Source organism: Amycolatopsis oliviviridis (genome assembly GCF_014654365.1).
Taxonomy (GTDB): Bacteria; Actinomycetota; Actinomycetes; order Mycobacteriales; family Pseudonocardiaceae; genus Amycolatopsis; species Amycolatopsis oliviviridis.
The window spans coordinates 1-54,604 of the sequence record NZ_BNAY01000005.1; the positions used below are offsets into that span (position 1 = coordinate 1).

Sequence of the window (54,604 nt, forward strand, 5' to 3'; positions counted from 1 at the left end):
GCAAAACACTCGACTGGGACACCCCAGCCGAGCGCCTCACTACACTCCTCACCCAAACCAAGTGATCACCCGTGTTGCAACCACCCCTGGAATCCGCCCCCTCGACTGAGCCGAGGGAAGGGGGCCTTCACGCGCGAAACGTCAGTAAGTGATCGCGACCGCGGGGTCGGCCAGCAAGGCGCCGACGTCGGCCAGGAACTCCGAACCCTGCTGCCCGTCGACCACGCGGTGGTCGAAGCTCAGCGAAAGCTGGAGCACCTTGCGCACCTTGATCTCGCCGTCGACCACCCACGGGGTGTCCTTGATCGCGCCGAGGCACAGGATCGCGGACTCGCCGGGGTTGATGATCGGCGTACCGGTGTCGACGCCGAAGACGCCGACGTTGGTGATGGTGATCGTGCCGCCGAGCATGGCCGCCGGGGTGGTCTTGCCCTCGCGGGCGACGTCGGTCAGCTCGGTGAGCGCGATCGCGAGTTCCTTGAGGGACATCGCGTCCGCGTCACGGACCTTGGGCACGACGAGCCCGCGCGGGGTGGCCGCGGCGATCCCGAGGTGCACGTAGTCCTTGTAGACGATCTCCTGCGCCGCCTCGTCCCACACCGCGTTGACGTCCGGAGTGCGCTTGGCCGCCAGGCAGACGGCCTTCGCCGCGAAGGTCAGCGGGGTGACCTTGACCCCGGCGAACTCACGCGACTTCTTCAGCTTCTCCCGGAATTCCATCATCGGCGTGACGTCGATGGTGAGGAACTCCGTGACGTGCGGGGCGGTGTACGCGCTTTGCACCATCGCGGCCGCGGTGGCCTTGCGGACACCCTTGATCGGCACGCGGCGTTCCCGCGTCGCGGGGTCGTAGCCACTGTCCACAACAGACTGAACGGCGGCCGGGGCGGCGGAACCGTTGGCGGCGGCCTGAACGTCGTCACGGGTGATGACGCCGCCGTCGGCGGTGCCGGTGAGCGCGTGCAGATCGACGCCGAGGTCTTTGGCGAGCTTCCGCACCGGCGGCTTCGCCAGCGGGACGTACCCGCCCTTCGGCTTGGCAGCCGCGACAGGCGCGACAGGCGCGGGTGCCACAGCCACCGGAGCGGGAGCAGCAGCCACCGGAGCAGGAGCGGAAGCGCCCTTGCGTGCCCGCCGCTGCGTGACGACGGCCTTGGAGCCGTAGCCGACCAGCGGCTTCATCTCCTCTTCCGCCGGCTCTTCCGCCGCGGGGGCGGCGGCCGGTGCCGGGGCGGCCTTGCCGCCCGGGTCGACGTCGATGGTGAGGATCGGCGCGCCGACCTCCACCGTCTGACCCGGTTCGACGAGCAGTTCGGTGACGACGCCCGCCCACGGGATGGGCAGTTCGACGGCGGCCTTCGCGGTCTCGACCTCGACGACGATCTGGTTCACCGTCACGGTGTCACCCGGCTTGACCTGCCAGGCGATGATGTCGGCCTCGGTCAGCCCCTCCGCCGTGTCGGCGAGGGGGAAGTGTTTGTACTCGGGCATTTCAGGAACTTCCCCCTTACCAGGCGAGCGAACGGTCGACGGTGTGCAGTACCCGGTCCAGGTCGGGGAGGTAGTGCTCCTCGAGCTTGGCGGGCGGGTACGGCGTGTCGAATCCGGTCACCCGCAGCACGGGGGCTTCCAGCGAGTAGAAGCATTCCTGCTGCACGCGCGCGGCGATCTCCGAGGTCAGCGAAGACTCCGACGGCGCCTCGCTCAGCGCGATGAGCCGTCCGGTCTTGCGCACCGACTCGAACACCGGCTCCAGGTCGAGCGGGGACAGCGTCCGCAGGTCGATGACCTCCAGGGACTTGCCCTCGTCCTCGGCGGCTGTCGCCGCGTCGAGCGCGACCTTCACCGAAGGGCCGTACGCGACGACGGTGGCCGTCGTGCCTTCGCGGACGACGCGGGACTTGAACAGCTCGTCCGGCGTGGTGTCGGTGTCGACCTCGGACTTCATCGCGCCCGAGTGGTACAGCTTCTTCGGCTCGAAGAACAGGATCGGGTCGTCGGACTTGATCGCCTGCTGGATGCCCCAGTAGGCGTCGACGGCGTTCGAAACCGACACGACCTTGAGGCCGGGGATGTGCGCGAACAGCGATTCCGGCGACTCCGAGTGGTGCTCGACCGCGCCGATGCCGCCGCCGAACGGCACCCGGATCACGATGGGCATCTTGATCTTGCCCTGCGTCCGGTAGTGCAGCTTCGCGACCTGGCTGGAGATCTGGTCGAAGCCCGGGAAGATGAAGCCCTCGAACTGGATCTCGCACACCGGGCGGAAACCGCGGACGGCGAGGCCGACCGCGGTGCCGATAATGCCCGATTCCGCGAGCGGCGTGTCCAGGACGCGCTGCTCCCCGAAGTCCTTCTGCAGGCCGTCGGTGATACGGAAGACGCCGCCGAGCTTGCCGACGTCTTCACCCATGATCAGGACCTTCGGGTCCTCTTCCATGGCGCGCCGGAGGCCGAGGTTGAGTGCCTTGCCGATGGTGAGTTTCTGGAGGTCGGCCATTTCAGTGCTCACCCGCCCCGACGAAACCGTCCATGTAGGACAGGAACTCTTCGCGCTGCGCGTCCAGCAGCGGCGTGGACTCCGCGTAGACGTTGGAGAAGATCCGGTCCGGCGGCGGTTCGGGCATGTTGAAGCAGTACTCGCGCAGCTCGGCCGCGAAGGCGTCCGAATCGGCCTGCACCTGGTCGAAGAACGCCTGGTCGGCGCCGCCACCGCGGGCGAGGTACGCCCGGACGCGCTCGATCGGGTCCTTCAGCTTCCACTCCTCCAGCTCGTCGGAGAGCCGGTAGCGGGTGGGGTCGTCGGTGGTGGTGTGCGCGTCCATCCGGTAGGTGAACGCCTCGATCAGCACCGGGCCGTTGCCGTGACGGCACTCCTCCAGCGCCCAGCGGGAGACCGCGAGGCAGGCGAGGACGTCGTTGCCGTCGACGCGGATGCCGGGGAAGCCGTAGCCGCGGGCGCGCTGGTACAGCGGCAGACGCGACTGGCGTTCGGTGGGCTCCGAGATCGCCCACTGGTTGTTCTGGCAGAAGAACACGAGCGGCGCGTCGTAGACGGCGGCCCAGACGAAGCCTTCGTGCACGTCGCCCTGCGAAGTCGCTCCGTCACCGAAGTAACAGATGGTCGCTTCGCTGTCGTCGTCGCCGACCTTGCCTTCGAACTTCTGGCCCATCGCGTAACCGGCGGCGTTGAGCACCTGGTTGCCGATCACGATGGTGTACGGGTGGAAGCCGTGGGCCTTGTAGTCCCAGCCACTGTGGTCGGTGCAGCGGAAGATGCCGAGCACCTCTTTGAGGTCGACGCCGCGGGTGTAGGCGACACCGTGCTCGCGGTAGCTGGGGAACGCCATGTCCCCCTTCCGCAGCGCGCGGCCGGAACCGATCTGCGCGGCCTCCTGCCCGAGCAGCGGCACCCAGATGCCGAGCTGGCCCTGGCGCTGCATCGCGTTGGCCTCGCGGTCCGCGCGGCGGACCAGGACCATGTCGCGGTACAGGCCTTTGAGGGCTTCGGCGTCGATGTCGTCGACGTACCGGTCGAATCGCGGCGAGGAGACCCGTTCGCCTTCGGGGGTGAGCAGCTGAGTCAGCTCAGCGCCACCTTCGCTCGTTGCTCGCAAACCGGCGATCACCTGTTCGGGGGAAGGTTGCGCCGCTACGGCGGCGGGACCGTCTCCAGGTTCCGGGTGCGTCCAGTGTTCGGACGGCATGCGCTGCTCTCCTTGATGTCGGCGCCTCTGGCGGCCACTTGTGGCGGCCACAGTGACTGCGCCGGCGGGGACCAGCGCGTCGGATCTGAAGCGCTGGGTCACCATCGGCGTTGACGGTTCGTGCGCACATCCTGGCATGCCGGACGCCGGTTTGGTCAGGGCAGGATGCTGATTTGTTGCTGAGAAACGGTGTCTGATCAGGGAAAATGCTAGGAAGCCCGAGTGTGGGGCCGCCGAAAGTAGGGGATTCACTCGCGGGCCGACCAGCGGACGGCGAACCCGGACGGGTGCCCTGCCCGGCTTGATCGATGACGATCCGTGCCCGCCGTTGTGATCCATCACACGCCCGTTCGGGCGTGGCAGGATGGCGGACGTGGAGCAGAAATCCGTACGCGAATCCGTGGTTTCGAACTGGACCGACGAAGTCCTTCCGAGCCTGTCCGGCCTGGTGGCGATCCCCGCCTTGTCGCCGGCGTTCGACGCCGAGTGGGCGAAGACCGGCCATCTGGCCGCCGCCGTCGAGCACGTCCGCTCCTGGATCGCCGCCCGGGAGATCCCCGGCGCGACGCTCGAGGTCGTGGAACTCGAAGGCCGCAGCCCGCTGCTGGTCGTCGACATCCCGGCGACGTCCGAAGCGGCCGAAAAGGGCACCGTGCTGATGTACGGGCACCTCGACAAGCAGCCCCCGGTCGGTGGCTGGTCCGAGGGGCTCGACCCGTGGACGCCGGTGATCCGCGACGGCAGGCTGTACGGCCGCGGCGCCGTCGACGACGGTTACTCGGGCTACGCGGCGACGACGGCGATCGAGGCCGTGCGCGCCGCCGGTGGCGAGCACTCCCGCGCGGTCGTGCTGCTGGAGACCGGTGAGGAGTCCGGCAGCCCGGACCTGCCCGCGTACGTCGAGCACCTGAAGGAGAAGCTCGGCGAGGTCACGCTGGTCGTCTGCCTCGACGCCGGCGGCACCGACTACAAGCGCCTGTGGCTGACCACCAGCCTCCGCGGCATGCTGCACGTCAACGTCACCGTGAAGGTGCTCGAATCCGCGCAGCACTCCGGTATGGCCAGCGGCATCGTGGCGAGCTCGTTCCGCGTCCTGCGCGCGCTGATCGACCGGATCGAGAACGCCGAGACCGGCGAGATCAAGCTCGCCGAACTGAGCGTCGACATCCCGGAGAACCGTGTCGACGAGGCCCGCGGTGTCGTCGAGATCGCGCCCGGCGCGGCGAAGACACTGTTCCCGGTGGTCGGCCGGACGGTCTCCGACGACGACCTCGAACTCCTGCTCAACAACTCGTGGCGGCCGACGCTGTCGGTGATCGGCGCGGAGGGCTTCCCGCTCCCGGCCGAGGCGGGCAACGTGCTGCGCGACAGCACCACGCTCACCCTGAGCTTCCGTCTCCCGCCGACCGCGAACGCGAAGACCGCGATGGAGGCCGTCCGTCGCGTGCTCACCACCGACGTGCCTTACGACGCTTCGGTCGAGCTGGGCGACTTCCAGGCCGAGAACGGCTGGAACGCGCCGGACACCGCGCCGTGGCTCGACAAGGCCCTGCACCACGTGAGCGGCGAGGTCTTCGGTGAGCCGCACAAGAGCTTCGGCATGGGCGGGTCGATCCCGTTCATGGGGCTGCTCGGCGAGAAGTACCCGGACGCGCAGTTCCTGGTCACCGGCGCCTGCGGGCCGGACTCGAACATCCACGTGCCGGACGAGTGGCTGAACATCGACTTCGCGCAGCGGGTCACCGAGGCGGTCGCGCACATCCTGGACGCGCACGCCAAGAGCTGACGACCGGATCGACCGCGTTTCGTCCTCTGAATGCGGTACTTGCGTGTGCAAGGACCGCATTCAGAGGACGAATTGCGGCGGAGGGACGAGAGCGGCACTTACCGCTCAAGCGAACTTGTTCAGTGCCGCGGTGAGTTCCGTCAGCTGCGGCGTGAACCGCTGGTACGAGAACGGCGTCTCGTTGTTCCACGGGATCAGCTTCCCGGCCTTCACCGCCGGCAGCTGGGCCCAGGTCGGCACGCCGCCGAGCCCGTCCGGGCCGAGCGAGAGCGAACCGCCCCGGTTGTCGTACATGATCACGTCGGCGGGGTACTTGCCGATGTTCTCCCAGCTGATCTGCTGGTAGTAGCCGCCCTGGCTCTCGTCCGGTGCCTCCGGCGTGACGAAGTCCAGGCCCTTGCTCTGATAGTGCTTCGAGGTCGCGAACTTCGGCGCGTTCGAGACGTAGACGGCGTCCTTCTGCGCGGACACCAGCAGGATCTTCAGCCCGGCCGCCTTCTTGGCCGCTTCGCCGAACGCGGCGTCAGCCTTCTCGTACTCTTCCTTCGCGGCCTTGATCGCCGGAGTCTCGGTGTCGGCGCCGAGCGCCTTCGCGAGCGCGATGAACTTCGCGATCCCCTCGGGCATCGAGATGTCCTGCAGCCGGATCCCGACGCTCGGCGCGGCCTTGTCGATCTTCTCCGTCTGCGTGTCCGGGACGTACCACATCTGTTCCTTGAGGTACATCACGCTGATCAGCAGCTGCGGGTTCAGCGAGACGAACTTGTCGAAGTTGAACTCGTTCCACACGTTCCCGAGCGAGGTCACCGTGTTCAGGTCGACGCCGCCCGCCTGCGGGTCCGGCTTGCCGTCGGCGAACTTCGACGGGCCGAAGATCCCGACCGACTTCACGCCGAGGTCCCACAGCGCCGCCGCGGCGGTCACCTGCGCGACGATCCGCGTCGGCCGCTCGCCTTCGAGTTCGCGGCCGCGGTCGTCGGTGAAGGACCAGGTCGCGCCCGCTCCCTGCGTGGGTGCTTCGTCCTGGTAGCCGCAGGCGGTCAGGAGGCCGGTGGCGCCGAGCGCCGCGGTGCCGGCGAGGAAGCCGCGTCGGGAGAGGTGCATTCGAGATCTTCTTTCGCCATACGACCGGGTTTCGTCGTTAGGCTAGCCTTCGCTTACTGTGAGGGCCATGGTCCAGGTCACGGAGCGCGTCAGATCACCCCGGACCAGCGTCTCCGTGAGAACGCTGGTCCTGGTGGGGTCGCTCATCGCGCTCGTCGCGGTCATCCTGCTTTCAATCGGCTTCGGGGCGAACAAGCTCTCCCTCGGCGAAGTCCTCCATGCTCTCTTCGCTTACGACGGCAGCTACAACGATGTCGTCGTCCGTGACGATCGCCTGCCCCGGACGGTGCTCGGCCTGTTCGTCGGGATGGCGCTCGGCCTCGCGGGCTCGCTGATGCAAGCGATCACCCGCAACCCGGTCGCGGAACCCGGGCTGCTCGGCATCAACCACGGTGCCGCCGTCGCGATCGTGCTCGGCTCCACGGTGTTCTCGGTGACTTCGCCCGGCCAGTACATCTGGTTCGCCTTCGCCGGGGCGCTGGTGGGAACCGCGCTGGTCTCGGTGATCGGCGGGACACGCGGCGCGACGAGCCCGCTGCGGCTGGTACTGGCCGGGGTCGCGATCCAGGCGGTGTTCATCGGGATCAACCAGGCCATGCAGATGATCAACACGCACAACCTCCAGGCCATGCGGTTCTGGCTGGTCGGCTCGCTGGTCAACCGGAACCTCGATCAGCTTTCCGTGCTGCTGCCGTTCTTCGTCGCGGGCGTGGTGATCGCGATCGTGCTGGCGCGTGCGCTGAACGCCTTGGCACTCGGGGAAGACACCGCGCGCGGGCTCGGTGCGAATCCGGCGCTGGTCCGCGCCGCCGGGATGGTGGCCGTCGGGCTGCTGTCGGCAGCGGCGACCGCGGCCTGCGGCCCGATCGCCTTCGTCGGCCTGATGATCCCGCACGTCGTCCGGTCGCTGATCGGCCAGGACGAACGCTGGGTGATGCTGCTGTCGGCGCTGCTCGGACCGGTCTTGCTGCTCGGCTGCGACGTCCTCGGCCGCCTGCTCGGCTCGCCGGGGGAGATCCAAGTCGGCGTGATGACCGAGGTCGTCGGCGGGATCGCGTTCGTGATCGTCGCCCGCCGGTTGAAGGCGGTGCGCCGATGACCGCGCTCGTCCGCCGAGAGTCCGGTTTGGACAGACGATCCACGATCGTCGTCGCCGCGCTGGCCCTGGTGACGCTGGCTCTCGTCGTGCTTTCGGTCGGCACGGGCGACTACGAGATGAGCCCCGGCGAGGTGCTCGCGACACTGGCGGGCCAAGGCACGAAGGCGCAGTACCTGGTCGTCATGGGACGGCTGCCGCGGGTGCTGGTCGCGATCCTCGTCGGCGCCGCGCTGGCACTGGCGGGGGCGATCTTCCAGACGATCACCCGAAACCCGCTCGGCAGCCCGGACGTCATCGGATTCACCACCGGCTCGGCGACCGGCGGCATCGTGACGCTGCTGTTCTTCGGCTCCGGCCCCGGCGTCGTCTCACTCGGCGCGCTGGCGGGCGGCCTGCTGACGGCGCTCGTCGTCATGGCGTTGTGCGCGCCGCACGGTCTGCTGAGTTCGCGGCTGGTGCTGCTCGGGATCGCGGTCAGCGCGGTGCTGGGCGGCGTGAACGCGTACCTGCTGGTCAAGGCGAACCTCGAAGCCGCCGCGCAGGCGGTCGGCTGGCTGGTCGGTGACCTCTCCGGCCGCGACTGGACCTACTTCGTGCCGCTGGCGATCGCGATGGCGGTCTTCGCGCCGATCGTGTTCGCGAACGGCCGCGCGCTGCGCATGCTGGAGATGGGCGACGACACCGCGACCGGCATCGGCGTCGACGTGCCTCGCGTGCGGCTGACCCTGGTGCTGGTCGCCGTCGGACTGGTCGCTGCCGCCACCGCGACGACGGGGCCGCTCCAGTTCATCGCCCTCGCCGCGCCGCAGCTGGCCCGCCGGATGACGCGCCTGCCGGGGCCGAACCTGGTGGCGTCGGCCTTCGTCGGGGCGACCCTGGTCGTCGCGGCGGACTACGTCGGCCAACGCCTGCTGGCGTCTTCGCTGCTCCCGGCGGGCGTCGTCGCGGCGGCCCTCGGTGGCGTGTACCTGCTCTGGCTGCTGCTCCGACGACGGGCCTAGGCCGTGTCCTGTAAGTCGTGTTCGCGGTCTTCGCGCCCAGGCGGTCCCTGACGGCGCGGGCGGATGCGCCCGAGTACGACCCGGTACGAGGGCGATCCGCCCGCACCGTCAGGAACCGCCTGGATCACGAAGCCCATCGAACAGGCTTACAGGACACGGCCTAGGTCAACCTGGTCAGCTGCACCGAGACGTCCAAAGTGGACTGACCGCCGCCGGTGAAGATCCCCTTGAGCGGCGGTACGTCGGCGTAGTCGCGGCCGTAGGCGACCCAGACGTGCCGAGGTCCGACCGGGATCGCGTTCGTCGGGTCGTAGGCCCACCAGCCGCCGGTCCAGACGTCGACCCAGGCGTGGCTCTCGCCCTCGACCGTCTCGCCGAGCTTCGCCTCCGGTTTGGTGTGCAGGTACCCGGAGACGTACCGCGCCGGGACGCCGATCGCGCGCAGCATCACCAGCGTCACGTGCGCGAAGTCCTGGCAAACCCCTTCGCGCGCACGCCAGGCGTCGGTCGCCGTACTGTGCACGCCGGTGGTCCCCGGCTGGTACTTGAGCTGCTGGTTGACCCATTCGCAGACGGCGAGCACGGCTTCCGCCGGGTCGAGCCCCTTCCGCAGTTCACGCGCGACCTTGGTCAGCTCGGGATCGCGCGGCGTGTACGCCGTCGGCGTCAGGTACTCGGTGCGGTGGTCGACCACGGTGTCGCTCCGCAGGTCCTTCCACGTCGCCGAACGGATCGGCTCGCCCTCGTCGGCGGTCTCGACCACCGACGTCGCGAGCACGGTGAACTCGGTGTGCGGCGCGTGAAGGTCGAACGAGGTCACGATGGTGCCCCAGTAATCCGTGTAGCGATAAGCACGGGTCGCCGGCGTCGTCTCGACGCGGTTCACGACCGTGGTCTGCCGCCGATCGGACCGCGGGGTCAGCCGCGCCTCGTTGTACGACTGCGTGGCCGGCGTCGCGTACCGGTATCCGGTCCGGTGGGCCACCCGAAGCTGCCAGGTCACAGCGAAACCTCCGCACCGCTCCAGGCCACCCACGGCGACGAATGGAAGTACTGCACCGAAACCGCGTCGCCGATGTCCTTGATCGACGTCTGCAGGGTGACGAGCCGTTTCGGCAGGTCCTCCAGCAGATCCGACGGCCGCAGGAACTCCAGCTCACTGCGGGCGCGGCCGAGCTGCCGCAGCGCCTCGGACTTCTCGTTGGCGCGCGAGTTGACGCCGGGATCCAGCCGCTCCAGGCATTCCTCGGCCTGTCGCAGCGCGTGGAACACCGACCGCGGGAAGAGCGTGTCTCGCAACAGGAACTGCACGACGCGGGCGGCGTCGAGCGCGCCGCGATAGGTCCGCAGGTAGGTGTCCTGCGCGCCCGCCGAACGGAGCACGGTGATCCAGCCGGGTGAGGACGCGCTGTCCTGGACCCGCGAGAGCAGCAGGCGCACCACCATGTCCGCGCGTTCGATCGAACGGCCGAGCACCATGAACAGCCAGCCGTCGTCGCGGCTCATCGTCGAATCGGCGAGCCCGGCGAACATCGCCGCGCGCTCCTCGACGAAGGAAAGGAAGGCGTGCGGTCCGGCGCGGCGCGCGTACCGCTGCCTGTCCGGCACCGCGTTCCACGTCGCGTTCAGGCATTCCCACAGCTCGGTCGAGACGACCTCGCGGGCGCCGCGCGTGTTCTCGCGGGCGGAGTTGATCGAACCGACGATCGACGCCGGGTTGTCCTTGGCGTAGGCGACCAGTTCGGTCAGCTTCCACACGTCGAGGGAATCCATACCCTCCGGCGTGATGCCGAGGACGGCGAGCAGCTGGCGGCTCGCGTGGTCCGGGTCGACACTCGCGTCTTCGAGCAGCTGGTGCACGGAGACGTTGAGGATCCGGGAGGTGTCGTCGGCACGTTCGACGTACCGGCCGATCCAGTACAGCGATTCCGCGTTACGGGCGAGCACATCGACCTCCCTTAGGCCTGTTGCTGCTGTTGTTGCTGGGTCGTGGTGAGTTCAGGGCCCTGTTCGGCGATCAGGCCGTCCACTTGGGACAGTGCGCCGAGCGCGGGCCGTTCCAGCTCCCGTTCCGCCGTCGAGGATCGTGGCGCCAGCACCCACGTGTCCTTCGAGCCGCCGCCCTGCGACGAGTTGACCACCAGACTGCCCTCCGGGAGCGCGACCCTGGTCAGCCCGCCCGGCAGGACGAAGATCTCCTTGCCGTCGTTGACCGCGAACGGCCGGAGGTCGACGTGCCGCGGTGCCAGTTGTTCGTCCACTTTGGACGGAACGGTGGACAGCTGGACGACGGGCTGGGCGATCCAGCCGCGTTTGTTGGCACGGACCTTCCGCCTCAACGCGGTCAGCTCGGCCTGCGTCGCGTCGGGCCCGAACACGATGCCGTAGCCGCCGGAGCCCTCGACCGGTTTGATCACCAGCTCGTCCATGTGTTGCATGACGTGGTCGAACTCGTCCGGCAGCCAGCACCGGAAGGTGTCCACGTTGGGCAGCAGCGGCTTCTCGTTGAGGTAGTACTTCACCATCTCGGGCACGTAGGTGTAGACGAGCTTGTCGTCGCCGACCCCGTTGCCGACGGCGTTCGCGACCACCACGTTGCCCGCGCGGGCCGCGTTGAGGATCCCGGCGACGCCGAGCACCGAATCCGGCCGGTAGTGGACCGGATCGAGGAACTCGTCGTCGATCCGCCGGTAGATGACGTCGACCTGCCGTTCGCCCTCGGTGGTGCGCAGGTAGACGACGTTGTCCCGGCAGAACATGTCGCGGCCTTCGACCAGCTCGACCCCCATCAGCCTGGCCAGCAGCGAATGCTCGAAGTACGCGGAGTTGTGCACGCCGGGCGTGAGCACGACGACCATCGGGTCGGCGACGTTCGCCGCGGCCGCCGCCCGCAGCGCGCGCAGCAGATGCGAGGCGTAATCGCCGACCGGGCGCACCCGGTGCTGGGCGAACAGGTCCGGGAACACGCGCGCCATCGTGCGGCGGTTCTCCATCACGTACGAGACACCCGAGGGGTTGCGGAGGTTGTCCTCCAGCACCCGGAACGTTCCCTCCTCGTCGCGCACCAGGTCCACACCGGACACGTGGATGCGGACGCCGTTGGGCGGGTTGATCCCGAACGCCTCGCGCTGGAAATGCTCGCACGAGGTGATCAGCCGTCGCGGGAGAACGCCTTCACGCAGGATCTGCCGGTCGCCGTAAACGTCGGCAAGGAAGGCTTCGAGCGCGCGGACCCGTTGCGCCACACCGCGTTCGAGTTTGCTCCATTCGGAGGAAGTGATCACCCTCGGTACGAGGTCGAGCGGGAAGGGTCGTTCCTGGCCGGACAGCGAGAAGGTGATGCCCTGGTCCACCATCGCCCGGTCGATCGCCGCTGAGCGGGACGTGAGGTCCGTCGAGGTCAGCGCGGAAATCGATTCGTAAAGTGCCCGGTACGGCTGGCGGACCGTGCCGTCCGAGGTGAACATCTCGTCGTACGCGCCCGAGTGCGGCCTGGACGGCGAGAGATAGCCGTCGAACTGCGCTCCAGGCTTCGCCGCGCGCCGTGCCGACGTCGTCGTCCGCGGGCGGCGGCCCGCAGGTGGGAGCCGCGGCGCCGAGTTGTTGTTCATGGAGGTCATCGTGACCCATGGACCCCGTCCAGCGCGAGATGCCGGGGTTGGTTTGTCCGAATGATCAGCCTGATGCTAGCCTCCCCGGGCGTATTCGAACCTGACTGGGGAAGGTTGGATTCTGTCTGGCGTTTCGCCATGTGCTAATTCGCGCGTTATCTGCTCGATAAGCAGATCCTGAATTTTTCATGCACTTTTCAAGGGGAATTGTGAAGAATCTTGTGAAGGCGTTCATCGTGGCCGGTGCCGCGGTGGCGGCGTTGGCTGTTCCGGGTGTCGCGATGGCTGCTCAGGACGGTGCCGCGGCGCCGTCGACCAGTGTCGGCGTAGCGGATGTCAAGAGTCGTTGGTGCGGACACAACTACGATAGCTGTGTCCGCGAGCGGAGCAACTTCGCCCGATATTACAAGGTTGGGCCGCTCCAGTACTTTCCTGTCGATCCCAGTTGTGCGGGTATCTGCTACAACGGCTACAAGTTCGATTATTGGAACAAGTAATTAAGGCGACGGTGGGGCGCTTCGGCGCCCCACCGTGTTTCCCGTGCCGGGCCGGTTGAGCCCCTGTCGTGACCCATCGGGACCGAGGTCGGCTCGATCCCGTCGTCGGGACGATCGTCGGTGGAAACAGCGCTGTAACGTCTCGGTGCTGTGCTTGCCGCCGGATGAGTGGCAATATGCGTGCTCTCGACACATGGGAACTACAAGGAGTGACGACGTGGCCCGATTCAAAGCGCTCGCCCTGATCCCGGCGCTCGCCCTAACCGCGGGTGCGTTGTCCGCGTGCGGCGAGGAAGGCGGAACCGCGGCCGGCGGCGTCCAGCTCGTCGCCTCCGGCAAGGTCACCACCTGCACGCACCTGCCCTACCAGCCGTTCCAGGTCAAGCAGGGGGACAAGATCGTCGGCTTCGACGTCGACCTGGTCGACCTGGTCGGCAAGAAGCTGGGTGTCGAGCAGAGCATCGTCGACATCGCCTTCGAGAACATCGAGTCCGGTGAATCGATGAACAGCGGACAGTGCGATCTCGCCGCCGCCGGGATGACGATCACCGACAAGCGCAAGGAGAAGTTCGACTTCTCCGACCCGTACTTCGAGGCGACCCAGGCGCTGCTGGTCAAGACCGGCTCGCCGATCAAGGATCTGTCGAACGTCGCCGGCAAGAAGATCGGTGTCCAGTCGGCCACCACCGGCGCCGACTACGCCAAGGAGAAGGCCGCCGGCGCGGAGATCGTCACCTTCGACGACCTCGCGCTGCTGGAGCAGGCCGTCAAGAACGGCACGATCGACGCGGGCGTCAACGACAACGGCGTGCTCTACGACTTCGCGAAGACGAACCCGGACACGACGGTCGTCACCGAGTTCAAGACGAACGAGTTCTACGGCATCGGCGTGAAGAAGGGCAACAGCGCCCTGCTCGGCCAGATCAACGAGGTGCTCAAGGCGTCCGCGGCGGACGGCTCCTACGCGCAGATCTACCAGAAGTGGTTCGGCAAGGCGCCGACCTGGCAGCCGGGCAGCCCGACCGCCGGTTGATAATCCGTCTCCTGTGGCCGGTGCCCAGCGCACCGGCCACAGGTTTGTCGCCACCTGTTTGAGGAGAGAAATGGCTCTGAGCCGCCGCCAGCGACGTTCGGCCTTCCGGACCGGGCAATACGTCCTGCTGCTGGTGATCGTCATCGTGCTCGCACTGCTGGCCGACTGGGGCAAGATCGGCAAGGCGTTCTTCGATCTCGAAGTCGCCGCCAACCAGTTCCCCGAAGTCATCACCGTCGCACTGAAGAACACCATCGTCTTCACCGCACTGGGCTTCGCGCTCGGTCTCGGACTGGGCCTCCTGCTCGCCCTCATGAGACTTTCCTCGGTCGCCCCGTACCGCTGGGTGGCGCGCGGGTACATCGAGTTCTTCCGCGGCCTGCCCGCGCTGCTGATCTTCATCGCCGTCGGCATCGGCGTGCCGACGGCCTTCAACACGAACCTGCCGCGCAACATCGCGATCATGCTGGCGCTGGGTATCGTGTCGTCCGCGTACATGGCGGAGACCATTCGCGCGGGTATCCAGGCGGTGCCGCGCGGACAGGTCGAAGCCGCGCGTTCGCTCGGCATGTCACCCGCGCGCACGATGATCACCGTCGTGATCCCGCAGGCGTTCCGGATCATCCTGCCGCCGCTGGCCAACGAGCTGATCATGCTGACGAAGGACTCTTCGCTGGCGTTCCTGCTCGGCACCACGCCGTTGCAGCAGGAGCTGGCGCAGTTCAGCCGTCAGGCGCTGATCCAGGCCAGGGGGCTGACGCCGGTCGTCGTCGCCGGGCTGTGTTATCTGGTCATCACGATCCCGCTGTCGATCCTGCAGCAGCGGCTCGAAAAGAAATACGGGGCCGGAGTGCCCGGCGGAGGAACGGTATGAGCACCCAGACGATCGTCGAGGTTTCGGGACTGCACAAGGCGTTCGGCGAACTCGAGGTACTCAAGGGCATCGACCTGCAGGTCGCCCGCGGTCAGGTCGTCTGCATCATCGGCCCGTCCGGTTCGGGCAAGTCGACGCTGTTGCGCTGCGTCAACCTCCTCGAGGAACCGCAGCAGGGCAAGATCGTGGTCAACGGCAGCGAGATCACCGACCCGGACGTCGACATCGACGGCGCACGCACGAAGATCGGCATGGTCTTCCAGTCGTTCAACCTCTTCTCACACCTGAGCGTGCTCGACAACCTGACTGTCGCACAGCGCAAGGTTTTGAAGCGCGGCAAGGAAGAGGCGGAGCGCGTCGCGCGGGACAACCTCGCGAAGGTCGGCCTGGCGGAGAAGGAGAAGTCGCTGCCGACGCAGCTGTCCGGTGGACAGCAGCAGCGGGTCGCGATCGCCAGGGCGCTGTCGATGAACCCGGACGTCATGCTGTTCGACGAACCGACGTCGGCGCTCGACCCCGAACTCGTCGGTGACGTCCTCGCGGTCATGCGGCAGCTCGCGCATGAGGGCATGACGATGCTCGTCGTCACGCACGAGATGCAGTTCGCCCGCGAGGTGGCCGACATCGTGCTGTTCATGGACGGCGGCGTCGTCGTGGAGCAGGGCGCGCCGGATCAGGTCATCGGCGACCCGCAAGAGGAACGCACGAAGACGTTCCTCTCACGGGTGCTCAACCCCAACCACCAGGGCTAACGGCCCCGGAGCTGCGACTCCAGCTGGACCACCTTCGAAGCGATTTCGTGCGGCCCGGCGCCCATGAGGCTCACCCAGCCCTTGGCGTCCGGGCCGAACACGACGCGGCCCTGCTCGGTGTCCATCCAGCCCGGTGGCCGCTCGACGCGTTTCCGGTTGCCGCCACCGTCACGGATGGCGACGTACAGCCTCCCGAAGAAGGTGTACGGGGACCGGATCCACTGGAGAACCTTCTTGGCGTCGCGGATGCTGGGGCTGGCGCCCGTCAGCATCTCGCCCTTCATGAGGACCTGCAGGTCGGCTTCCGAGCAGTTCAGCGACGGCGTGCGCGCGCCGGGTGCCTCGGGAAGCAGGCCGGTGAAATCCTGCGGGAGCGTGTCTGGCCGGGTCGGTGTCAGGTAGACGACCTTGTCGACCAGGACGACAGTGAGCGCTTCGCGGCCACTGCCCGCGGCGCGAACGGTCCGTTCGCGCCCGTCCGACTTCACCCACGAGTAGTACTCGACCGCCGGCCGCTGCAGGAAACGCAGTGTGTCGAGGAATTCGTCGTCGATCCGGCCGCGCCGGAGCAGTCCTTGTCTGTCCAATTCGGACTGCGCGGTGGCGGCCAGCTCACGGCGTTCCTCGGGCAGGTACCACTGCGCACCGCGGACGAGCGTCGGGTGGATGTCGCCGAGATTGTGTTGGTCCAGCAGGGTTTCGTACGTCTGGAGCGTCAGTTCGACGGGTTTCTGGAGCACGCTACGCCCCGATCACCGGTGGAACCGGCTTGTCACCGTCGTAGCCGCCGAACAGGGAGTCGCCGTCCTCTTCCTGCAGCGTGATCTTGCGCTGGTGCTCCTCGTCCTCGCCACCTTTGCCGCCCTTGCCGGCGCCCATGCCGCCGCCACCCATGCCCGGCGAGCCGGGACGGCCCGCCGCCGCACCGCCCGCCGGTGTCCCGCCCGGTCCGCGCATCGCGCCCTCGCCGGGCATACCGGTGCCGACGCCGCGACCGGGCCCCATGCTGCCCGGACCGCCCGTCGAGCCACCCGGCCCGAAGCCGCCTCCGGGCCCGAATCCGCCGCTGAACCCACCCGTGCCCGGGCCGAATCCACCGCCGCCGCCACCACCGGGACCACCGCCCGGTCCGCCGTTTCCGGGCCCGAAGGGTGGCCGGAACTCACCCGGCCGCATCCCGGGCGGGGTCTTCACCGAGGAGAGATCGGTCCCGTCGTTCGGCCGCCGGACCGGTTGCTGCGGGGGCTGCGGCATCCTCGGCGGCTGCGGGATCTGCGGCGGCCGCGGCGCCTGGTACCCCTCGGCTCCCGGTGGCGCGGAGTACGAACTCGGGCCGCCGGTGTACCCACCGGGAGGCCCACTGTGCCGCCCGCCGGAGTCGCCGTGCCCGCCGGTGAACCCGCTGACCTTCGTCCCGGGATCGATCGGATCCGCCGTGATCGGCCCCGCCGAGACGTTCGGATCGTGCGCGGCCGGGTAAACCGGCGCGAGCGACTGCTGCCGCGGCTGGGTGCTCTGGTAGTACGGCTCGTAGATCTCGACGTTGTGCTTGGTGTCCGAGTCGAACTTCGCGGCGGCGATCTCGTCGTCACTCGCCCCGATGGACAGGATGTCCCCGGGCCCGTTGTCCCCGGCGCGCTCCTTCTCCACCGGGCGGACATTGCCGCGCGTGTAATGGAAAGAGGCGTTCTGGTCGTACATCGACTGGCGGGCGCGGTCCATGTTCTCGCCCGCGACCTTGGAAGTCGCGATGAGCGGTGCGAGGCCCGCTGCTCCGCTGTCGGCCGCTTTGCCCTTCCAGAACGAACTCAACGCCGTCTGGCTGTTGGTCATCGCCTTGGTGATGTCCTCGTGGATCACGAGGAGCTTGTGAGACGAGACCTGTGCCCTGTCGAGGGTTTCCGTCGTCGCGGGGTTGGCGTTGAGCTTGGTGAAGATCTCCCAACCGCTGTAGGTCATCGCCTATGCCCCCTTGAGGTTCTTGATAGCCGCGGCTGCGACCTTCGTCGCCATCCCACACGGATCGGAGAACGAAGGGTGGTCGCTGCCTAGTCGCGGAATGACCGTGTAGACGAGGTCGTTCCGAACGCCGACGGCGAGTGTGCAGGTCCCTGGTCCTTCTCCGCCGTTCGCATAGACAACGGCCGGGTAACCAGAAACTTGTTCGACTGGCTTGAAGGTGGTCAACCCGCCGGTCGCGTTTTGAGCGTAGAGAGAACTAAGGCCTTCTTTGTTGCCGGCAACAAGCCCTGCGCTGACAGTGTTCGCTCCTTTTGCGAAGATCCATGCGCAAGCTTTGCCGGCAGTCATCACTTCTTGTTCGGAGTGCTCGACCTTGCCTCCGACGGACTCGACCTCGGCAGTAGGGATGGCTGCGCACGGGTCGGACTCGAACTGTGCGGTGTTAGTGATCGGGCTCGCTACAGCGGGCGCTCCGTTCGTGGGAAGCCCCGATGAAGGGGGCACGCTCGTCGGAGTAGGAGTGACGGCCTTCTGGTCACTGCAGCCACCGAGAAGCGCCATCGAGCTCAGTGCCGCGATGGTAAGGAACGTGGCCTTGGATCGCATCAGTCGATCTTTCCAATCTGACGTAGCGCGTCGATCGCAGCTTGGTCCTGCTCTTGGTAGGCAGTCCGGATTTGGATCAAAGTGTCGACATAGGAACGGGTGTACTGCTCGGAACCTTTGAGAAAGTTCTTGTATTCGGCGCCGGACTTGTTCGCTGCCGCTACGTAGCCCTGACTGCCGACCTCATCGCCTGGCGGTTTTATCTGATCCAGCCACACGGCTTCGTTCTGAGCACGTCGAAAGTCGTTCTTGATGCAGTCCTCGAGAGACTTGATTACGGCGTCCATGGCGGCAGGATCGAACTCCCAGCCACCGTTCGCCGACGCGGCCGCGAAGTCGGCCTTTGCCTGGCCGCTGCCCAGCTCGCCGTAGTTCGGCGGCGGGCCCGGCGGTGGCGGCGCTGCGGCGGCGCCCGGAATCATCCCTGAGCCGGGCGGCGGTGCCTGCGGCCCCGGCCCGTTGATCTGGTCGTAGACCCCCTGGGGGCCGCTTCCCGGTCGTGTCATGTCGTGCCTCCCCGCACGGGCCGCGATGGGGCGCGGCCTACCCGTAGTTCACCACTGACTCCAACCGGTGACGATAGCAGCAGGTAGGTCGCTGATCAGCTTCTTCGTGAAAGATCACCATCGAAAGATGGGACGATCAACGTGTCTGGTCTGAAAGAGGGCATTTGTCCGGTCAGGGCAGCTGCTCTCGGCCCTGCTACCAGCGGAAGAAGGCGCTCTGGTCGAACATGGATTGGCTGGCGCGGTCCGTGTTCTCGCCCGTGATGAGCGGTCATTGCGCCGCCTTGAGCTGCTGAATGGCGAGCATGCCGAGCTTGGTGGCCATTCCGCACGGGTCGGATCGGTTCGGGTCGCCGGTCCCAGGAGTCGCGACGATCATGTACATGAGGTCGTTGCGGACTCCGACAGCGAGGTTGCAGACGTAGCTGCGTTCGCCGCCGTTCGCGAAGACCACCGAGGGATAGCCGTCGATCGCCTCCGACGGTTTGAACGTCGTGAGGCCGCTGCCCTGCGCGTTCAACGCGTACATGATGACTCAGACCATCACGCTCACCGGTGTTCATTCCCGCGCTGATCGTGCCCAGCCCGTCGGCGAACACCCATGTGCAGGCCTTGCCGGAGGACAGGTCATCCACCCGGGATCGGTCCACCGTGCCGCCACCGAAGGATTGGACCTGATCGCTTTTCACAACACCGCAGGGATCTGTTTCGGCAGCAGCGGTGTCCAGGGGCTTGTCGATGTTCGGCGCACCGGCCCGCGGCAACGAAGTCGACTGCTCGACGGGTGACGAAGGGGCAGGTGTCGTCGGGTTGCCTTTGCCGGGGTCGCTGCACGCGCTGACAAGCAACGCTGCCGTCGCCAAAACGAAAAGAGCCGAACGTGATCCCATTCAAACTGCCCTTCCAACGTTGTGAATGGCGTCCAGGACGGCATGGCCCTGTCACTGGTACGCGAGGTGAGCGGGGCGCGGCCTTCTGCTCCGGCGTCGGCGGCCCTGGTTTCCGCCGGTCAGCTTGGCGAGGATCTACCAACCACTGCCGGTCCTCGCCTAAGCGTCTTTGAGCTTCTTGATCGCCGCGGAAGCGACCTTGGTGGCCAAGCCGCAGGGATCCGACAACATGGGATTGCCAGTGGTCAGGAGTGGCGTGACCGTGTAGGTGAGATCGTCGCGAACGCCCACGGCGAGCACGCATCGTCCCTTTCCTTCTCCGCCGTTGTCATAGACGACGCCCGGGTATCCTTCGATCGAGTCGATCGGCTTGAAAGTGGACAGCCCACCCTGCGCGTGTTTTGCGTAGAGGCTGCTCAGCCCGTCCTTGTTGCCAGGTAGAAGGCCCGCGGTCACGCTGCTCGGGCCCGCTTCGAAGATCCAACCGCAGCTTTTACCAAAGGTCCCGTCGTCGACCTCCGTTTTTTCGACCTTTCCACCGATTTCCTCGATCTGCGTGGTGGCCACCGTGCTACAGGGATCTGATTCGGCCTGGGCGGTATTCAGAATCGGGTTCGTCACGGCAGGGGCGCCGTTGGCCGGGAGCCGGACAGAGGTAGGTGCTGTCGGAGCGGCTGAGGTCGCATTGCCCGTCTTCGGATCGCTGCATGCGCTGAGAAGCAGCAGGGTTCCCACCGCGGTCACGGACACGAGCTTCCTAGCGTGGTGCATCAGTCGGCCTTCCCGATCCGGCGGAGCGCCGATGGAGTTTCTGCTTGGGTCATGGGACCGCCTTCAAGCGTTGGATCGCCAACTCGGCGAGTTTCACGCTGGTACCGCAGGGGTCGTTGTAGGCAGGGCTGTCGTCGAACAAGGCGGTGACCACCGTGTACATCATGTCGTCACGAATTCCGACAGCCAGGTTGCAATTGCCCGCGCCTTCACCGCCGTTCGCGAAGACGACGGCCGGATAACCGGCGATGTCGGGCAAGGGCTTGAACGTCGTGACACCGCTGCCCTGTTGCTTGAGAGAGTAGAGATGGCTCAAGCCTTCAGGCTGACTGACGTTCAGGCCGCCGTTGATCGAGCCCGCGAGATCGGCGAGGATCCACGAGCAGGTCGGGCCGCCCGCGATCTGTTCCACTTTGGAGCTTTTCACCTTCCCCGCGAGGCCTTCGATCTCCGTGTCGGTCGCGGCGCTACAGGGTTCGTTTGCGAGCATTTCCGACTTCAAAGGGGATTTCACTTTGGGTGCTCCCGAGCGGGGGAGGGCAGTGGTGTCGGAATTGGGTATCGAAGGCTCGGTCTTACCGCCGGTTTCCCCGGTGCAGCCGGCAGTGAGCACACAGGCCGCAGCCAGAATGGAGACGAGTCGAAAGCGCATTCGGATAGCCTTCCCAAGAAAACTGAGAGCGTCGTAGGTCATTGGACCGCCTTCAAATGCTGGATTGCGAACTCGGCGATCTTCACGCTCAAGCCGCACGGGTCGTCCAGGTAGGGGTTGCCGCCCCGCAGTTGTGTGACCAGGACGTATGTCATGTCGTCACGGAGGCCCACCGCGAGCTGGCAAGCGCCTTGGCCTTCGCCGCCGTTCGCGTACTCGACTGCCGAGTGTCCGGCGATATCCTGCAGGGGTTTGAACGTCGTGACGCCGCTACCTTGCGCTTTGAGGGCATACAGGTGACTTAGGCCGTCGGGCTGACTGACGTTCAGCGCACCACTCACGTCGCCGGCGAACCCCGCGAAGATCCAGGCGCAACCGCGTCCTCCTGCGATGTCCTCGGCCTCGGCACTTTGGAGCGCACCCCCGACGCTTTCGACCTCGGTCTTGGAGGCGGCACCGCAAGGATCCGTGGCCAGCAAGTCGGTCTTCAGCGGGCTTTGCACCGCCGGGGCACCTGCTCGCGGTAGGCCCGCGGACGAGGTCGGTGCAGGAGCGGGATTCCCCGAGGTCTTGTCACCGTTGCAAGCCGTCGCGAACAGTAAAGTCGTGCAGGTGATCGTCGCGGCGATGATGAGCCGTCGCATTCTGAGGGCCTTTCCTGTTTTCACTTGTCGGGTATCGACCCGTTTCGCCTGATCAGGACTTCTTGAGGTGCTTGATCGCCGCTGCCGCGACCTTTGTCGCCATCCCGCAAGGGTCTGCGAAGGAAGGGTGGTAATCGCTCAGGCGCGGGATAACGGTGTAGACGAGGTCGTCTCGAACACCGACGGCGAGAGTGCAGGTTCCTCTGCCTTCGCCGCCGTTGGCGAAGATGACCGCTGGGTATCCGGCGACCGGATCGACCGGTTTGAAGGTGGTGAGGCCACCAGTCGCACTCTGCGCGTACAGGGCGCTTAGGCCGTCCTTGTTTCCGGTGACGAGTCCAGCACTGACGGTGTTCGGCGAATTTTGAAAGACCCAGGAGCAGGCGTTCCCCATGGTCAAGTCCTCGAGACGGGAATTCTTGATCTTGCCGCCGATCGCCTCGATCTCGGCCGTGGGGACAGCGCTGCACGGGTCCGCCTCGAACGCCGCGGTGGCGGTGATCGGCTCAGTCACCGCAGGCGCCCCATCGGACGGAAGCCGCGCCGAGGGCGGTGCGCTCGTCGTCGCGGTGCCGGCCACCTGCGTGGCGCAACCACCGGCCAAGAGCGATACCGCAGCCGCCAAGAGCATGAAACGCTTCATGTCGTGCCTCCCCGCACGGGTCGCGAAGGGCGCGACCTACCCGTAGTTCCCCTATGACTCCGGTAAGTGACCGTAGCAGCGGACGGTCGCGCGGGCGGCAAGTCGGGTCAAGATCACCGATACGGCCTGGTACGGAACCCGCGGTGGCCGTTCTGCCGTCGCGGTGTGGTGGCAGGTTCAGGTCTGATGCCCTGGCCCACTTGCGAATCCCCGGTGTGATCGGCTTCGCTGGTGACCGGGGAACGACGGGGAGGGAAGCGAGACGATGCCGGGCTTTCGGCGCAACAACGGGCCGCGCGATCCGGGGGAAGGCGAAACGAACGGTGACGCGACGCTGCCGCCGCTCGACCCGTTCGACCCGAATCCTGACAAGCGCTACGAGGTCCCGGCGTCCGAGTTGATGAAGCCGGGGACGACCGGCCTGCTGCGGTGGCGCCGCCAGGCGACCAACGCGCCGATCGTGCAGGTCGAGGACGCCTACATCACCGGGACGCTCGATCTGCGCGCGGCCGACATCAAGTATCTGTTCCGGTTCGAGCGGTGCCGGTTCGAGCATCCGCCGGACGTCCGCGAGGCGCATCTGCTCGGGCTCGTGTTCCGCAAGTGCTGGCTGCCCGGGCTCAAGGCGCGCAATCTCCGTACCCGCAACGACGTCCGCCTCATCCGCAGTGTCGTGCACGTCGACGGCGAGCACGAGATCGAGGAGACCACGGTCCAGCGTGGCGACGATCGCGAGCGCGGGATGCCGAACGCGGCGGTCAACCTCACCGACGCGGTCATCGAGGGCTCGGTCGTGCTGACCCGCACGGTGATCACTCATCCGCGCGGCAAGGCGATCCAGGCCGACCGGGTCAACATCGTCGGCGCGTTGCTGGCGTATCGGTTGGTGGCCAACGGAGAAGTCCGCATCCCGGGTATGCGGGCAGGCGGTAACGTCAACTTCTCCGGTGCGACGCTGAACAACCGGGACGGCTTCGCGCTCAACGGGAACGGGATCCACATCGGCGGCAGCCTGCTGTGCGAAGTGGACAACTACGGGCCCGCCGCGCAGCGGAAACGCTTCTCCGCCAGTGGGATCATGTTCCTGCCGAGCGCCACTGTGGACAGTGACATCATTTTGCGTGAGGCCAAGCTCTCGGTGAACCAGGCCGGGCCGATCGTCGTCGACGCGTGGAAGTCGAACGACCCGTACCTCGACCCGCGGCCGGCGCTGGTCGCGGATCGCTCGACGATCAAGGGGAACATCGAGCTGAGCGACGGTATGCAGGCGACCGGGACGCTGCGGATGGTCAACGCCCGGATCGGCGGTTCGCTGCGCCTGGCAGGCGCCGAGGTCCAGGTCGTCCGAGGGCAGACCATTCCCTACTACGATCGCGCGATCCACCTCGACGGCACGACGATCGGCGGCGACCTCGAGGCGACGAGCCTGCGCGTGCCGTCCGGGCAGTTGCGCATGGCCGACATCACCGTCGGCGGCAACGTGCTGGCGTGGAACTCGATGTTCCTGCACCCGCGCCGCGACGTCTTTTCCGCGCGGCGCGCGAAGATCGCGGGCAACTTCCAGCTCACCGACGCGACCGTCCAGGGCACCTTGCGACTGCAAGGCGCCGAGATCGGCGGCAGCGTGAACCTCTTCGGTACGAGTTTGACCGAGCCCGGTGCCCGCACCCGCACCAGCTACTCACTCGACGTCCGCACCGCGCGGATCGGCCGGGACCTGATCCTCACCGAGAACAAGGAACGCCCGTTCGTCGCGCAGGGCGGGGTCAACCTCGATGGCGCGCAGGTCGCGCGGCGCGTCGACTTCCGCGGCGCGCGGCTCGGTTCCTTGCCGCAGCACGGGATCGCGCTCGACGGCAGCGATGTCTCGGCCGACGAATTCCTGCTCACGCCCGGTGTCCCGCCGGACGGCCGGATCGTCCTGCGGCGCGCGCATTGCGGGACGCTGGGCGACAACGAGGCGTTCTGGGCGTCGACGGCGGGGATCGAGCTGGAGGATTTCCGGTACGACGCGCTGCAGGAGGACATCGCGCTCGACGACGACCGGGCGATCGACCATCGGATCGTGTTGCTGCGCAAGGCGATGGACGGGTATCGCCCGGGACCGTACGACCAGCTGGCGGCGACGCTGCGCGAGTCCGGAAATGAAGAGCACGCGTCCACGGTGCTGCTGAAGAAGCAGCAGTTCCGGTACGTGGCGCTCGCGAAGGGCTTCAAATTCTTCGGGCCTGGCGTGCACGTGTGGAGCTGGTTGCAGCGGTCGATGGTCGGTTACGGCTTCCGCCCGGTGCGCGCGCTCGGCTGGCTGCTGACGCTGCTCGTGCTCGGCAGCCTGTGGTTCGGGCTCGGTACCGACGACTGCGTCACCAATCCCAATCTCACGGTGAGCGGGCCGCGGTGCCTGGTCAACCAGGACGACACCGGCCTGCAGTGGAACCCGGTGCTGTACACGATCGACCTCCTGGTCCCGATCGTCGACTTCGGCAACAAGTCGCGCTGGTACATGCACGGCATGGACAACTGGGTCGCGGCCGGGTTCACCGCGTCGGGCTGGGTGCTGGCGACGACGGTCGCGGCCGGGATAAGCCGCATGCTCCGGAGGGACAACTGAGGGTATTTCACATACCCTCAGTACGGAGGTATGTCATGACTGAACCCAGCGCCACCGGCAAGATCACGATCGCCGCCCCGCCCGCGAAGGTGTACGCCCTGGTCAGTGACCCGGGCGTGCTCGCGGGCATGGCCGAGGAGTACGAGGGGCACCGCTGGGTCGGTGCCGCGAAGGGGGCCGCGGTCGGCGCCAAGTTCCGCGGCCGCAACCGCAACGGGATCCGTCGCTGGAGCACCTTGTCGACGATCACCGACGCCGACGAGGGCAGGCGGTTCGCGTTCGAGGTGACCACGGTCGCCGGGCTTCCGGTCGCGCGCTGGCAGTACGACATCGAGGCGTCGGACGACGGGTGCGTGGCCGTGGAGAGCACGTGGGACCGGCGGCCGGGCTGGCTGCGCGGGCCGACGTCGCTGTTCACCGGGATCTGGAAGCGGGACGACGCCAACCGGGCGAACATCGCCGCGACGCTGGCCCGGCTGAAGGCCGCCGCCGAATCCTGACCCCTACCACCACTTTCCCGAATCGCGAAAATAGCGAGGGACCTTTGCTATCGCCGGGGGCACATTTGGTGACGCCCGACGCGGCGAATGACCACATGTAGTGGCGCAGAACCGCGAACTCAAGGCATGAACGGTCCGTTCATTCCACGAACCGCGACCAGAACTCGACGGGCCGCGGCCCGCCCGCCGGAGGTGGGCCCAGCGGCTCGTCGCCGAAGTCGTGCCGCAGGTACCCCCGCAGGTCGTAGCCGTAATAGACGATGTCGGTCTGGTACACCGAAAACACCGGATATCCCGTGCTCCCGGCGATCCCGGGCAGATACCGATGCCCGCAGACGGGCACGAGCTGCGGCACTCGCGCGAGGTGCGAGCGGGCTCGCGAAAGCGCGTCGGCCAGGTCGATCGGGCGCATGCCCCAGTCCGGCAGCCAGAAGTTGTTGTGTTCGACGTCGTACAGCACCCCGTCGACCGGCCAGTCCAGCCGTTTCCGCAGCTGGTCGGGGTTGCCGCAGCGCCAGTCCGGCCAGCGGTCGCCGATCGGCACCCCGGCGGACAGGAAGGTCCGGTGGTCGGCGGCGAACCGGAAGCCGAAACGTGCTTCGACGTCGTCGAGCTCGGCCTCGCTCAACCCGGGACGCACGGGTTCGGCCAAGCTCGCCTGGAGGTCGTGTGCCTCCTCGATGGTGAAGGCGTGCTCAACAGTGGACATGTGTTCGAGCGTAAATTGCGCACCGCGCAAGCGCCTTCTCTTTTAACGCCGGCCGAGCGCGGCGGCGAAAACGGGATGAAGAGCGCACCGTCCCGGCGGTAGCGTCCGGGATCGTGAGCTTCGAAGACGACCCGGCCGACGGCTGGTTCCCCGAGAGCGTCGCCACGGCCTACGACGACCCAGGCGGCGACGCGGTCGAGGTCACGATCGGCGACATGACGACCACGCGGGTGGCGGGCGAGTTTCGCTGGTCTTCCTGGTGTTCAACACGATCGGCAACGTGACCACCCAGGACGGCCAGGTCGACGTCTTCCGCAACGCGGCGGCGCATCTGCGGCCCGGCGGCCTGTTCGTCGTCGACGTGGGCCTGCCGGACCTGCGCCGCATGCCGCCCGGGCAGGACGTCGTCCCCTTCGCGATGGACCACGACGCCGGCTACGTCGGGTTCGACCAGTACGACGTGGTCACGCAGCGGTTCACCTCGAACCACGTGACCGTGTCACCGGACGGGACGGGGCGGTTCCGCCGCATCCCCTTCCGCTTCGTCTGGCCCGCCGAGCTGGACCTCATGGCCCGGATCGCCGGAATGCGCCCGAAGCACCGCTGGGCGGATTGGGCCCGTTCGGACTTCACCGCCGAGAGCACGGGGCACGTATCGGTCTGGGAGAAGGTCTCTCATCACCCACATGAGGCTCCTCCTCTGGGGTGAGCTCGCCCTCTCAACGCCTGGACGACGGAACAGAGCGGCGACCCGTGTAGTTCACTCATGGCGTGACTTCTCCACGAACGCAGTCCCGCGTGCGGGCGCCCGAGCTCGCCGGTGACGGGTGGCTCAACACCGGCGGCGAACGGCTCACGCTGGCCGGGCTGCGCGGCCGCGTCGTCCTGCTGGACTTCTGGACCAGCGGCTGCGTCAACTGCCTGCACGTGCTGGACGAACTGCGCCCGCTGGAGGCCGAGTTCGCCGACGTCCTGGTGACCATCGGCGTGCATTCGCCCAAGTTCCTGCACGAGGGCGAGGCGGCCGCGATCGAGGCCGCCGTGCGCCGCTACGAGGTGCACCACCCGGTCCTCAACGACCCCAAGATGGCCACCTGGTCGCAGTACGCGGTCAAGGCGTGGCCGACGCTGGTCGTCGTCGACCCCGAGGGGTACGTCGTCCACGTCGCCGCCGGTGAGGGGCACGCCGAGGCGCTGCGCCGGGTGATCGCCGACCTCGTCGCGACCCACGAGGCCAAGGGCACGCTCCGCCGCGGCGGCAGCCCGTACGTCCCGGCCGAGGAGCAGCGCGCCGAACTGCGTTTCCCGAGCAAGGCCGTCACCACCGCCGAGGGCCGGATCCTGGTCGCCGACACCGGCAACCACTCCATCGTCGAGTTCGCGTCCGACGGCGAGACGATCATCCGCCGCTTCGGCAGCGGCGCCCGCGGCGCGCAGGACGGACCGTTCGACCTGGCGAGTTTCACCGAGCCGTCCGGGATCACCCTGCTGCCGTACGAGGTCGCGGAGCGAGCGGGCTACCACGCCGTCGTCGCCGACACCGCCGGTCACCGGCTGCGCGGCATCGACCTGATCACCGGCGAGGTCTCCACGGTCGCCGGCACCGGCCGCCAGTGGCGCGACGGTGTCGACACCGGCAAGGCGCTCGACATCGACCTCACGAGCCCCTGGGACGTCGCCTGGTGGGGGCCCGCGGGCGGGGTCGTGGTCGCCATGGCCGGCAACCACACGTTGAGCGTGTTCGAGCCGGTCTCGGGCACCATCCGCCGCTTCGCCGGTACGACGGTCGAAGGCCTGCGAGACGGCGACGTCCACGAAGCGTTCTTCGCGCAGACGTCCGGCCTCGCGCCCGACAGGCAGAAGCTGTGGCTCGCGGACGCGGAGACGTCGGCGCTGCGCTGGATCGAGCCCGAGGGCGAGACGTTCACCGTGCACACGGCGGTCGGCGTCGACCTGTTCTCGTTCGGCCACGTCGACGGACCGGCCGATCAGGCGCTCCTGCAGCATCCGCTCGGCCTCGCCGTGCTGCCCGGCGACACCATCGCGATCGCCGACACCTACAACGGCGCGGTCCGCCGCTACGACCCGTTCACCCGCCGGGTGACCACGCTGGCGACAGGGCTCGCGGAGCCGTCCGGCCTGCTGGTGCACGACGGAGAACTGCTGGTCGTCGAGTCGGCGGGCAGCCGGATCGGGCCGGTGCCGCTCGGCGAGCAGGCCGTGGCCGGGGACGCGCACGCGGTCCGCCGCCCGCCGACCGTGCTCGCGCCGGGTGAGCTGGAGTTCTCCGTCGTCTTCACCCCGCCGCCCGGCGAGAAGCTCGATGACCGTTTCGGCCCGTCGACGCGGCTGGAGATCAGTGCTTCCCCGCCGGAACTGCTCGCCGAAGGCGCGGGGGTCGGCACGGACCTGTTCCGCAAGCTCCGCTTCGCCGAGGGAGCCACCGGAGGTGTCCTGCAGGTCGTCGCGCAGGCCGCGAGCTGTGACGACGGGGGCGAGCATCCCGCCTGCCGCATCACCCGGCAGGACTGGGGTGTGCCGGTGCGGTTCGAAAACGGTGGAGAAAGCGCGCTGAGCCTGGTCATGGCGGGGGACCCGGGAAAGTAGAGTCTCACCTGTGTCAGACGGGCCGAAACTCGAAATTCAGATGCTGCAGGACAGGGTGCTCGTGAAGCTGTCCCCCGAGGACGGGGAGCGCCGGAGCTCCGGCGGCATCGTCATCCCCGCCACCGCGCAAGTGGCGCGACGGCTGGCGTGGGGTGATGTACTGGGCGTGGGCAACAGTGTGCGGAACGTCAAGACCGGCGACCGCGTGCTGTTCAACCCGGAGGACCAGCACGAGGTCGAGATCCAGGGCGAGGGACACCTGGTGATGAGGGAGCGGGACATCCACGCCGTGGCGACCGAGCGGACCGAACACGGCACGGGGTTGTACCTGTAGCTCCAGCCCGTGGGAGGGGTGGTGAGAGTTGGTACGCGATGACCACGAAGAGCCGGGCACCGACCTGTTCACCGACGAACTCCTCCCGGACCCGGACGAAGCTCCGGAAAACGACGAAGGCCTGGTAGACGAGCTCTTCCAAGGCGACAGGGTGGTGCATCCGCCATCCACGCCCGCGTCGAGGTTCCGCAAGGGGCTCGGCAAGGCCCTCATGGCCGCCGGGGTGCTCATGGGCCTGTTCGTGCTCGCGTACGCGGCCGATCTGATCGTCAGCGCCGGGGACGTCCCGCGTGGCGTCACCGTCGCGGGGATCGACGTCGGCGGCCTCACGCACAAGGCGGCCGAGTCGAAGCTTCGCCGTGAGCTGGAGCCGAGGCTGATCGAGCCGGTGCGGGTGCGGGCGGGTGACGTCCACACGGTCCTGTACCCGACGTCGTCCGGTCTCGGCCTGGACTGGCCGCAGACGCTGGGCCGCGCCGGTCACCAGCCGCTGAGCCCGTACACGCGGCTGATGTCGTTCTTCACCAGCCGCGAGGTCGGCGTCGTCACCTGGACGGACGCGCCGAAGCTCGAAAAGACCGTCTCCGACCTCGCCGCGGCGCAGCTGAACCGTCCGCCGATCGAAGGTGACATCACCTTCCGGCCCATCGCGGGCACCGACGGCGGAATCGCCGCGGCCGCGGTCGAACCGCGGGCGGGCCAGACACTCGCCGACCTGAAGGCCGCGGTCACCGCGGTCACCGACGGCTGGCTGAGCGACGGCGGTGTCGAGCTGAAGGTGAACGTCGCGCCGGTGAAGGCGAACTCGCCGGGCGTGCACGCGGCGCTCGACAAGATCGTCACCCCGGCGGTCGCGAAGCCGCTCCTGATCCGCGGCGAAGGCAAGGACGCGACGCTGAAACCGGACGCGATCGCGGGGTCCTTCCAGTTCGCCGCGCGCGACGACGGCAACCTCGAAGTCCGCATCGACCAGGGAAAACTCCGGGCCGCGGCGCAGCCGCAGCTCAAGGACACCGAGACCGACGGCGCGGACGCGCAGATCGTCTTCGTCGGTGACAGGCCCGCGGTGCAGCCGTCGAAGGACGCGAGGAAGGTCAACTGGGACCTCACGTTCTCCACGCTGACCACGACGCTCGCCAAGAGCGAGGACCGTGAGCTGAAAGCGGTCTACGACGCCAGCAGCCCGGTCGTCAGCACCGACGCGGCGAACGTCCTCGGCATCAACGAGGTCATCGGCGAGTTCACCACGTCCGGCCTGAGCGGGCCGGCGATGACGAACGTGCAGGCGCTGGCCGGCCGTGTCTCCGGTGCCATCGTGAAACCGAACGAGACGTTCAGCCTCGGCGCGCGGTCCGGGGCGAGGACGGCCGACGCGGGTTACGTCCCAGCACCGGCGAACGAGGACGGCACCGGACCGGTCGTGGTCGGCGGCGGCGTCTCGCAGCTCGCGACGACGCTCTACAACGCCGCGTACCTGGCCGGGCTGGCCGACGGCGGGCATCTGGAGCACGACCACTACCTGGACCGCTATCCGGGCGCGCGCGACGTGAAGGCGATCAACGACGACGGTTCGCCCGTCGAGATGCAGATCGTCAACGACGCCCCGACCGGCATCGCGATCCAGGTGATCCCCGCGAACGGCTCGGTGACCGTGCGGATCTGGGGCACGAAACGCTTTTCGGTCCAGAGCGTCGGCGGCGAGCGGCATTCCTACGTTCCCCAGCCGGTGCGGGTCGGATCGGGTCCCGGCTGCGTGCCGGATCCCGGTGCCGCCGGGTTCGGCACCTCGGACACCCGCGTCCTCGTCGACGTCGTCACCGGCACGGAGGTCCGCCGGGAGACGCGGAACGCGACCTACTCGCCGCGTGCCGCGGTCATCTGCGGCTGAGCCTCACCGCAGCACCATGCAGCCGCGGGCCTCGAAGTCCGCGAGCCATGGCGGCTCCCGGAGGTCCTTGTTCCACCGCAGATCCAGTTTGTCCAATTTGGACAGCCGAGTGAGAGAGGACGGCAGCGAGACGAGCCGGTTCTCGCGCAGGTCCAGCTGGCGCAATTCGCTCAGCTCGCCGATCGAGGAAGGCAAGGACGTCAGCCGGTTCTTCCGCAGATGCAGCTCGCGCAACGTGGAAAGCGTGCCCAGCGATTCCGGGATTTCGGTCAACCCGTTGCCGTACAGCCGAAGTTCTCGAAGCGCGGTCAGTCCGGAGAGGTCTTCCGGCAGCTTCGAGATGCGATTGTCCGTGCACCCCAGGTACTTCAGCCGCCCGAGCGAGCACAGCGCGACCGGGAATTCGGTCAGCTCGTTGTCGCTCACGTAGAGGTATTCCGTCAGCCCGGCGAGCTCGCCGAGCTCGTCCGGGAGGGCCGTGAGCTCGTTGTGCCCCAGGTCCAGCGTGTGCAGCCGCCGCAGGGCGCCGATCGCGGGCGAGACGGAGGTCAGCCGGTTCGTGGCCAGGTTCAGCACCCGGAGCCCGGTGAGCGACCACAGGTCGTCGGGAACGGAGGTCAGCCGGTTGTCGTAGAGGTCCAGGTATTCGAGCGATGCCGGGAGCGGGACACCGGACAGGGAGGTCAGCCCCTGGCCACTGAGTTCGAGTCGAGTGGTCACAGGGGCCGACCGTAGCCCTCGTCAGCTCGGGTCAGGTCGAGGCGTGATGCCCGCCCTTGACCTTCGCGTAGATCGCGGACGCGGCGATCACACCGACGACCGCGGCGCCGACCTGGAAAGCGTGCCGGATCCAGTCGATGCCCGGGGTGTCGCGGACCCCGAACACGCCGGCCAGCCAGTTGCCGATGAAGGCGGCGACGATACCGACGACGATCGTCAGCCACATCGGGATCTTCTGATCGCCGGACGCGAGCATCCGGCCGATGACACCGAGGATCAGCCCGACCACGATCGTGGTGATGATGCCCCAAAGGCCACCCAACATGGTTCCTCCTTCGCTGGAGAATCAGTTGGTACCAACGGTGACACCGAAACCGGCTCGTCGCGCCTCGATACCCCTTTCCGGGTGAACCCGCGGCCGTGAACGCTCTCAAAACGCGAGAAGCCCCCTCCGCGAGGAGGGGGCTTCTCGTCACGAAATCACTTAGAAAGCGGCTTCGGGGATGTCCATCAGGCTGTTGTCCGCGGCCTCGACGATCGCGCGGCGCGACGTCAGCTCCGGCAGCACGCTCTTCGCGAAGAACGACGCCACGGCGAGCTTGCCCTCGTAGAACGGGGTGTCCTTCGCCGACGCGCCCGCGTCGAGCTTGCCGATGGCGACCTCGGCGTGCTTGATGAGCTGCCAGCCGATGAGCAGGTCGCCGACCGACATCAGCAGGCGGACCGTGTGCTGGCCGACCTTGTTGATGTTCTGCGGGTCTTCCTGCGACGAGGTCAGGTAGCCGATCAGCGAGCCGAGCATGCCCTGGGTGTCTTCGAGCGCCTGCTTGAGCAGCCCGCGCTCGTTCTTGAGGCGCCCGTTGCCGATCTCCGACTCGATGGTCTTCGTGATCTCCCCGGCGACGTAGGCCAGCGAAGCGCCCTTGTCGCGGACGATCTTGCGGAAGAAGAAGTCCAGCGACTGGATGGCCGTGGTGCCTTCGTACAGCGAGTCGATCTTCGCGTCACGGATGTACTGCTCGATCGGGTAGTCCTGCAGGAAGCCCGACCCGCCGAGGGTCTGGAGCGACTGCACGAGCTGCTCGGTCGCGCGCTCGGAGCCGACGCCCTTGACGATCGGCAGCAGCAGGTCGTTGACGCCGTGCGCGACCTTCTGCGAAGCCTCGTCGCCTTCGCCGGTCCACACCTGGTCCTGGAAGGTCGCCGTGTAGAGGTACACCGCGCGGAGGCCCTCGGCGTACGCCTTCTGCAGCATCAGCGAGCGGCGGACGTCCGGGTGGTGGGTGATCGTGACGCGCGGCGCCGCCTTGTTCAGCATGTTCGGCAGGTCCGAACCCTGGACGCGCTCCTTGGCGTACTCGAGCGCGTTGAGGTAACCGGTCGACAGCGTCGCGATGGCCTTCGTGCCGACCATCATGCGGGCGTACTCGATGACCTGGAACATCTGCGCGATGCCGTCGTGCACCTCGCCCAGCAGCCAGCCCTTGGCGGGGGTGCCGTGCTGGCCGAAGGTCAGCTCGCAGGTGGTGGAGGCCTTGATGCCCATCTTGTGCTCGACATTGGTGACGAAGGCGCCGTTGCGCTCGCCCAGCTCACCGGTCTCGCCGTCGAAGTGGAACTTCGGCACGAGGAAGAGCGAAAGGCCCTTGGTGCCGGGCTTGGTCTCGATGCCGGGGCCCTCGGGGCGGGCCAGCACCAGGTGCATGATGTTCTCGACCATGTCGTTCTCGGCCGAGGTGATGAACCGCTTCACGCCGTCGATGTGCCAGGAGCCGTCCTCCTGCTTGACGGCCTTGGCGCGGCCGGCGCCGACGTCGGAACCGGCGTCGGGCTCGGTGAGCACCATCGTGGCGCCCCAGCCGCGGTCGATCATGACCTGCGCCCAGCGCTTCTGCTCGTCGGTGCCGTTCTTGTCGACGATGCCCGCGAAGTTCGGGCCCGCCATGTACATGAACAGCGGCGCGTTGGCGCCGAGGATCAGCTCGGCCGCGGCCCACTGCACGGTCGGGGGCAGGCCGAAGCCGCCCAGCTCGTTCGGCAGGCCCAGCCGCCACCATTCGCCGTCCATCAGCGCCTGGTAGCTCTTCTTGAACGACTCGGGGATCTTCACCGAGAAGGTCTTCGGGTCGTACACCGGCGGGTTGCGGTCCGCGTCGGCGTACGAGTCGGCGAGGGGACCGGAAGCGAGCTTGTTCAGCTCCGTCAGCACGCCGCGGGCGGTCTCCTCGTCGGATTCCGCCAGGACGCCCTTGCCGAGGCGGTCCTGCACGCCGAGGACCTCGAAGAGGTTGAACTCCAGGTCTCGGACGTTGCTCTTGTAGTGGCCCATTTCGTCACTCCAATGTGTTCGGCTCCCCGGCCGGGCACACGTCCCCTACTCGCCGGTAACTTCAGGATATTACCTGTGGGTAACCGGCGGCAAGTGAATGGCCACTGTTGTGATGTGTAAATCAGCAATATGGGGGTCTCGGTGCCGGTTCAGCGGGGTGACGGCGCGATCGAAGAGGTCGAAGGCGCCTCGGCCGGGCTGTGCGCGTCGTCGGGGTTCGTGACCAGGATGCCGGAGCGGAACGCGATGGTCACCGCGTGTGTGCGGTCCCGCGCCGAAAGTTTGCGCAGGATGCTTTTGACGTGGGTCCGCACGGTTTCCACCGACAGGAACAGGATCTTCGCGATCCCGGAGTTCTCCAGCCCCTCGGCGACCAGCTGGAGGACCTGGTACTCGCGCCGGGACAGCGGCATCAGGCCGCGTGCGGTCGCCGGTTTGGGGGCGTCGCCCGGTTTCGGGAGCACGGGCTGGCGCTTCGGCCGCGCGGTCAGCGCCGCCAGCGTCGGGTCGATGTAGCGGCGGTCACTGTGCGCGCGCCGGATCGCCTCGGTCAGATGCCGCCCGTCGGTCGCCCGGGGCACGATCGCGTGCACGCCCGCCGCGATCGCCGCGGCGAGGTACTGCTGGGTGCGGTTGGTGTCCCTGATCATCGTGATGATGACCAGCGCCGGATCGCCGCCGCTGAGCAGCCGGGACAGGTGGCAGTTCGGATCGAGCGCCGAATCCAGCACGATGACGTCCGGTTTGAGCTGTTCGCACAGCTGGAGCGCGGCGTGATGGCTCGCCGCGTGCCCGAGCCACTGCAGGCCGGGGGTGCGGTGGACCAGTGAGCTCAGTCCCTCGCAGAAGATCGGGATGGGATCGACGGCGGCCACCCCGAGGCCGCGGCCGCCAGGTGACAGTCCGCCAGGCCTGCCGGCCTGCGTTCGGTTCGGCTCGATGCCTCGCATCACGGACCCCTCCGTTTTGTTGCCCGTCATCCCCGGACGAGAGGACAGAAGTCCATTCGGTGACCACGGCCCCCCGGCGTGGTCACCCTCGCCAACCGGTCCCCCCTGCGGGACCGGACAGAGATGACACCTCGTAACTATTACGAGTCAGTAGGTCGGTGGGCGTGACGCGGTATCCCCCTCATAGATGTATCGCGTCGTCGCAGCAAACTCTGCGTATCGACCGGTTGTGGATCACTGGCTCTATTGAGCGCGCCAACGGAGGATCTTGGCGCGTTCGCTACTCAGAGTGGACTTCGGCACGAAGACGCCCGAACTCGTCCCCGAGCGCCGCGGGCGTCCAATGGGCGTTCAGGCCGCTCGGATTCGGCAGGACCCAGACCCGTGCGCGGGCGATGTCGCCGTCCTGCGGGCCGATCTTCGCCTTCGGCAGACCGAACGCGGTCCGGAACGCCGTGATCCCGACCACGGCGAGCCAGCGCGGCCGGTACTCGGCGACCCTCGTCGTGAGCAGCCGTCCACCTTTCCGGAACTCGTCCGGCGTCAGCTCGTCGGCCCGCGCCGTCGTCCGTGCGACGACGTTGGTGATGCCGAGGCCCAGGCCGAGCAGCTCGTCCTGTTCGCTCGGGTCGAACAGGCGCGGGGTGAAGCCGCCGCGATACAGCGCGGGCCAGAACCGGTTCCCCGGCCTGGCGAAGTGCAGGCCGAGGGCGCCGGAGTAGAGACCGGGGTTGATCCCGCAGAACAGCACGTCCAGATCCGGCGCGATGACGTCGTCGATGGTCTTGCCGTACGCGGCGGCCAGCTCGTCCTTGGTCGGTTTGCTCCTCACCCGGCCAGTTTCCGGCACGCTGCAGGGTATGGATCAGGGGGTGTTCACGGCCGACGGCTGCTCGGTGGAGGTGTACCGGCTGCTGCCACCGGGCGACGAGCCGGGGATCGTGCACGCGGCGATCCCGGAAGGCGCGTCGATCCTGGAGCTCGGCAGCGGAGCCGGACGGGTCACGCACGCGCTGCTGGACCTGGGGCATCCGGTGGTCGCGGTGGACGACTCGCCGGAGATGCTCGCCCACGTCCGGGCCGAGACGGTGTGTTCGAAGATCGAGGAGCTGCGGCTCGGCCGGGTCTTCGACGCGGTCCTGCTCGGCAGTCACCTGGTCAACACCGCCGACGACGCCGACCGCGCGGCCTTCTTGGCCACCGCCCGAGCGCATGTCGCGCCCGGCGGGCGGGTGCTCGTCGAATGGCATCCGCCGGAGTGGTTCGAGTCGGTCCGGGACGGCCAAGGGGGCCGGATCGGCGAGGTCGACGTCCGGCTCGGCCAGGTCGTCCGCGACGGGGACCTGCTGTCGGCCGTCGTCCGCTACTCGGCGGGCGACCGTTGGTGGCCTCAGGCGTTCACCTGCCGCCGGCTCGCTGTCCCGGCGCTGGAAGCCGCGCTCGCCGAGACCGGGCTGGCCTTCGAGGGCTGGCGCGCCGGCGACCGGACCTGGTTCACGGCCGTCCCCGCGTGACCTGCGACACCCACTTTCGTCGCAAGGGGTGGCCAAGTCACCACGACCTGCGTACTGTTTGTGATCTCGCACACAAGGTCGTATCGAGGAGGCGTTTTGCAGCTCTCGCTCATCCTCGGGCTGGTCGCGTTGATCTTCGTCGTGGCCACCGTGCTGGTGATCGCGGAAGACCGGCGGGCCGCGCGGCGCGCGGCCCAGCGACGGCAGGCGAGGCTAGCGGACCTGGGCGAGGTCGACCCGCTCGCGGCCGAGCGGCTGAAGCTCGACCGTTGAAGGAACGGGCTTCCGGACGAGGCTGAGCAGCAGTGCCCCGGCGATCCAGCCGAGCATCGCGCCGCCGGTGTTGTTGAGCAGGTCGTCGACGTCGAAGATCCGGTAGACGTAGGGCGCGGTGCCGAAGTTCGCGGTCAGCTGCGTGACCTCGATCAGCAGCGAAGCGGTGAAGCCGATCAGCGTCGTGCCGATGAGGCCGCGCTTCCACAGCGTCCTGGCGAAGAAACCGAGCGGGACGAACAGCAGCACGTTCATGGTGGCCTGCTGGAAGGTCTGGGTGGCGAACCAGTCGGCCATCGGCAGCCCGTGCTTGAGCAGTTCGGTGTGGATGTCGGTGATCCACTGGAACGGATGCAGCTGCACGGTCTGGCTCAGCCGTTTGACGCCGGGGCCGGGCAGCGGCAGGAAGGTCACCGCCAGGGTCATGGTGGCGTAGAGCAGCACGGCGGCCATGGTCAGGACGGGACGGAGACGCACCCGGCCGTGCCGCGCGTGCAGGACGATCAGCTGCGGGATCAGCGCCGTCGCCCACAGCGCGAAGAAGCCGATCAAGCCGTACTGCAGGGCGGTGACCTGTGCGTTCGTCATGACAGGAACGTTATGGATCATGGGGGTCCCGCCACTTCGGTCGAAGGGCCGCCGCGGCCGGGGCCGGATCGGCCAAGTGGCTGATCCCGTGCTTGGCCGATCGGCGATATTCGCTCCCGATCCGCCGGTGGACGTGGGATTCTGCCTGGATGCTGCTCGTTCGACGGCTGACCCCCGAAGACCTCGATGTCTTCCGTGACGTCCGCCTGCGCGCCCTGACGGACACTCCCGAGAACTACGGCTCGATCGCCGCGGCGGAACGGGCGCAGTCCGATGAGGAATGGCTCGAGAGGCTGGCCGGAGACGCCTGGTTCGCCGCCTTCGACGACGACCGCGCGGTGGGCCTGGTCGCCGGGCGGGCCCGGGACGGCGACTGGATCCTCTACTCGATGTGGGTCTCGGCCGAAGCCCGTGGCCAGGGGCTGGGCACGAAGCTGCTGGGCGAGGTGCGGTCGGCCGCCGAGGCCGACGGCGCGGGTGAGCTGTGGCTGCACGTCGCGGAGGACAACGAGCGGGCGCGGCGGCTGTATCTGAAGCTCGGGTTCGTCGCGACGGGCGAACTGGAGCCGATGCCGAACGACGTCACCCGGCAGCGCGAACGGCTCTTTTACGTGTTACCGCATTTACCTGTTACCAAAGGTAGCAGTAAATAGCCTAACCTCGCGGGATGGACAACGTCGTCTTCGACCGCGCGGGCCACGGCGAGCCGCTGGTGCTCATCCACGGGGTCGGCCACCGCCGCCAGGCCTGGTCGCCCGTGCTCGGCCTGCTCACCCCGCACCGGGACGTCATCACCGTCGACCTGCCCGGCTTCGGCGAATCGGCGCCGCACTCCGGCGGTTACGGCGTCGAAGCCGCGGTCGAGATGTTCGGGAAGTTCTTCCGCGAACACGGCCTCGGCAAACCGCATGTCGCGGGCAACTCGCTCGGCGGGCTGCTCTCGCTCGCGCTCGGCGAAGCGGGTCTCGTCCGCAGCGTGACGGCGCTGTCCCCGGCCGGGCTGTGGACGCCGCGCCAGCAGCGGTACGCGCTGAGCATGCTGCGCACCCATCGCCTGCTCGCCGAGCGGATCCCCGAACGCACCGCGCGGCGGCTCGCCGCGACGCCGGCGGGCCGGTCGATGCTGACCGGGATGATCGTCGGCCGTCCGGACCGGCTCACCACGCAGGTCGTCATGGAGGACATCCGCGCGCTCGCGGGCTGCCCGGGCTTCCGGCCGACGCTGGAGCAGGCCCGCGGCGGTTTCCGGTTCGACGGCGTCGTCCGGGACGTCCCGGTGACCATCGCGTGGGCGGAACGCGACCGCATCCTCGCCCGCCCGAAGGCCGCTGAGCTGCGCCGGATCGCGCCCAAGGCGGAACTGCTGGTGTTGCGTGGCTGCGGGCACGTGCCGATGAACGACGAGCCCGAGACGGTCGCGAAAGTGATTCTCGACGGTGGTCGCAGGCGCGGCTAAGGTGACTGCGGCCGAGGCGACCGAGGTCTTTTGATCTTTTGGGGGTTGCGCCACGGCCGGAGGCCCAGCTATCTCGGCGGCAGGGCGCCCTTCAGACATTCGCAACAATCGCACCAAAGGAGCGCCCTGTCGATGAGATCGCTGATGCGCAATGTAATTGCAGTCGGTGCCGCGCTGACCGCGCTGGCCACCGTCGCCGCGCCCGCGTCCGCCGCGCCGGCCACCACCGACGTCCGGCTGATCACGTTCAACGACCTGCACGGCAACCTCGAACCGCCGTCCGGTTCGAGCGGCCGCGTCACGCTGCCCGACGGCACGACGGTGAACGCGGGAGGTGCCGTGTACCTCGCGACGCACCTGAAGAAGCTTCGGAGCGAAGCGCGTAACTCGGTCGTGCTTTCGGCCGGTGACAGCATCGGCGCGTCGCCGGTGATCTCGGCGTTGTTCCACGACGAGCCGACCGTCGAACTGCTGAACCAGCTCGGCGTCCGGGCTTCCGTGGTGGGCAACCACGAATTCGACGAGGGCCTCAAGGAGCTCCGCCGGATGCAGGACGGCGGCTGCCATCCGACCGACGGCTGCCAGTTCCGGAAGTCCTTCAAGGGCGCGAACTTCCCGTTCCTCGGGGCCAACGTGTACTACGAGAACGGCTTCCCCGCGTTGCTGCCGTTCAGCATCGAGTTCTCCGGCGGCGTCCCGATCGGTGTCATCGGCGCGACGCTGAAGGACCTGCCGCAGGTCGTCACCCCGGAGGCGATCAAGGGCCTGAAGTTCGGCGAAGAGGTCCAGGCGATCGACCGCACCGCCAAGCTGCTCGACCTCGTCGGCGTCAAGGCGCAGGTCGTGCTGCTGCACCAGGGCGACAACTCCGAGACCGCCGGTCCGGACGAGTGCAAGGTCAAGCCGGGCGCCGCGACCGCCATCGCGCAGAAGGTGACGTCCAAAGTGGACGCGATCTTCACCGGGCACAGCCACCAGCAGTACAACTGCGTGATCAACGACCCCGAAGGCAAACCGCGTCCGGTGATCCAGGGCGCGTCGTTCGGCCGCCTGCTGTCGGTCGTCGACCTGAAGATCGACCGCCGGACCCGCGACGTCGTGCGCGGCGAGACCAAGGCGCACAACCAGATCGTCACCCGCGACGTCGACCCTGACGGCGACGTGCAGAAGCTGATCGACGAGGCCAAGACCAAGGCCGCGCCGATCGCGAACAAGGCCGTCGGCACGATCACCGCCGACCTGGTCGCCAAGGGCGCGCCCTCCGGCGAGTCCCCGCTGGGCGACGTCATCGCCGACGCCCAGCTCGAGGCCACGCAGTCGAACGGCGCGCAGATCGCCATGACGAACCCGGGCGGCATCCGCACGGACTTCACCTACGCGTCCTCGCCCGCCGGTGAAGGCGACGGCGTCGTGACCTACGGCGAGGCGTTCGCAGTGCAGCCGTTCGCGAACATCATGCAGACGATCACGCTCACCGGGGCGAACCTGAAGAACGTGCTCGAACAGCAGTGGCAGGCCAACGGGATCGTGCGCACGCTGCAGATCTCGAAGTCGCTGAAGTACTCGTACTCGGCGTCGGCGGCCCAGGGCTCGCGCATCTCGAACCTGACGCTCAACGGCGCGCCGATCGACCCGGCGGCGTCGTACCGCGTCTCGGTGAACAACTTCCTCGCCGCCGGCGGGGACGGCTTCACCGAGTTCACCAAGGGGACCGGCCTGTCCGGTGGCCCGGTGGACCTGGACGCGCTGATCGCGTACTTCGGCGCGCACCCGGGTATCGCGCCGCCGGCGGCGGACCGGATCACCGTCCTTCCGTAGCCGCTCCGCGAGTGTCATGAAAGGGCCGTTCAAGACGTTTTTCGTCCTGAACGGCCCTTTCATGACGTCTGTGGGCTGGTTTTGTCAGTGACCCAGGGCACAATGTCCGCCATGACGACCTGGGAAGAAGTCGTGGACCTGGCGGGCAGGCTGCCGGAGGTCGAGGAGTCCACTTCGTACCGCACACCGTCGCTCAAGGTCGCGGGCAAGAACTTCGCCCGGCTGCGCACCGAGGCCGAGGGCGGGCTGATGCTGCTGTGCGAGCACGCGGAGAAGGAGGCCCTGCTGGCCTCCGGCGACCCCGCGTACTTCACCACCCCGCATTACGACGGCTACGGCGCGATCCTTGTCGACCTGGAAAAGGTCGACAAGGCGCAGTTACGTGAGCTCATCGAGGAAGCCTGGCGGATGAAGGCACCCGCCAGGCTCACCAAGGGTTTGGCCGACTAGAGGAGTTCCCCTTCGAGCATGCTCATCAGATACTCGTCGTGCCACTCGCCGTTCTGGCCGCGGAACGACTGCCGATGCCTGCCGTCGATCTGGAAGCCGATCTTCTTGTAGATGTGGATCGCGGCCTCGTTGTCGACCACGACCCACAGCGCGATCATGTGCAGCCGCATCATGTCGAAGCCGAAGCGGCAGAGCGTGCGCATGGCGTCGGTGCCATAGCCGCCGCCCCAGTGGTCCTTCTCGCCGAGATAGATGTCGAGCTCGGCGCGGCCCTGCTCCGGGGTGGCGTCGCGCAGGGTGCAGGTGCCGATCAGCGTGCCGACGGCGAGACTCTCGATCGCGAAGTTCGCCTCTTCGTAGCTGTTGAGTTTCCGTTTGGCGAAGCGTTCGCGGATCTGGGCGAGGGATTCCGGATGGTCCGCGGCCATCCAGCGCATGACCTCCGGGTCGTTGTTCCAGCGCCACAGCGTGTCCGCGTCCTCGGGTTCCAGCGGCCGTAAGCGAATGAGTTCACCGGTCAGCATCGTCCCATCCCAAGATCGGTATCGGACTTTCCAGACTATTGGGCGACACCCCGGAGCAGCCACCGCTTTACGGGCACTTCCAGCAACACCCTGGCGCCGAACGGCTCGACCTCCTCGCCTGCCGCCCAACCGTCGTACTTGGCCGCCAGCGCGGCGAGAACGTCTTCGCGCAGCTGCCCGCGGTGGACGTGCACAAGGCCTTCGGCGACAGCGGGCGCGTCGCCGTCTTCCAGCGCGAGGCTGACCCGCGGATCGCCGCCGACGTTGCGCACCTTCACGTTCCGCTCGCCGCTGCCGACCCAGAAGACGTCGTCGAGGTACACGAACCACACCGGCGTGACGTGCGGCGATCCGTCCGCGCGGAGCGTGCACAACCAGGCATTGCGCTCCCGTGCGAGCCGTTCGATAAGCGATTGATCACGTTTCACCTGGTCAGCCTGCCTTAAAGCTAGGGTGCCGGGCGTATGAAGGTCCACCAGTACTGCTACTTCGCCTTGAAGAGCGAAACCGTGTCCGCCGGGGAGATCACCGCGCGGCTCGGCATGGCGCCCGACGAGGCCCAGGTACTGGGGTCGAGGTCCGCCGAACACCGGTTGCCGCGGATGCACGCCTGGAAGGTGTCGCATTGCGGTCCGGGGCCGGTCGACGACCAGATCGAGGGCCTGATCGGCAGGCTCGCCCCGGTCCGGCCGGGGATCCGGAAGCTGGTGGACGAAGGCGCGAGCGCGGTGCTGCAGGTGGTGCGCTACTTCCATCACCGTGACGGCGGTGAGGAATTCGGCTGGCATCTGTCACCCGCCGTGATCGCGTTCCTCACCGAAGCCGCCGCCGCGCTGGACGTCGACGAGTACGACCTCAGCGAATAGCCTTCCGCCGGTCCGGTGCGCGGCGAGGACGCGGGAGATGGTGGGATGGTGCCCCACAGCCGGACAACCCCGTTGGGAGCCCAGCATGTCGAGCGAGAACTGGCCGCTGCGTCAGGATCCGGAGTCGCCGGTCATCATCTCCCGGTCGCTGGTGGAGGACCCGTCGAACCTCGCGTTCGTCGTGCTGGACGACGACGGTGACTGGTTCATCAGCGACGGCAACGAGTTCTCCGAGGACATGGACCTCAACCGCGACGCTTTCGGCGCGCTGCCGCTGCGCGACGCGGTCGAGCTCATCCCCGAACTCACCGCGCTCGCCGGCCTTCCCACCGGCATGGCCGCCGACTGGGACCCCGAGCGGCGCTCGTGGCTGCTGAGCTCGGTCGCCGATTCGGATGACGACGAAGAAGACCTCCTGGTGCGTGCCGCCCGCCTCGCCGCGTGGACGCATCCGGGCTCGCCGCTGGAAGAAGTCCAGGTGAGCACCGAGCTGGCCGAGATCTCCACCGATCCCTCCGCCCCGGCCCGCGCCGTGCGGCAGGTCGTCCGCGAGGCCGACGGCAGCTGGCTGCTCGTCGGTTTCCAGGTGCCGGAGAACGAGGACTTCGAGGTCGAAGCCCTCGAAATGGAGCACGCCGTCACGCTGTACCCGGATGTCGCGCTGGTGCTGAGCGCCGCGCCCGGCCAGGTGTACGACCGGCCGAGCGCCGACGCCCCTTGGGAACTCGTCGAAGGCTGAGCTTCACCTTCTCGCGAAGTCGCAGTACATGACATGCAACCCGATGCGCCCCAGCGTCGGGTGCTCGAACGCGCCCGGCACCGTCCCGACGATCTCGAACCCGAGCCGCTCGTAGACCCGGAGCCCGGCGACGTTCGACTCGACGACCGCGTTGAACTGCATGCCCGCGAAACCCTGTGCCCTGGCCCAGTCCAGGACATGCGCGCACAGCGCACCGCCGACGCCCTTGCCGCGGACTTCCTTGTCCACCATGAAACTGGCCGTCGACACATGCGCTCCGGGCCCGGCGCGGTTCGGGCCCATCTTGGCCGTGCCGAGCACGCGACCGCCCTCGACCGCGACCACCGTCCGGCTCGGCGGCTTCTCGACCCAGGTCTGACGGGCGGCCTCTTCGGTGAGGTCCGGCTCGTAGGTGTACGTGTCCGCTGCCCGCACGACTTCGCGCACGATCGGCCAGACCTCCACCCAGTCTTCTTCGCGGAACTCCCGGATCTCCATATCCAGCACCGTAACAACGCTGGGAAATCAATAACCGGTCCGGCGGTTTCGGCGCCACCGCCAGGCGAAACCGGAACCCAGCGCCAGACCGACGACCGTCAAGGCCGCGCCGATCCAGATCTTCGTCCCGCCGGACTCCGGTTCGACGCGTGTTCCCGGCGGCAGGCCGGCCGCGATCCCGTCGATCTTGGCCTGAACCGACCGATGGTCGAAGACGCTCAGATCGCCGTCCTCCGCCAACGTGGTCAGCCAGCGGCGGACTTCGTCGTTCTGCGCACGGGAAAAACCGGGGAATTCGAGCGAAGCCGTCCGGAACCCGCCGGGGCCGATGCATTGCAGCGGCTCGCCGGTGGACGCGTCGAGGTACTGCCCTTGCGCCCCGCATTCGTCGCCCGCCTTCGCGAAGACGACGGTGTACGCCCCCGGGCCGCTGCCCGTGTTCAGCCCGATGATGAGGAAGACCCCGCCGACCAGCAACAGCGGGAGGATGAGCGATCCCGCCAGAACGATCAGCAAGGCGACCGCCGTGCTGTCACTCGACTTTCCCCGCATGCCCGGAAGGTAGCCGCGGCGTGCGGGGACGGGTCCCCACGAGACGCGCTCTGATGTTCCTGCGCTCGGTGTGCGTGTCCCGAGCGCCACGCCTGGGACACGCACCGTCTCGAACGTGGCGCTCGCGACGTACTGCACTGAGCGGAGCGCACGGGGTCACGACCCAGGTGACCCGATAAGCCACCTTTGCCTTACCCCTCAACAGAACACGACTTGCCATTCGCGACCCGCGGGCCCTGACAGGTCACGATTGCCTTACCCGTCAATAGATCAGGCGTTCTGTGAAGCCAGCTTGTACCAAGCGGTCGTAGGCGTCCGTGACGGTATCCGGAACTTCCTGCGGGATGGCGAAACCACGCTCGGCGTAGACGGCGATCCGTTGTGTGTCACCGACGAGCATGTTGATGACCCGGTCCACATCGCCGATGCTCTCGACGTAGTCGTCTAGCGGCAACGGCCGCGAAGCGCAGACGACATCAACCTCTGGCCACAGCTTCTTGCAGGTCGCATACGCGCGCCGCTGCTGATAAGGCCGCGAGATGAGAACAACCGACCCGACTTCACGAGACTCCAGCAGCCGCCGCGTGAAAGTGATGTTCTCCCCGGTGTTCCGCGCCGCGGGCTCGACCAGGATCACGGCATCCGGCACGCCCAGCGCAAGCGCGTGTTCGCGGTAATGCACCGCCTCCCCGCGCGGGAAGCGCGCGACGGTGGTCGGCGCGTTCGCCCCCGTGAAGACGATGAGCGGGAACATCCCGGCGTGGAACAGGTCCGCGGTGTGAGTCGCGACGCCGAGGTCGTGGCTGCCGAGTCCGATCCCGACGTCGGCGGGCCGGGGTTCGTGCCGCATGTCGTGGTAGTCCCAGAGCGTCTGGACGTCGGCGCGGAGATCGTCTGGCAGGGTCTCGGTCATCTGGGACTCCGAAGACAAAGCGAAAGCCCCAGGTCCTAAGTGGACATCCACTGACCTGGGGCTTTCGCAGGAGAGCGGATGACGGGAATCGAACCCGCGTATTCAGCTTGGGAAGCTGATGTTCTACCATTGAACTACATCCGCAGTGCTCGGCCAGCATACATGGTCCGGATCTCCCCTTGCCAAGACCCACCCCTCCTTGACGTCGCCGACGAAAGTGACAACACTTGTTGTCTACCTCGGAGGTGATCCGGATGGGCGAGCGGCTGCCTGACCCCGAACTGTTCCGTCAAGGCGGGTTCCGGGTCGCGTCGAGGCTGTTCATCGACGGCGACATCAGGGGCGACGAGCGTCAGGTGGCCCGGCTGCGGGAGTTCGCGCAGCGCGAGGATCCGGCGGCCGACGTGCTGGTGCCGTTGCTGCGGACAGGGTCTCAAGGACAGTTCGAACAGGCGCTGCGGCAAGGCATCGACAGCGTCGAGAGTCCACCGGAGGCGCTCGAAGCCTTCTTCCGCACCGTCGAGGCGACGCCGTATTGGGTCGATCCGGACCGCCTCGACCGCGGGGCGCGGGCGATCACGCGCGCCGGATTGCTCGGGCTCTTTCCGCTCGGCGACGTCTCGCTGATGGGCGGCTATCTCGCGTCGCGCGCCACGAAGTCGCTCGTCGGGACAGGCGAGATCGAATACAAGGCGTCACGTCGTCTTGTCGAGACGGCGACCTGGTGGATCCACGTGACCACGCCGGGCGCGCTGGTGCTCGGCGGGCGCGGGTACGAGTCCGCGTTGCGGGTCCGGATCGTGCACGCCCACGTCCGCTCGGCCATGAATCGTCGCGAGGACTGGGATTACGCCGCTTGGGACAAGCCGGTCAACCAGGTCCAGACCGCGGGCACGCTCCTGCTCTTCTCCCTCGTCTACGTCTTCGGCACGCAGCTGCTCGGGCTCCGCTACAGCGCCCGCGAGCGCGCCGACATCCTGCACCTTTGGCGTTACGTCGGCTGGCTGATGGGCGTCGACGAGGAACTCCTGCCCGCCGACGAGGAGGACGCCTGGCGGCTGCTGTGGCTGCTCGCCACCACCGAGTTCATCCCCGACGACGACTCCAAGCGGCTCGCCGCGGCGCTCATGAAGTCCCACGCCGGGATCGGCGAGGGCCGGGGCGCGCTCGGCAAGGTCCTCGCGCACGTGTCGGTCGCGGGACACGGGGCGATCAGCAGGCTCCTCCTCGGCAAGACCAACGCCGACTTCCTGGAACTGCCCGACGACCCGATCGCGCAGGCGGCCGTGGTCGCGGTGGCGGGGGTCAACTTCGCCGCCGAGACGGTCCGGCGGGTGGTGCCCGGGGCGACGGCGCTCCAGGAACTGATCGGGGCCGCCGGGCGGCGCCACTACCTCCGGCAGGTCACCAAGGTGTTCCGGCCCGACACCACCTACGGCAGGCACATGAAGGCCGCTTGACTACGCTGAGCGCGTGCTCCTCAGCGACCGTGACCTCCGTAAAGAGCTCGACGCCGGCCGTCTCGGCGTCGACCCGTTCGACCCGACCATGGTCCAGCCGTCGAGCATCGACGTGCGCCTCGACCGCTTCTTCCGCGTGTTCGACAACAGCAAGTACACGCATATCGACCCGCAGCTCCAGCAGGACGAGCTGACCTCGCTGGTCGAGAAGGAAGGCGAAGATCCCTTCGTCCTCCACCCCGGCGAGTTCGTGCTGGGCTCGACGTACGAGACCGTCACGCTCGCCGACGACCTCGCCGGCCGCCTGGAGGGCAAGTCCTCCCTCGGCCGCCTCGGCCTGCTCACCCATTCCACCGCGGGCTTCATCGATCCCGGCTTCTCCGGCCACATCACCCTCGAACTGTCGAACGTGGCCAACCTGCCGATCACGCTCTGGCCGGGGATGAAGATCGGCCAGCTCTGCATCTTCCGGCTGTCCAGCGCGGCGGAGTTCCCGTACGGCTCGAACGAGGCCGGCTCGCGCTACCAAGGGCAGCGGGGACCGACCCCGAGCCGCGCGTACAAGAACTTCCACCGCGTCGACACCTGGAGGTAGCGCGGTCAGCTCACGGGGGCTTCCCAGTCGATCCGGTGCCGCCACATGAAGGCGTTCGGATCCTCCGCGGGCGGGTTCTTGAACGCCCGTGAGAGGAAGAAGTCCCGGATCACCCGTCCGACGGGGCCGGCCGCTTTCGCGTCGCCGTTGCGCTTGCCACGCTCGACGACGGCCTCGACGCGCTCGCGTCGCAGTCGTTCGTAGGCGGCGAGCGCCTCCGGGATCGAGGGCACGTCGCGCAGGCATCGCGCCAGCGTGACGGCGTCCTCGATCGCCATCGCGGCGCCCTGTCCCGCAGCCGGTGAGGTCGCGTGGGCGGCGTCGCCGATGACGACCATCCGGTCCGTCCGCCAGGTCGGCACGTTCGGGAAGTCGTACGTCGCCCACGGCCGGTAGACCTCCCGTGTCGCGCGCACGATCTCGACGGCCGGGGTGCGGTCCACCGCCAGCTGCCGGATCAGGTCCTCGCGCCAGGCGTCGCCGGTCATCGCGGCGAGCTCGGCCTGCGACGGATCCTGCTTCCGGGGCACGTTCGCGAACCACCAGACGCCGCCGTCCGGGTGGACGACGTGCGCGAAGAACAGCCGCTTGCCGAAGGTCATGTGCATGACGCCGGGTTCGTCGTCCAGCCGCAGGCCCTCGGCCAGCCCGCCCGTGTTCAGGAGGGGCACGTAGCGCGGTGAGGGCGCCCGCGGGTCGATGATCTCCCGCACCCGCGACCGGAGCCCGTCCGCGCCGACCAGAAGATCGCCTTCGGACGCCGAGCCGTCCTCGAACGTCGCGCGCACGCCGCCGCCGGTGTCTCGCGCGTCGGCCAGACGCTTGCCGTAGCGGACCTCGATGCCGCGTCTGACGGCTTCGTCGCGAAGGGCGACGTACAGGTCGGAGCGCAGCACGGTCTGGCTCACCGTGCCGTCTTCCAACTGCCCGCCGAGCGCGAAGTCCGCCAGCTCACGCCCGTTCCCCAGGTGCATCTTGATCCGCGGCGTAGCGAATCCCAGGTCTTTGACCAGGCATTTCAGTCCCAACGGCGCCAGTGCGTCGAGTCCGTTCACCGCGAGGGTCAGGAACGCGCCGACCCCTTCCGCGGTCCGGTCGTACGCCTCGTGGATCACCGGCTCGTGGCCGGTCTCGTGCAGTGCGATCGCCGTGATCGTGCCCGCGATACCCCCGCCGGCGATCAGTACCTTCGCCATGTAGTTCACCCCATCGAATCTCTTAGAAACTAATTCGTTCCATCGAACTAAAGACTCCGCTAGGCTGGCTGACGTGTCAAGCGAGCGAGCGGAACTGGTCGAGCGGATCCTCGGCGGATCGCGGGCGCTGTCGACGGAGACGGTCATGTTCCACGCGGCGATCGCCGAACAGGGCGGCCTCTCGGCCGTCGAGAGCAAAGTGGCCGACTACCTCGCCCGTTTCGGTCCTCAGACGCCGAAGGCGCTTTCGCAGCTCTCGGGGCTCGCGCCGGCGTCGATCACCGCGCTCATCGACAGGCTCGTGAGCAAGGGGGTCGTCACGCGGAAGCCGCATCCCGAGGACCGGCGGAAGGTGCTCATCGAGATCGACGGGGCGATGATGGCCGCCGCCGCGCCGCTGTGGGATCACCTGGTGAAGCGGGTCCGCGAGGCTTGCGAGGGGTACACGGAGGGTGAGCTGGAGACGGTGCTCCGGTTCCTGGCCGACGCGACCGCGATCACCCACGAGTCGACGGAAATGATCACTCAAAGACAGGGCACCCAGCGCGACCGCTGACCGGTATTACTACTTTCGGGGGTATTGCCGTAACCAGTTCGTGATAGTTTTCGGCCTCGTGTCCCCCAATAGAACACGAAGCCGGTTACTGCTTGTCACGCTCAGCGTTCTGCTGGGCGGGGTGATCGCGAGCGCGAGCTACCTGATGGTGACCGACCGGTTCCAGGGCACCGCGTTGAGCAACCTGTCGCTGAGCGTCCCCGACACCAAGGGCAGACCCGGCGACGCCCTCGCGAAGCCTCCCGCCTACTTCGGGCAGACGTCCGCTCCGGCACCGGGTGACCCCGCGCCCGGCTCCGCCGCCGCTCCGACGTCGTCCTCGGCGGCTCCCACGTCTTCCTCCGCTCCGCCCAGCTCTTCCTCCGCCGCGGCCGAGCCGCCCAAGCCTTCCGAGGCCCCCAAGCCCACCCCGAGCAAGGCCCAGGACCCGCCGCGCTCGCAGGACAGCTCGCTCGCCGGTCAGGTCATCGATCTCGTCAACTCCGAGCGCGCCGACGCGGGCTGCTCGCCGGTGAGCAACGAAGCGCATCTCGCCGCCGCCGCGCAGGGCCACAGCGACGACATGTCGGCCAGGAACTACTTCTCGCACACCACGCCGGAAGGCACCACGTTCGACCAGCGCATCCGCGCCGCGGGCTACGACAAGCCCGGCGCCGAGAACATCGCGAAGGGCCAGTCGAACGCCGCCAAGGTGATGGACGCCTGGATGAACTCCGAGGGCCACCGCGCGAACATCCTCAACTGCAAGCTGAAGAAGATCGGCGTCGGCGTCAACACCAAGGGCATGTACTGGACGCAGAACTTCGGCTACTGACCCTTCTGCCACCGCTCGGCGATCTCGCCGTAGCGGGCCAGGACCGTCGCGCGCAGCTCGGGATCCGTCCGCGGGACCGGTTCGATGAACACCTCGGTGACGTCGCCGAACTCCCGTGTCAGCTCGGTCGCCATCCGGACGCAGGCGCGTTCGACGTCGGCCGCGCCGAGTGAGTCGTCGAAGTCGACGCGGGCGCAGACGAGAACCTGATCGGTGCCCATCAGCATGGTCTGGAGATCGACCACGGCCTCGATCTCGGGCGCGCCCATCAGGTGGTCTCGCACCCCGCGCACCAGCCTCGGATCCGCCTGCCTGCCGATCAGCAGGCCGCGGTTGGTGCGCCCGAGCACGTAGGCGACCAGCGCCAGCAGCACCCCGATCGCGATCGACGCCGCACCGTCCCAGACGTGCGACCCGGTGAGCTGGTGCAGCCCGATCCCGGCGAACGCGAGCAGCAGGCCGATCAGCGCGGCCGAATCCTCGAACAGGACGGTCTTCGGTGCCGGGTCGTCGATCATCCGCAGATAGACCGAGATCTTCTGGCCCGCTTCGGCGGCGTCGCGCCGCACCTGCCGCACGGCCTGGAACCACGACACGGACTCGAGGACGAAAGCGATCGCGAGGACGACGTAGCCGACGATCGGATCGGTCTGTTCGGTCTCTTCGCCGAACACGGTCGAGAAGCCTTCGTAGAGCGCGAACATCGCGCCGGAGGCGAAGATCGACACCGCCGCGAGCAGCGACCAGAAGTACCGTTCCTTGCCGTAGCCGAAGGGATGGACGCGGTCGGCCGGGCGGTCGGAGCGTTTCAGCGCGGTCAGCAGGAGTACTTCGGTGATCGTGTCGGCCACCGAGTGCGCGGCCTCCGAAAGCATCGCGCCGGAGCCGGTGATGATCCCGGCGATCAGTTTCAGCACGGCGATGGCGAGGTTGACCCCACCCGCCAGCACCACGGTCAGGGTGCTTTCACCACCGGATTCTTCACTCACCTCGCGTAGCGTAGTGCGAGTGGGCCGATCTCACAGGCGACGCAAACCCTGCAGGACCCGTTCCATCAAGGCGAGTGCCGGATGACCGTCGAATTCAGCCTGTGTTTCATGAACGGTAACCAAGCCGAGCTCGGCCATATCACCCAAAAGGACCTTTGCGACGCCGAGCGGAACGCTTAGTGACGCTGCCACTTCCGCGACGGAAGTCGGACGGCGGCACAGTGATCGGACCGAATGGAATTCGACGCTGAACCCGGGCGCGCTCCAGGGCGCGTCGTTCCGGACGGAGATCATCGCTTCGATGGCGAAGTTCCGCTTGGCCTGCGTGCGTCCGCCCGTGCGGACGTACGGGCGGACGCGCGTGCGTTGCTTTTCCTGCCGCGGCGGCCGCCGGGCGGCCGGGATGCTGGGGATGGTCGCTTCCTGGGCCATTCTGGCGAGTGCCGCGGCCGAAGGGAGGCGGGCGGGTACGCGCAGCGTCGACGATCCCGGCATCGCGAGGCGGTGTCCCTTGCCCGGACGGAGTTCGTGACGGTTGCCCATTGATTTTCCTCGCCCCTTTTTTTTTCGGCCCTGCTGCCGTACCGCCTAAAGCAACCTCGTGGACGACAACGGCAACGAGGAAACGCCAGCCTATCGCCACGGTGTACCGCCGAACGGGTAATGGGAACGGAATAATCGCGTAAGGATAAAACAAGAGGGAACATTCTCTCGCATTATGTGCGAGAGAATGTTCCCTCCGACCTCGATGTTCTACTTGTCTTCCTCCGGAAGCGGCGTCCCGGTGGCCGTTTCGTCGGTGGGCACGTCGGCCTTCCCGTCGAGTTCAGCATCTGAGACACCGTCCAGGGACGGCGCTCCAGCCGGGACCAGCTGCGGCTCCGGCTTGCGCTTGACGGCGGTCAGCAGCAGCTGTGCGACGTCGACGACCTCGACCTTCTCGCTCGCCTGTCCGTCGCTCTGGCGGGCGGTGACGCCGTCGGTGAGCATGACGCGGCAGAACGGGCAGCCGGTCGCGATCTTCGACGGCGCGGTGCCGAGCGCCTCGTCCACGCGCTCGACGTTGATCCGCTTGCCGATCTTCTCTTCCATCCACATCCGCGCGCCGCCGGCGCCACAGCACATCGACCTGTCGCCGTGCCGCGGCATTTCGCGCAGCTGCGCGCCCGAAGCGCCGACGAGCTCGCGCGGAGCGTCGTAGACCTTGTTGTGGCGGCCCAGGTAGCACGGGTCGTGGTAGGTGACGTCCTCGGCGACCGGGGCCACCGGGGTCAGGTGCTTCTCCCGCACCAGGCGGTTGAGCAGCTGCGTGTGGTGCACGACGTCGAACTGGCCGCCCAGTTCCGGGTACTCGTTCGCGAGGGTGTTGAAGCAGTGGGCACAGGTGACGACCACCTTGCGCGCCTTGCGTTCGCGGCCCTCGAACACCGAGTTCAGGATCTCGACGTTCTGCTGCGCCAGCATCTGGAACAGGAACTCGTTGCCGGCGCGGCGGGCCGGGTCACCGGTGCAGGACTCCTCCGAGCCGAGCACGGTGTACTTCACGCCCGCGATGTGCAGCAGTTCCGCGACGGCGCGCGTGGTCTTCTTCGCGCGGTCCTCGAACGCGCCGGCGCAGCCGACCCAGAAGAGGTACTCGGTGTCGCCGAGGTCGCCGTCGAACACCGGCACCTCGAAGTCCAGGTCCTCGGTCCAGGCGAGCCGGTCCTTGGCGTTCTGGCCCCACGGGTTGCCCTTGTTCTCCAGGTTCTTGAACATCCCGTTGAGCTCGCTGGGGAACGCGGACTCGATCATCACCTGGTAGCGGCGCATGTCGACGATGTGGTCGACGTGCTCGATGTCCACCGGGCACTGCTCGACGCACGCGCCGCAGGAGGTGCAGGACCACAGCACCTCGGGGTCGATGACGCCGCCGTCGTCGCCGATGAGCGCCTTCTGGGACTCGGCGATCGCGAGGACGTCGATGCCCGCGTACATGTCGTCGCCCTTGTCGGACAAGCCGACCTCGTCGCCCGCCATGTCGCGCTTGCCGCCCGCGAGCAGGTACGGCGCCTTCGCGTAGGCGTGGTCACGAAGCTGCGTGATGAGCAGCTTCGGCGAAAGCGGCTTGCCGGTGTTCCAGGCGGGGCACTGCGACTGGCAGCGGCCGCATTCGGTGCAGGTGGAGAAGTCCAGCCAGCCCTTCCAGCTGAAGTCCTCGATCTTGCCGACGCCGAAGGTGTCCTCGTCCGGGTCCGCCTCTTCGAGGTCGAGCACCTTGCCGTTGCTCATCATCGGCTTGAGCGCGCCCAGCGCGACGCCGCCGTCGGCCTCGCGCTTGAAGTAGATGTTGAAGAAGGCGCTGAAGCGGTGCCACGCGATGCCCATGGTCATCGTGCGCGCGACGACGATCAGCCAGATCGTGGCGCTCATCAGCTTGACGAAGGCGAACACCGTGACCAGGTCCGGGCTGGACGGCAGCAGCAGGCCGAGCGGGTGCGAGACGAACGCGGCCCAGACCGGGGTGTCGTGGACGCCCAGCGCGGACTTCGCGGCGCGGACGCCGATGATGCCGATGCCCTCGATGAGCACGACGGCCTCGATGAAGTACGCCCACTTGAAGTTGGAGCCCTGGAAGCGGGACTGCCGGTCCGCGCGGCGCGGGTGGTTCTTCTGCCGGATCCCCATCAGGATCAGGATGCCGACGATGGTGCCGACCCCGAGCAGCTCCATGAGCAGCTGGAACAGCGACCAGTCGTCGAGGATCGGCCAGCCCCACGTCGGGACGAAGACCTCGCCGTAGGCCTCGAACAGGGCGAGCGACCCGAGCAGGAAGCCCCACATGACCAGCCAGTGCGCCGGTCCGACGCTCTTGACCTTGTTCATCCGGGTGTGCGCGGCGAATTCCTTGATCAGGGTCTTCATGCGCGGGATGAACGGGCCGTTGCGGGTCGCGTCCGGCTGACCGAGGCGGATCACCCGCACGAAGCGGGCGATGGTCGCGAAGAACATTCCCCAGGCGACGACGCCGAGCAGGACCGCGATCCCGCCGAGCGTCAGCTGTACAGCGCCCATCTTCGGGTGCCTTTCGTCCGAGTGAAGCGTGTGGTGGTTCGGGCAGACTAATGCTTCTTACTGATGGGTAACCCACTGACCGCGCCCAAGTCCCACCGATGTGGTGTACGCCTCTCTTTGTTTTAAGACGATCGTCCAGGTAGTTTTTGTGTCATGGGTGCGTACCTTCTCCTCGCTTTCGCCATCGCCGCGGAGGTGACGGCCACGGTCTCGTTGAAGCTTTCCGAGGGCTTCTCCAAGGTCGGGCCGTCGATAGTCGTCGTGGTCGGCTACGCCTTCGCGTTCGTCGCGCTCGCGTACGTTCTGAAGGCAGGCGTGCCGGTGAGCATCGCCTACGCGATCTGGGCCGCGGCCGGTGTCGCGCTGGTGGCGGCCGTCGGGATCGTGTTCTTCAAGGAACCGGTCAACCTCTCCGTCATCGCCGGGCTGGTGCTGGTGGTCGGCGGGGTCGTGTTGATCGAGGCAGGGAGCGCGCACTAAGTGAAGATCCAGGTCGACGGCCGGAAGGCCAGGGGTGAGAAGCGGCGCGACGAGATCATCGCTGCCGCGCTGCGGGTGATCGAACGGGACGGCGTCGCCGGCGTCACCCATCGGACGGTCGCCGCCGAGGCGGGCGTACCGACGGCGTCGACGACCTATCACTTCTCCAGCCTCGACGACCTGCTGATCGCGACCCTCATCTCGTGCGCGCGGGACATGGCGACCGAGGTCTACTGGATGATCGACCGCGCCCGGTCGCGCGGCAGCCGGGGCGCGGAGGAGGTCGCCGGGCTGCTCGCGGAGGCGCTGGGCCCGCGGCGCGGGCGGACGATGGCGGAATACGAGCTGTACCTGCTGGCCGCGCGCAAACCCGAGCTGCGGCCCGCCGCGCGGCGCTGGCTGGACGTGCTGACCTCGATGGTCCGGCACGACGACGAGGTCGCCTTCCGGGTGTTCCTCGCCGGTATCGACGGTCTCCTGATC

General features: G+C 67.7%; 58 protein-coding genes, 1 tRNA gene and 2 pseudogenes (1 of these 61 cut by a window edge). 27 read left to right on the forward strand and 34 right to left on the reverse strand.

What is annotated here, in order from left to right:
• Positions 1 to 141 precede the first annotated feature (141 nt).
• The 3 genes from IE302_RS21605 to pdhA are packed head-to-tail and all read right to left on the reverse strand — an operon-like array spanning position 142 to position 3,707.
• On the reverse strand, positions 142 to 1,491 hold the full coding sequence (locus tag IE302_RS21605; protein WP_191256331.1) for a dihydrolipoamide acetyltransferase family protein: 1,350 nt from the start codon (positions 1,489 to 1,491) through the stop codon (positions 142 to 144).
• 16 nt (positions 1,492 to 1,507) lie between these two features.
• Complete coding sequence (locus tag IE302_RS21610) at positions 1,508 to 2,500, reverse strand: alpha-ketoacid dehydrogenase subunit beta (RefSeq protein ID WP_191256895.1); 993 nt, start codon at positions 2,498 to 2,500, stop codon at positions 1,508 to 1,510.
• A gap of 1 nt (position 2,501) precedes the next feature.
• On the reverse strand, positions 2,502 to 3,707 hold the full coding sequence (pdhA, locus tag IE302_RS21615) for a pyruvate dehydrogenase (acetyl-transferring) E1 component subunit alpha (protein WP_191256332.1): 1,206 nt from the start codon (positions 3,705 to 3,707) through the stop codon (positions 2,502 to 2,504).
• Positions 3,708 to 4,080: 373 nt separating this feature from the next.
• Here pdhA and IE302_RS21620 point away from each other — a divergent pair, with 373 nt between their 5' ends.
• Complete coding sequence (locus IE302_RS21620) at positions 4,081 to 5,493, forward strand: M20/M25/M40 family metallo-hydrolase (RefSeq protein ID WP_191256333.1); 1,413 nt, start codon at positions 4,081 to 4,083, stop codon at positions 5,491 to 5,493.
• Between the two features lie 105 nt (positions 5,494 to 5,598).
• Here the strand turns inward: IE302_RS21620 and IE302_RS21625 are convergent, their stop codons facing one another.
• Entirely contained in the window at positions 5,599 to 6,597 is a 999-nt protein-coding gene (locus tag IE302_RS21625; protein ID WP_191256334.1) for an ABC transporter substrate-binding protein, read from the reverse strand.
• A gap of 67 nt (positions 6,598 to 6,664) precedes the next feature.
• On the opposite strand from IE302_RS21625, the gene IE302_RS21630 reads away from it, so the two are divergent.
• Entirely contained in the window at positions 6,665 to 7,696 is a 1,032-nt protein-coding gene (locus IE302_RS21630) for a FecCD family ABC transporter permease (protein WP_229907891.1), read from the forward strand.
• On the forward strand, positions 7,693 to 8,697 hold the full coding sequence (locus tag IE302_RS21635) for a FecCD family ABC transporter permease (RefSeq protein WP_191256335.1): 1,005 nt from the start codon (positions 7,693 to 7,695) through the stop codon (positions 8,695 to 8,697). The genes IE302_RS21630 and IE302_RS21635 overlap by 4 nt, the downstream gene beginning before the upstream one ends.
• 160 nt (positions 8,698 to 8,857) lie before the next feature.
• Here IE302_RS21635 and IE302_RS21640 read toward each other — a convergent pair whose 3' ends face one another.
• The 3 genes from IE302_RS21640 to IE302_RS21650 are packed head-to-tail and all read right to left on the reverse strand — an operon-like array spanning position 8,858 to position 12,317.
• Positions 8,858 to 9,700: a transglutaminase family protein gene (locus IE302_RS21640; protein WP_191256336.1), complete on the reverse strand. Its 843-nt coding sequence runs from the start codon at positions 9,698 to 9,700 to the stop codon at positions 8,858 to 8,860.
• A complete protein-coding gene (locus IE302_RS21645) occupies positions 9,697 to 10,644 on the reverse strand; it encodes an alpha-E domain-containing protein (protein WP_191256337.1) in 948 nt (315 codons plus the stop codon). The genes IE302_RS21640 and IE302_RS21645 overlap by 4 nt, the downstream gene beginning before the upstream one ends.
• Before the next feature lie 11 nt (positions 10,645 to 10,655).
• Positions 10,656 to 12,317, reverse strand: a complete 1,662-nt coding sequence (locus IE302_RS21650; RefSeq protein WP_191256338.1) for a circularly permuted type 2 ATP-grasp protein — start codon at positions 12,315 to 12,317, stop codon at positions 10,656 to 10,658.
• Between the two features lie 200 nt (positions 12,318 to 12,517).
• Between IE302_RS21650 and IE302_RS21655 the strand changes: the two genes are divergently transcribed.
• The 4 genes from IE302_RS21655 (at position 12,518) to IE302_RS21670 (ending at position 15,464) form a co-directional block, all read left to right on the forward strand.
• Complete coding sequence (locus tag IE302_RS21655) at positions 12,518 to 12,805, forward strand: hypothetical protein (RefSeq protein WP_191256339.1); 288 nt, start codon at positions 12,518 to 12,520, stop codon at positions 12,803 to 12,805.
• Positions 12,806 to 13,022: 217 nt separating this feature from the next.
• A complete protein-coding gene (locus IE302_RS21660; protein WP_191256340.1) occupies positions 13,023 to 13,838 on the forward strand; it encodes a basic amino acid ABC transporter substrate-binding protein in 816 nt (271 codons plus the stop codon).
• 70 nt (positions 13,839 to 13,908) lie between these two features.
• The gene (locus IE302_RS21665) at positions 13,909 to 14,712 is read left to right on the forward strand and encodes an amino acid ABC transporter permease (RefSeq protein ID WP_191256341.1); all 804 of its coding nucleotides are present in this window, start codon (positions 13,909 to 13,911) and stop codon (positions 14,710 to 14,712) included.
• On the forward strand, positions 14,709 to 15,464 hold the full coding sequence (locus IE302_RS21670) for an amino acid ABC transporter ATP-binding protein (RefSeq protein ID WP_308436910.1): 756 nt from the start codon (positions 14,709 to 14,711) through the stop codon (positions 15,462 to 15,464). Before IE302_RS21665 ends, IE302_RS21670 begins: the two co-directional genes overlap by 4 nt.
• Here IE302_RS21670 and IE302_RS21675 read toward each other — a convergent pair.
• The 10 genes and pseudogenes from IE302_RS21675 to IE302_RS21715 all read right to left on the reverse strand — a co-directional run bounded on the left by IE302_RS21675 (position 15,461) and on the right by IE302_RS21715 (position 22,138).
• Positions 15,461 to 16,204, reverse strand: a complete 744-nt coding sequence (locus IE302_RS21675; RefSeq protein WP_191256342.1) for an ESX secretion-associated protein EspG — start codon at positions 16,202 to 16,204, stop codon at positions 15,461 to 15,463. The two genes, IE302_RS21670 and IE302_RS21675, sit on opposite strands and share 4 nt — an antisense overlap.
• A 1-nt stretch (position 16,205) precedes the next feature.
• Entirely contained in the window at positions 16,206 to 17,423 is a 1,218-nt protein-coding gene (locus tag IE302_RS21680) for a hypothetical protein (RefSeq protein ID WP_191256343.1), read from the reverse strand.
• A 3-nt stretch (positions 17,424 to 17,426) separates the two neighbouring features.
• Positions 17,427 to 18,032 (reverse strand): DUF3558 domain-containing protein, encoded by a 606-nt coding sequence (locus IE302_RS21685; RefSeq protein ID WP_191256344.1) that lies wholly within the window; start codon positions 18,030 to 18,032, stop codon positions 17,427 to 17,429.
• On the reverse strand, positions 18,032 to 18,538 hold the full coding sequence (locus tag IE302_RS21690) for a hypothetical protein (protein ID WP_191256345.1): 507 nt from the start codon (positions 18,536 to 18,538) through the stop codon (positions 18,032 to 18,034). The genes IE302_RS21685 and IE302_RS21690 overlap by 1 nt, the downstream gene beginning before the upstream one ends.
• A gap of 271 nt (positions 18,539 to 18,809) precedes the next feature.
• A complete protein-coding gene (locus IE302_RS42795; RefSeq protein WP_229907892.1) occupies positions 18,810 to 19,067 on the reverse strand; it encodes a DUF3558 family protein in 258 nt (85 codons plus the stop codon).
• A 25-nt stretch (positions 19,068 to 19,092) separates the two neighbouring features.
• Positions 19,093 to 19,428 (reverse strand): annotated as a pseudogene (locus IE302_RS42800) (DUF3558 family protein); the annotation flags it as partial.
• Between the two features lie 159 nt (positions 19,429 to 19,587).
• The gene (locus tag IE302_RS21700; protein ID WP_229907893.1) at positions 19,588 to 20,172 is read right to left on the reverse strand and encodes a DUF3558 domain-containing protein; all 585 of its coding nucleotides are present in this window, start codon (positions 20,170 to 20,172) and stop codon (positions 19,588 to 19,590) included.
• Between the two features lie 76 nt (positions 20,173 to 20,248).
• A complete protein-coding gene (locus IE302_RS21705; RefSeq protein ID WP_229907894.1) occupies positions 20,249 to 20,893 on the reverse strand; it encodes a DUF3558 domain-containing protein in 645 nt (214 codons plus the stop codon).
• Positions 20,890 to 21,495 (reverse strand): DUF3558 domain-containing protein, encoded by a 606-nt coding sequence (locus IE302_RS21710; protein WP_191256347.1) that lies wholly within the window; start codon positions 21,493 to 21,495, stop codon positions 20,890 to 20,892. Before IE302_RS21710 ends, IE302_RS21705 begins: the two co-directional genes overlap by 4 nt.
• A 52-nt stretch (positions 21,496 to 21,547) precedes the next feature.
• Positions 21,548 to 22,138, reverse strand: a complete 591-nt coding sequence (locus tag IE302_RS21715; RefSeq protein ID WP_229907895.1) for a DUF3558 domain-containing protein — start codon at positions 22,136 to 22,138, stop codon at positions 21,548 to 21,550.
• A 265-nt stretch (positions 22,139 to 22,403) separates the two neighbouring features.
• Between IE302_RS21715 and IE302_RS21720 the strand changes: the two genes are divergently transcribed.
• Both IE302_RS21720 and IE302_RS21725 read left to right on the forward strand, forming a co-directional pair.
• The gene (locus IE302_RS21720) at positions 22,404 to 24,749 is read left to right on the forward strand and encodes an oxidoreductase (protein ID WP_191256348.1); all 2,346 of its coding nucleotides are present in this window, start codon (positions 22,404 to 22,406) and stop codon (positions 24,747 to 24,749) included.
• A 35-nt stretch (positions 24,750 to 24,784) separates the two neighbouring features.
• Positions 24,785 to 25,249: an SRPBCC family protein gene (locus IE302_RS21725; protein ID WP_191256349.1), complete on the forward strand. Its 465-nt coding sequence runs from the start codon at positions 24,785 to 24,787 to the stop codon at positions 25,247 to 25,249.
• A gap of 139 nt (positions 25,250 to 25,388) precedes the next feature.
• Here IE302_RS21725 and IE302_RS21730 read toward each other — a convergent pair whose 3' ends face one another.
• Positions 25,389 to 25,958: a hypothetical protein gene (locus tag IE302_RS21730; RefSeq protein ID WP_191256350.1), complete on the reverse strand. Its 570-nt coding sequence runs from the start codon at positions 25,956 to 25,958 to the stop codon at positions 25,389 to 25,391.
• Positions 25,959 to 26,071: 113 nt separating this feature from the next.
• Here IE302_RS21730 and IE302_RS21735 point away from each other — a divergent pair.
• The 4 genes and pseudogenes from IE302_RS21735 (at position 26,072) to IE302_RS21750 (ending at position 30,787) form a co-directional block, all read left to right on the forward strand.
• Positions 26,072 to 26,667, forward strand: a pseudogene (locus tag IE302_RS21735) (class I SAM-dependent methyltransferase).
• Between the two features lie 89 nt (positions 26,668 to 26,756).
• A complete protein-coding gene (locus tag IE302_RS21740) occupies positions 26,757 to 28,565 on the forward strand; it encodes an NHL domain-containing thioredoxin family protein (protein ID WP_191256900.1) in 1,809 nt (602 codons plus the stop codon).
• Positions 28,566 to 28,605: 40 nt separating this feature from the next.
• Positions 28,606 to 28,899: a GroES family chaperonin gene (locus IE302_RS21745; RefSeq protein WP_061981779.1), complete on the forward strand. Its 294-nt coding sequence runs from the start codon at positions 28,606 to 28,608 to the stop codon at positions 28,897 to 28,899.
• A 28-nt stretch (positions 28,900 to 28,927) separates the two neighbouring features.
• A complete protein-coding gene (locus IE302_RS21750) occupies positions 28,928 to 30,787 on the forward strand; it encodes a VanW family protein (protein WP_191256351.1) in 1,860 nt (619 codons plus the stop codon).
• Positions 30,788 to 30,790: 3 nt separating this feature from the next.
• Here IE302_RS21750 and IE302_RS21755 read toward each other — a convergent pair whose 3' ends face one another.
• From IE302_RS21755 to mug, 5 genes are all read right to left on the reverse strand, one after another.
• On the reverse strand, positions 30,791 to 31,507 hold the full coding sequence (locus IE302_RS21755; RefSeq protein WP_191256352.1) for a leucine-rich repeat domain-containing protein: 717 nt from the start codon (positions 31,505 to 31,507) through the stop codon (positions 30,791 to 30,793).
• 31 nt (positions 31,508 to 31,538) lie between these two features.
• Entirely contained in the window at positions 31,539 to 31,832 is a 294-nt protein-coding gene (locus IE302_RS21760; RefSeq protein ID WP_191256353.1) for a GlsB/YeaQ/YmgE family stress response membrane protein, read from the reverse strand.
• Between the two features lie 159 nt (positions 31,833 to 31,991).
• Positions 31,992 to 33,836 carry an acyl-CoA dehydrogenase gene (locus IE302_RS21765; RefSeq protein ID WP_191256354.1) on the reverse strand — a complete coding sequence of 615 codons (1,845 nt, stop codon included), beginning with the start codon at positions 33,834 to 33,836 and terminating at the stop codon, positions 31,992 to 31,994.
• Positions 33,837 to 33,985: 149 nt separating this feature from the next.
• Positions 33,986 to 34,786, reverse strand: a complete 801-nt coding sequence (locus IE302_RS21770; protein ID WP_191256355.1) for a response regulator transcription factor — start codon at positions 34,784 to 34,786, stop codon at positions 33,986 to 33,988.
• A 280-nt stretch (positions 34,787 to 35,066) separates the two neighbouring features.
• Positions 35,067 to 35,618, reverse strand: a complete 552-nt coding sequence (gene mug, locus IE302_RS21775) for a G/U mismatch-specific DNA glycosylase (protein WP_191256356.1) — start codon at positions 35,616 to 35,618, stop codon at positions 35,067 to 35,069.
• Between the two features lie 28 nt (positions 35,619 to 35,646).
• Between mug and IE302_RS21780 the strand changes: the two genes are divergently transcribed.
• Together IE302_RS21780 and IE302_RS21785 are read left to right on the forward strand one after the other, a co-directional pair.
• Positions 35,647 to 36,300 (forward strand): class I SAM-dependent methyltransferase, encoded by a 654-nt coding sequence (locus IE302_RS21780; protein WP_191256357.1) that lies wholly within the window; start codon positions 35,647 to 35,649, stop codon positions 36,298 to 36,300.
• Between the two features lie 96 nt (positions 36,301 to 36,396).
• Complete coding sequence (locus IE302_RS21785; RefSeq protein ID WP_167334568.1) at positions 36,397 to 36,573, forward strand: hypothetical protein; 177 nt, start codon at positions 36,397 to 36,399, stop codon at positions 36,571 to 36,573.
• On the opposite strand, the gene IE302_RS21790 is transcribed toward IE302_RS21785, so the two are convergent.
• Positions 36,514 to 37,161: a VanZ family protein gene (locus IE302_RS21790; RefSeq protein ID WP_191256358.1), complete on the reverse strand. Its 648-nt coding sequence runs from the start codon at positions 37,159 to 37,161 to the stop codon at positions 36,514 to 36,516. The genes IE302_RS21785 and IE302_RS21790 overlap by 60 nt on opposite strands.
• A 149-nt stretch (positions 37,162 to 37,310) precedes the next feature.
• Between IE302_RS21790 and IE302_RS21795 the strand changes: the two genes are divergently transcribed.
• The 4 genes from IE302_RS21795 (at position 37,311) to IE302_RS21810 (ending at position 40,885) form a co-directional block, all read left to right on the forward strand.
• Positions 37,311 to 37,814 carry a GNAT family N-acetyltransferase gene (locus IE302_RS21795; protein ID WP_191256359.1) on the forward strand — a complete coding sequence of 168 codons (504 nt, stop codon included), beginning with the start codon at positions 37,311 to 37,313 and terminating at the stop codon, positions 37,812 to 37,814.
• Between the two features lie 14 nt (positions 37,815 to 37,828).
• Positions 37,829 to 38,617, forward strand: a complete 789-nt coding sequence (locus IE302_RS21800) for an alpha/beta fold hydrolase (RefSeq protein ID WP_191256360.1) — start codon at positions 37,829 to 37,831, stop codon at positions 38,615 to 38,617.
• 132 nt (positions 38,618 to 38,749) lie between these two features.
• Entirely contained in the window at positions 38,750 to 40,435 is a 1,686-nt protein-coding gene (locus IE302_RS21805; protein WP_191256361.1) for a bifunctional metallophosphatase/5'-nucleotidase, read from the forward strand.
• Positions 40,436 to 40,546: 111 nt separating this feature from the next.
• A complete protein-coding gene (locus IE302_RS21810; protein WP_039919350.1) occupies positions 40,547 to 40,885 on the forward strand; it encodes an MmcQ/YjbR family DNA-binding protein in 339 nt (112 codons plus the stop codon).
• On the opposite strand, the gene IE302_RS21815 is transcribed toward IE302_RS21810, so the two are convergent.
• Positions 40,882 to 41,409, reverse strand: coding sequence for a GNAT family N-acetyltransferase (locus IE302_RS21815; protein WP_191256362.1), 528 nt, complete (start codon positions 41,407 to 41,409; stop codon positions 40,882 to 40,884). The two genes, IE302_RS21810 and IE302_RS21815, sit on opposite strands and share 4 nt — an antisense overlap.
• A 35-nt stretch (positions 41,410 to 41,444) precedes the next feature.
• The gene (locus tag IE302_RS21820) at positions 41,445 to 41,837 is read right to left on the reverse strand and encodes a pyridoxamine 5'-phosphate oxidase family protein (protein ID WP_191256363.1); all 393 of its coding nucleotides are present in this window, start codon (positions 41,835 to 41,837) and stop codon (positions 41,445 to 41,447) included.
• Positions 41,838 to 41,873: 36 nt separating this feature from the next.
• Between IE302_RS21820 and IE302_RS21825 the strand changes: the two genes are divergently transcribed.
• Together IE302_RS21825 and IE302_RS21830 are read left to right on the forward strand one after the other, a co-directional pair.
• Positions 41,874 to 42,275 carry a DUF4279 domain-containing protein gene (locus IE302_RS21825; protein ID WP_191256364.1) on the forward strand — a complete coding sequence of 134 codons (402 nt, stop codon included), beginning with the start codon at positions 41,874 to 41,876 and terminating at the stop codon, positions 42,273 to 42,275.
• A gap of 85 nt (positions 42,276 to 42,360) precedes the next feature.
• The gene (locus tag IE302_RS21830; RefSeq protein ID WP_191256365.1) at positions 42,361 to 43,014 is read left to right on the forward strand and encodes a hypothetical protein; all 654 of its coding nucleotides are present in this window, start codon (positions 42,361 to 42,363) and stop codon (positions 43,012 to 43,014) included.
• Between the two features lie 3 nt (positions 43,015 to 43,017).
• Here the strand turns inward: IE302_RS21830 and IE302_RS21835 are convergent, their stop codons facing one another.
• The 4 genes from IE302_RS21835 to IE302_RS21850 form a co-directional block, all read right to left on the reverse strand.
• On the reverse strand, positions 43,018 to 43,512 hold the full coding sequence (locus IE302_RS21835; RefSeq protein WP_191256366.1) for a GNAT family N-acetyltransferase: 495 nt from the start codon (positions 43,510 to 43,512) through the stop codon (positions 43,018 to 43,020).
• Between the two features lie 27 nt (positions 43,513 to 43,539).
• Positions 43,540 to 44,064: a hypothetical protein gene (locus IE302_RS21840; RefSeq protein ID WP_191256367.1), complete on the reverse strand. Its 525-nt coding sequence runs from the start codon at positions 44,062 to 44,064 to the stop codon at positions 43,540 to 43,542.
• Between the two features lie 262 nt (positions 44,065 to 44,326).
• On the reverse strand, positions 44,327 to 44,977 hold the full coding sequence (locus tag IE302_RS21845; RefSeq protein ID WP_191256368.1) for a YdcF family protein: 651 nt from the start codon (positions 44,975 to 44,977) through the stop codon (positions 44,327 to 44,329).
• Between the two features lie 73 nt (positions 44,978 to 45,050).
• Positions 45,051 to 45,121, reverse strand: a tRNA-Gly gene (locus IE302_RS21850).
• Positions 45,122 to 45,231: 110 nt separating this feature from the next.
• On the opposite strand from IE302_RS21850, the gene IE302_RS21855 reads away from it, so the two are divergent.
• Together IE302_RS21855 and dcd are read left to right on the forward strand one after the other, a co-directional pair.
• Complete coding sequence (locus IE302_RS21855) at positions 45,232 to 46,437, forward strand: oxygenase MpaB family protein (RefSeq protein WP_191256369.1); 1,206 nt, start codon at positions 45,232 to 45,234, stop codon at positions 46,435 to 46,437.
• A gap of 13 nt (positions 46,438 to 46,450) precedes the next feature.
• Positions 46,451 to 47,032 (forward strand): dCTP deaminase, encoded by a 582-nt coding sequence (dcd, locus tag IE302_RS21860; protein WP_016338162.1) that lies wholly within the window; start codon positions 46,451 to 46,453, stop codon positions 47,030 to 47,032.
• 5 nt (positions 47,033 to 47,037) lie between these two features.
• On the opposite strand, the gene IE302_RS21865 is transcribed toward dcd, so the two are convergent.
• Positions 47,038 to 48,228 carry an FAD-dependent oxidoreductase gene (locus IE302_RS21865; RefSeq protein WP_191256370.1) on the reverse strand — a complete coding sequence of 397 codons (1,191 nt, stop codon included), beginning with the start codon at positions 48,226 to 48,228 and terminating at the stop codon, positions 47,038 to 47,040.
• A gap of 73 nt (positions 48,229 to 48,301) precedes the next feature.
• Between IE302_RS21865 and IE302_RS21870 the strand changes: the two genes are divergently transcribed.
• Both IE302_RS21870 and IE302_RS21875 read left to right on the forward strand, forming a co-directional pair.
• A complete protein-coding gene (locus tag IE302_RS21870; RefSeq protein ID WP_191256371.1) occupies positions 48,302 to 48,784 on the forward strand; it encodes a MarR family winged helix-turn-helix transcriptional regulator in 483 nt (160 codons plus the stop codon).
• Between the two features lie 121 nt (positions 48,785 to 48,905).
• Positions 48,906 to 49,598: a CAP domain-containing protein gene (locus IE302_RS21875; RefSeq protein WP_191256901.1), complete on the forward strand. Its 693-nt coding sequence runs from the start codon at positions 48,906 to 48,908 to the stop codon at positions 49,596 to 49,598.
• On the opposite strand, the gene IE302_RS21880 is transcribed toward IE302_RS21875, so the two are convergent.
• The 3 genes from IE302_RS21880 to IE302_RS21890 all read right to left on the reverse strand — a co-directional run bounded on the left by IE302_RS21880 (position 49,592) and on the right by IE302_RS21890 (position 53,641).
• A complete protein-coding gene (locus IE302_RS21880) occupies positions 49,592 to 50,587 on the reverse strand; it encodes a cation diffusion facilitator family transporter (protein ID WP_191256372.1) in 996 nt (331 codons plus the stop codon). The two genes, IE302_RS21875 and IE302_RS21880, sit on opposite strands and share 7 nt — an antisense overlap.
• Before the next feature lie 30 nt (positions 50,588 to 50,617).
• Positions 50,618 to 51,019, reverse strand: a complete 402-nt coding sequence (locus IE302_RS21885; protein ID WP_229907896.1) for a DUF742 domain-containing protein — start codon at positions 51,017 to 51,019, stop codon at positions 50,618 to 50,620.
• Between the two features lie 321 nt (positions 51,020 to 51,340).
• Entirely contained in the window at positions 51,341 to 53,641 is a 2,301-nt protein-coding gene (locus tag IE302_RS21890) for a (Fe-S)-binding protein (RefSeq protein ID WP_191256374.1), read from the reverse strand.
• 153 nt (positions 53,642 to 53,794) lie between these two features.
• Between IE302_RS21890 and IE302_RS21895 the strand changes: the two genes are divergently transcribed.
• Entirely contained in the window at positions 53,795 to 54,121 is a 327-nt protein-coding gene (locus IE302_RS21895) for a DMT family transporter (RefSeq protein ID WP_191256375.1), read from the forward strand.
• Positions 54,122 to 54,604, forward strand: partial view of a TetR/AcrR family transcriptional regulator gene (locus tag IE302_RS21900; protein ID WP_005168568.1) — the 5' portion only. The gene runs 78 nt beyond the window's last position; the window shows 483 of its 561 coding nt (coding positions 1-483); its start codon is at positions 54,122 to 54,124; its stop codon lies beyond the right edge, outside the window. It abuts the gene before it with no gap.

Excerpts from the sequence above, each read along its gene's own strand:
- IE302_RS21685 (WP_191256344.1), bottom strand. The coding sequence starts at position 18,032 with ATGCGATCCAAGGCCACGTTCCTTACCATCGCGGCACTGAGCTCGATG.
- IE302_RS21895 (WP_191256375.1), top strand. The coding sequence starts at position 53,795 with ATGGGTGCGTACCTTCTCCTCGCTTTCGCCATCGCCGCGGAGGTGACG.
- IE302_RS21605 (WP_191256331.1), bottom strand. The coding sequence starts at position 1,491 with ATGCCCGAGTACAAACACTTCCCCCTCGCCGACACGGCGGAGGGGCTG.
- IE302_RS21650 (WP_191256338.1), bottom strand. The coding sequence starts at position 12,317 with ATGACCTCCATGAACAACAACTCGGCGCCGCGGCTCCCACCTGCGGGC.
- IE302_RS21815 (WP_191256362.1), bottom strand. The coding sequence starts at position 41,409 with ATGCTGACCGGTGAACTCATTCGCTTACGGCCGCTGGAACCCGAGGAC.
- IE302_RS21670 (WP_308436910.1), top strand. The coding sequence starts at position 14,709 with ATGAGCACCCAGACGATCGTCGAGGTTTCGGGACTGCACAAGGCGTTC.
- IE302_RS21780 (WP_191256357.1), top strand. The coding sequence starts at position 35,647 with ATGGATCAGGGGGTGTTCACGGCCGACGGCTGCTCGGTGGAGGTGTAC.
- IE302_RS21840 (WP_191256367.1), bottom strand. The coding sequence starts at position 44,064 with ATGCGGGGAAAGTCGAGTGACAGCACGGCGGTCGCCTTGCTGATCGTT.
- IE302_RS21665 (WP_191256341.1), top strand. The coding sequence starts at position 13,909 with ATGGCTCTGAGCCGCCGCCAGCGACGTTCGGCCTTCCGGACCGGGCAA.
- IE302_RS21715 (WP_229907895.1), bottom strand. The coding sequence starts at position 22,138 with ATGAAGCGTTTCATGCTCTTGGCGGCTGCGGTATCGCTCTTGGCCGGT.
- IE302_RS21725 (WP_191256349.1), top strand. The coding sequence starts at position 24,785 with ATGACTGAACCCAGCGCCACCGGCAAGATCACGATCGCCGCCCCGCCC.
- IE302_RS21745 (WP_061981779.1), top strand. The coding sequence starts at position 28,606 with ATGCTGCAGGACAGGGTGCTCGTGAAGCTGTCCCCCGAGGACGGGGAG.
- IE302_RS21760 (WP_191256353.1), bottom strand. The coding sequence starts at position 31,832 with ATGTTGGGTGGCCTTTGGGGCATCATCACCACGATCGTGGTCGGGCTG.
- IE302_RS21630 (WP_229907891.1), top strand. The coding sequence starts at position 6,665 with ATGGTCCAGGTCACGGAGCGCGTCAGATCACCCCGGACCAGCGTCTCC.
- IE302_RS21635 (WP_191256335.1), top strand. The coding sequence starts at position 7,693 with ATGACCGCGCTCGTCCGCCGAGAGTCCGGTTTGGACAGACGATCCACG.
- IE302_RS21890 (WP_191256374.1), bottom strand. The coding sequence starts at position 53,641 with ATGGGCGCTGTACAGCTGACGCTCGGCGGGATCGCGGTCCTGCTCGGC.
- IE302_RS21795 (WP_191256359.1), top strand. The coding sequence starts at position 37,311 with ATGCTGCTCGTTCGACGGCTGACCCCCGAAGACCTCGATGTCTTCCGT.
- IE302_RS21610 (WP_191256895.1), bottom strand. The coding sequence starts at position 2,500 with ATGGCCGACCTCCAGAAACTCACCATCGGCAAGGCACTCAACCTCGGC.
- IE302_RS21720 (WP_191256348.1), top strand. The coding sequence starts at position 22,404 with ATGCCGGGCTTTCGGCGCAACAACGGGCCGCGCGATCCGGGGGAAGGC.
- IE302_RS21690 (WP_191256345.1), bottom strand. The coding sequence starts at position 18,538 with ATGACACGACCGGGAAGCGGCCCCCAGGGGGTCTACGACCAGATCAAC.
- IE302_RS21855 (WP_191256369.1), top strand. The coding sequence starts at position 45,232 with ATGGGCGAGCGGCTGCCTGACCCCGAACTGTTCCGTCAAGGCGGGTTC.
- IE302_RS21805 (WP_191256361.1), top strand. The coding sequence starts at position 38,750 with ATGAGATCGCTGATGCGCAATGTAATTGCAGTCGGTGCCGCGCTGACC.
- IE302_RS42795 (WP_229907892.1), bottom strand. The coding sequence starts at position 19,067 with ATGTACGCGTTGAACGCGCAGGGCAGCGGCCTCACGACGTTCAAACCG.
- IE302_RS21770 (WP_191256355.1), bottom strand. The coding sequence starts at position 34,786 with ATGCGAGGCATCGAGCCGAACCGAACGCAGGCCGGCAGGCCTGGCGGA.
- IE302_RS21680 (WP_191256343.1), bottom strand. The coding sequence starts at position 17,423 with ATGACCTACAGCGGTTGGGAGATCTTCACCAAGCTCAACGCCAACCCC.
- IE302_RS21835 (WP_191256366.1), bottom strand. The coding sequence starts at position 43,512 with ATGGAGATCCGGGAGTTCCGCGAAGAAGACTGGGTGGAGGTCTGGCCG.
- IE302_RS21825 (WP_191256364.1), top strand. The coding sequence starts at position 41,874 with ATGAAGGTCCACCAGTACTGCTACTTCGCCTTGAAGAGCGAAACCGTG.
- IE302_RS21765 (WP_191256354.1), bottom strand. The coding sequence starts at position 33,836 with ATGGGCCACTACAAGAGCAACGTCCGAGACCTGGAGTTCAACCTCTTC.
- IE302_RS21730 (WP_191256350.1), bottom strand. The coding sequence starts at position 25,958 with ATGTCCACTGTTGAGCACGCCTTCACCATCGAGGAGGCACACGACCTC.
- pdhA (WP_191256332.1), bottom strand. The coding sequence starts at position 3,707 with ATGCCGTCCGAACACTGGACGCACCCGGAACCTGGAGACGGTCCCGCC.
- IE302_RS21710 (WP_191256347.1), bottom strand. The coding sequence starts at position 21,495 with ATGCGACGGCTCATCATCGCCGCGACGATCACCTGCACGACTTTACTG.
- IE302_RS21810 (WP_039919350.1), top strand. The coding sequence starts at position 40,547 with ATGACGACCTGGGAAGAAGTCGTGGACCTGGCGGGCAGGCTGCCGGAG.
- IE302_RS21830 (WP_191256365.1), top strand. The coding sequence starts at position 42,361 with ATGTCGAGCGAGAACTGGCCGCTGCGTCAGGATCCGGAGTCGCCGGTC.
- IE302_RS21800 (WP_191256360.1), top strand. The coding sequence starts at position 37,829 with ATGGACAACGTCGTCTTCGACCGCGCGGGCCACGGCGAGCCGCTGGTG.
- IE302_RS21885 (WP_229907896.1), bottom strand. The coding sequence starts at position 51,019 with ATGGCCCAGGAAGCGACCATCCCCAGCATCCCGGCCGCCCGGCGGCCG.
- IE302_RS21865 (WP_191256370.1), bottom strand. The coding sequence starts at position 48,228 with ATGGCGAAGGTACTGATCGCCGGCGGGGGTATCGCGGGCACGATCACG.
- IE302_RS21845 (WP_191256368.1), bottom strand. The coding sequence starts at position 44,977 with ATGACCGAGACCCTGCCAGACGATCTCCGCGCCGACGTCCAGACGCTC.
- IE302_RS21625 (WP_191256334.1), bottom strand. The coding sequence starts at position 6,597 with ATGCACCTCTCCCGACGCGGCTTCCTCGCCGGCACCGCGGCGCTCGGC.
- IE302_RS21790 (WP_191256358.1), bottom strand. The coding sequence starts at position 37,161 with ATGACGAACGCACAGGTCACCGCCCTGCAGTACGGCTTGATCGGCTTC.
- IE302_RS21705 (WP_229907894.1), bottom strand. The coding sequence starts at position 20,893 with ATGACCTACGACGCTCTCAGTTTTCTTGGGAAGGCTATCCGAATGCGC.